This is a genomic window from Mesorhizobium sp. WSM1293 (genome assembly GCF_000513875.1).
GTDB lineage: Bacteria > Pseudomonadota > Alphaproteobacteria > Rhizobiales > Rhizobiaceae > Mesorhizobium > Mesorhizobium ciceri.
This window is the reverse complement of record NZ_AZUV01000014.1, coordinates 55,414-111,205: the sequence shown is the minus strand read 5'-3', so window position 1 is coordinate 111,205 and position 55,792 is coordinate 55,414. Positions and strand designations below refer to the sequence as shown.

General features: G+C 63.2%; 52 protein-coding genes and 1 riboswitch (1 of these 53 cut by a window edge). Of the genes, 31 read left to right on the top strand and 21 right to left on the bottom strand.

The window, feature by feature from the left end; genetic code table 11:
• Positions 1 to 9: 9 nt before the first annotated feature.
• Complete coding sequence (locus M729_RS0119040) at positions 10 to 906, top strand: metallophosphoesterase (RefSeq protein ID WP_027162521.1); 897 nt, start codon at positions 10 to 12, stop codon at positions 904 to 906.
• 12 nt (positions 907 to 918) lie between these two features.
• On the opposite strand, the gene M729_RS0119035 is transcribed toward M729_RS0119040, so the two are convergent.
• A complete protein-coding gene (locus tag M729_RS0119035) occupies positions 919 to 2,169 on the bottom strand; it encodes a cellulase family glycosylhydrolase (protein ID WP_027162520.1) in 1,251 nt (416 codons plus the stop codon).
• A gap of 57 nt (positions 2,170 to 2,226) precedes the next feature.
• On the opposite strand from M729_RS0119035, the gene ybgC reads away from it, so the two are divergent.
• The 6 genes from ybgC (at position 2,227) to M729_RS1000000139315 (ending at position 7,004) form a co-directional block, all read left to right on the top strand.
• A complete protein-coding gene (gene ybgC / locus M729_RS0119030) occupies positions 2,227 to 2,697 on the top strand; it encodes a tol-pal system-associated acyl-CoA thioesterase (RefSeq protein WP_027162519.1) in 471 nt (156 codons plus the stop codon).
• A gap of 398 nt (positions 2,698 to 3,095) precedes the next feature.
• On the top strand, positions 3,096 to 3,806 hold the full coding sequence (gene tolQ / locus M729_RS0119025; protein ID WP_013529145.1) for a protein TolQ: 711 nt from the start codon (positions 3,096 to 3,098) through the stop codon (positions 3,804 to 3,806).
• A gap of 10 nt (positions 3,807 to 3,816) precedes the next feature.
• Positions 3,817 to 4,269: a protein TolR gene (gene tolR / locus M729_RS0119020; RefSeq protein ID WP_023811855.1), complete on the top strand. Its 453-nt coding sequence runs from the start codon at positions 3,817 to 3,819 to the stop codon at positions 4,267 to 4,269.
• A 7-nt stretch (positions 4,270 to 4,276) separates the two neighbouring features.
• Positions 4,277 to 5,434, top strand: coding sequence for a TonB family protein (locus M729_RS0119015; protein WP_013529147.1), 1,158 nt, complete (start codon positions 4,277 to 4,279; stop codon positions 5,432 to 5,434).
• Between the two features lie 40 nt (positions 5,435 to 5,474).
• On the top strand, positions 5,475 to 6,785 hold the full coding sequence (gene tolB / locus M729_RS0119010; RefSeq protein ID WP_013529148.1) for a Tol-Pal system beta propeller repeat protein TolB: 1,311 nt from the start codon (positions 5,475 to 5,477) through the stop codon (positions 6,783 to 6,785).
• 39 nt (positions 6,786 to 6,824) lie between these two features.
• On the top strand, positions 6,825 to 7,004 hold the full coding sequence (locus tag M729_RS1000000139315; protein WP_245267598.1) for a four helix bundle protein: 180 nt from the start codon (positions 6,825 to 6,827) through the stop codon (positions 7,002 to 7,004).
• A 172-nt stretch (positions 7,005 to 7,176) separates the two neighbouring features.
• Here the strand turns inward: M729_RS1000000139315 and M729_RS1000000138870 are convergent, their stop codons facing one another.
• Positions 7,177 to 7,413, bottom strand: a complete 237-nt coding sequence (locus M729_RS1000000138870; RefSeq protein WP_164767832.1) for a hypothetical protein — start codon at positions 7,411 to 7,413, stop codon at positions 7,177 to 7,179.
• 33 nt (positions 7,414 to 7,446) lie between these two features.
• On the opposite strand from M729_RS1000000138870, the gene pal reads away from it, so the two are divergent.
• The 4 genes from pal (at position 7,447) to ftsH (ending at position 12,768) form a co-directional block, all read left to right on the top strand.
• Entirely contained in the window at positions 7,447 to 7,953 is a 507-nt protein-coding gene (gene pal, locus M729_RS0119000) for a peptidoglycan-associated lipoprotein Pal (RefSeq protein ID WP_013529149.1), read from the top strand.
• 220 nt (positions 7,954 to 8,173) lie between these two features.
• On the top strand, positions 8,174 to 9,283 hold the full coding sequence (ybgF, locus tag M729_RS0118995) for a tol-pal system protein YbgF (protein WP_027162518.1): 1,110 nt from the start codon (positions 8,174 to 8,176) through the stop codon (positions 9,281 to 9,283).
• 57 nt (positions 9,284 to 9,340) lie between these two features.
• The gene (gene tilS / locus M729_RS0118990; RefSeq protein ID WP_027162517.1) at positions 9,341 to 10,714 is read left to right on the top strand and encodes a tRNA lysidine(34) synthetase TilS; all 1,374 of its coding nucleotides are present in this window, start codon (positions 9,341 to 9,343) and stop codon (positions 10,712 to 10,714) included.
• A 125-nt stretch (positions 10,715 to 10,839) separates the two neighbouring features.
• Positions 10,840 to 12,768, top strand: coding sequence for an ATP-dependent zinc metalloprotease FtsH (gene ftsH / locus M729_RS0118985; RefSeq protein ID WP_013529152.1), 1,929 nt, complete (start codon positions 10,840 to 10,842; stop codon positions 12,766 to 12,768).
• 245 nt (positions 12,769 to 13,013) lie between these two features.
• Here ftsH and M729_RS0118980 read toward each other — a convergent pair whose 3' ends face one another.
• Both M729_RS0118980 and M729_RS0118975 read right to left on the bottom strand, forming a co-directional pair.
• On the bottom strand, positions 13,014 to 13,466 hold the full coding sequence (locus tag M729_RS0118980; RefSeq protein WP_013529153.1) for a hypothetical protein: 453 nt from the start codon (positions 13,464 to 13,466) through the stop codon (positions 13,014 to 13,016).
• 242 nt (positions 13,467 to 13,708) lie between these two features.
• A complete protein-coding gene (locus tag M729_RS0118975; RefSeq protein ID WP_027162515.1) occupies positions 13,709 to 14,545 on the bottom strand; it encodes a hypothetical protein in 837 nt (278 codons plus the stop codon).
• A gap of 368 nt (positions 14,546 to 14,913) precedes the next feature.
• Between M729_RS0118975 and glmM the strand changes: the two genes are divergently transcribed.
• From glmM to serA, 5 genes are all read left to right on the top strand, one after another.
• On the top strand, positions 14,914 to 16,266 hold the full coding sequence (glmM, locus tag M729_RS0118970; RefSeq protein ID WP_027162514.1) for a phosphoglucosamine mutase: 1,353 nt from the start codon (positions 14,914 to 14,916) through the stop codon (positions 16,264 to 16,266).
• Between the two features lie 249 nt (positions 16,267 to 16,515).
• A complete protein-coding gene (locus M729_RS0118965; protein ID WP_027162513.1) occupies positions 16,516 to 17,352 on the top strand; it encodes an outer membrane protein in 837 nt (278 codons plus the stop codon).
• Positions 17,353 to 17,570: 218 nt separating this feature from the next.
• A complete protein-coding gene (locus M729_RS0118960) occupies positions 17,571 to 18,410 on the top strand; it encodes an outer membrane beta-barrel protein (protein ID WP_318011902.1) in 840 nt (279 codons plus the stop codon).
• 202 nt (positions 18,411 to 18,612) lie between these two features.
• The gene (locus tag M729_RS0118955; protein ID WP_027162512.1) at positions 18,613 to 19,788 is read left to right on the top strand and encodes a phosphoserine transaminase; all 1,176 of its coding nucleotides are present in this window, start codon (positions 18,613 to 18,615) and stop codon (positions 19,786 to 19,788) included.
• 67 nt (positions 19,789 to 19,855) lie between these two features.
• Positions 19,856 to 21,457 carry a phosphoglycerate dehydrogenase gene (serA, locus tag M729_RS0118950; RefSeq protein ID WP_024502929.1) on the top strand — a complete coding sequence of 534 codons (1,602 nt, stop codon included), beginning with the start codon at positions 19,856 to 19,858 and terminating at the stop codon, positions 21,455 to 21,457.
• 57 nt (positions 21,458 to 21,514) lie between these two features.
• Here the strand turns inward: serA and M729_RS0118945 are convergent, their stop codons facing one another.
• Positions 21,515 to 21,979, bottom strand: a complete 465-nt coding sequence (locus tag M729_RS0118945) for a DUF2231 domain-containing protein (RefSeq protein ID WP_013529160.1) — start codon at positions 21,977 to 21,979, stop codon at positions 21,515 to 21,517.
• A gap of 149 nt (positions 21,980 to 22,128) precedes the next feature.
• Positions 22,129 to 23,034 (bottom strand): DMT family transporter, encoded by a 906-nt coding sequence (locus M729_RS0118940; protein ID WP_027162511.1) that lies wholly within the window; start codon positions 23,032 to 23,034, stop codon positions 22,129 to 22,131.
• 208 nt (positions 23,035 to 23,242) lie between these two features.
• Between M729_RS0118940 and M729_RS0118935 the strand changes: the two genes are divergently transcribed.
• Together M729_RS0118935 and M729_RS0118930 are read left to right on the top strand one after the other, a co-directional pair.
• The gene (locus M729_RS0118935) at positions 23,243 to 24,541 is read left to right on the top strand and encodes an adenylosuccinate synthase (RefSeq protein WP_024502931.1); all 1,299 of its coding nucleotides are present in this window, start codon (positions 23,243 to 23,245) and stop codon (positions 24,539 to 24,541) included.
• 75 nt (positions 24,542 to 24,616) lie between these two features.
• Positions 24,617 to 26,275, top strand: coding sequence for a hypothetical protein (locus M729_RS0118930; protein ID WP_013529163.1), 1,659 nt, complete (start codon positions 24,617 to 24,619; stop codon positions 26,273 to 26,275).
• A gap of 28 nt (positions 26,276 to 26,303) precedes the next feature.
• On the opposite strand, the gene M729_RS0118925 is transcribed toward M729_RS0118930, so the two are convergent.
• The 4 genes from M729_RS0118925 to M729_RS0118910 all read right to left on the bottom strand — a co-directional run bounded on the left by M729_RS0118925 (position 26,304) and on the right by M729_RS0118910 (position 29,576).
• Positions 26,304 to 26,603, bottom strand: a complete 300-nt coding sequence (locus tag M729_RS0118925) for a CcdB family protein (RefSeq protein ID WP_024502932.1) — start codon at positions 26,601 to 26,603, stop codon at positions 26,304 to 26,306.
• Positions 26,603 to 26,845 carry a type II toxin-antitoxin system CcdA family antitoxin gene (locus tag M729_RS0118920; protein ID WP_024502933.1) on the bottom strand — a complete coding sequence of 81 codons (243 nt, stop codon included), beginning with the start codon at positions 26,843 to 26,845 and terminating at the stop codon, positions 26,603 to 26,605. The genes M729_RS0118925 and M729_RS0118920 overlap by 1 nt, the downstream gene beginning before the upstream one ends.
• A 249-nt stretch (positions 26,846 to 27,094) precedes the next feature.
• Complete coding sequence (locus M729_RS0118915) at positions 27,095 to 28,915, bottom strand: ABC-F family ATP-binding cassette domain-containing protein (RefSeq protein ID WP_027162510.1); 1,821 nt, start codon at positions 28,913 to 28,915, stop codon at positions 27,095 to 27,097.
• Between the two features lies 1 nt (position 28,916).
• Positions 28,917 to 29,576: a thiamine diphosphokinase gene (locus tag M729_RS0118910; protein WP_027162509.1), complete on the bottom strand. Its 660-nt coding sequence runs from the start codon at positions 29,574 to 29,576 to the stop codon at positions 28,917 to 28,919.
• An 87-nt stretch (positions 29,577 to 29,663) separates the two neighbouring features.
• Positions 29,664 to 29,778: riboswitch (TPP riboswitch) on the top strand.
• A gap of 43 nt (positions 29,779 to 29,821) precedes the next feature.
• Between M729_RS0118910 and thiB the strand changes: the two genes are divergently transcribed.
• From thiB to M729_RS0118890, 4 genes are all read left to right on the top strand, one after another.
• Complete coding sequence (gene thiB, locus M729_RS0118905; RefSeq protein ID WP_013529168.1) at positions 29,822 to 30,820, top strand: thiamine ABC transporter substrate binding subunit; 999 nt, start codon at positions 29,822 to 29,824, stop codon at positions 30,818 to 30,820.
• Positions 30,821 to 30,828: 8 nt separating this feature from the next.
• Entirely contained in the window at positions 30,829 to 32,454 is a 1,626-nt protein-coding gene (thiP, locus tag M729_RS0118900) for a thiamine/thiamine pyrophosphate ABC transporter permease (protein ID WP_027162508.1), read from the top strand.
• Positions 32,447 to 33,238 (top strand): thiamine ABC transporter ATP-binding protein, encoded by a 792-nt coding sequence (gene thiQ, locus M729_RS0118895; RefSeq protein WP_027162507.1) that lies wholly within the window; start codon positions 32,447 to 32,449, stop codon positions 33,236 to 33,238. The genes thiP and thiQ overlap by 8 nt, the downstream gene beginning before the upstream one ends.
• A 257-nt stretch (positions 33,239 to 33,495) precedes the next feature.
• Positions 33,496 to 34,965: a M48 family metalloprotease gene (locus M729_RS0118890; protein WP_024502938.1), complete on the top strand. Its 1,470-nt coding sequence runs from the start codon at positions 33,496 to 33,498 to the stop codon at positions 34,963 to 34,965.
• Between the two features lie 24 nt (positions 34,966 to 34,989).
• On the opposite strand, the gene M729_RS0118885 is transcribed toward M729_RS0118890, so the two are convergent.
• Positions 34,990 to 35,853 carry an RNA polymerase factor sigma-32 gene (locus M729_RS0118885; protein WP_027162506.1) on the bottom strand — a complete coding sequence of 288 codons (864 nt, stop codon included), beginning with the start codon at positions 35,851 to 35,853 and terminating at the stop codon, positions 34,990 to 34,992.
• A gap of 322 nt (positions 35,854 to 36,175) precedes the next feature.
• Between M729_RS0118885 and M729_RS0118880 the strand changes: the two genes are divergently transcribed.
• The 3 genes from M729_RS0118880 to M729_RS0118870 all read left to right on the top strand — a co-directional run bounded on the left by M729_RS0118880 (position 36,176) and on the right by M729_RS0118870 (position 38,523).
• Complete coding sequence (locus M729_RS0118880; RefSeq protein WP_013529173.1) at positions 36,176 to 36,949, top strand: amino acid ABC transporter substrate-binding protein; 774 nt, start codon at positions 36,176 to 36,178, stop codon at positions 36,947 to 36,949.
• A gap of 126 nt (positions 36,950 to 37,075) precedes the next feature.
• On the top strand, positions 37,076 to 37,756 hold the full coding sequence (locus M729_RS0118875; protein WP_013529174.1) for an amino acid ABC transporter permease: 681 nt from the start codon (positions 37,076 to 37,078) through the stop codon (positions 37,754 to 37,756).
• Positions 37,753 to 38,523: an amino acid ABC transporter ATP-binding protein gene (locus M729_RS0118870; RefSeq protein WP_027162505.1), complete on the top strand. Its 771-nt coding sequence runs from the start codon at positions 37,753 to 37,755 to the stop codon at positions 38,521 to 38,523. Before M729_RS0118875 ends, M729_RS0118870 begins: the two co-directional genes overlap by 4 nt.
• Positions 38,524 to 38,704: 181 nt before the next feature.
• Here the strand turns inward: M729_RS0118870 and M729_RS0118860 are convergent, their stop codons facing one another.
• Positions 38,705 to 39,316 carry a LysE family translocator gene (locus M729_RS0118860; RefSeq protein WP_024502939.1) on the bottom strand — a complete coding sequence of 204 codons (612 nt, stop codon included), beginning with the start codon at positions 39,314 to 39,316 and terminating at the stop codon, positions 38,705 to 38,707.
• Positions 39,317 to 39,473: 157 nt separating this feature from the next.
• Positions 39,474 to 40,133 carry a response regulator transcription factor gene (locus M729_RS0118855; protein WP_027162504.1) on the bottom strand — a complete coding sequence of 220 codons (660 nt, stop codon included), beginning with the start codon at positions 40,131 to 40,133 and terminating at the stop codon, positions 39,474 to 39,476.
• Between M729_RS0118855 and M729_RS0118850 the strand changes: the two genes are divergently transcribed.
• Positions 40,111 to 42,033, top strand: a complete 1,923-nt coding sequence (locus tag M729_RS0118850; RefSeq protein WP_245267597.1) for an ATP-binding protein — start codon at positions 40,111 to 40,113, stop codon at positions 42,031 to 42,033. The two genes, M729_RS0118855 and M729_RS0118850, sit on opposite strands and share 23 nt — an antisense overlap.
• A gap of 165 nt (positions 42,034 to 42,198) precedes the next feature.
• On the opposite strand, the gene M729_RS0118845 is transcribed toward M729_RS0118850, so the two are convergent.
• From M729_RS0118845 to M729_RS0118820, 6 genes are all read right to left on the bottom strand, one after another.
• Entirely contained in the window at positions 42,199 to 42,780 is a 582-nt protein-coding gene (locus tag M729_RS0118845) for a CarD family transcriptional regulator (protein ID WP_013529179.1), read from the bottom strand.
• Between the two features lie 367 nt (positions 42,781 to 43,147).
• Positions 43,148 to 43,486, bottom strand: coding sequence for a ferredoxin FdxA (fdxA, locus tag M729_RS0118840; RefSeq protein WP_013529180.1), 339 nt, complete (start codon positions 43,484 to 43,486; stop codon positions 43,148 to 43,150).
• A 234-nt stretch (positions 43,487 to 43,720) separates the two neighbouring features.
• Positions 43,721 to 44,107 (bottom strand): RNA-binding S4 domain-containing protein, encoded by a 387-nt coding sequence (locus M729_RS0118835; RefSeq protein WP_013529181.1) that lies wholly within the window; start codon positions 44,105 to 44,107, stop codon positions 43,721 to 43,723.
• 16 nt (positions 44,108 to 44,123) lie between these two features.
• Complete coding sequence (locus M729_RS0118830) at positions 44,124 to 47,498, bottom strand: helicase-related protein (RefSeq protein ID WP_027162502.1); 3,375 nt, start codon at positions 47,496 to 47,498, stop codon at positions 44,124 to 44,126.
• A 729-nt stretch (positions 47,499 to 48,227) separates the two neighbouring features.
• Positions 48,228 to 48,953 (bottom strand): acetoacetyl-CoA reductase, encoded by a 726-nt coding sequence (gene phbB / locus M729_RS0118825; RefSeq protein ID WP_013529183.1) that lies wholly within the window; start codon positions 48,951 to 48,953, stop codon positions 48,228 to 48,230.
• 198 nt (positions 48,954 to 49,151) lie between these two features.
• Positions 49,152 to 50,330, bottom strand: coding sequence for an acetyl-CoA C-acetyltransferase (locus M729_RS0118820; RefSeq protein ID WP_024502944.1), 1,179 nt, complete (start codon positions 50,328 to 50,330; stop codon positions 49,152 to 49,154).
• 86 nt (positions 50,331 to 50,416) lie between these two features.
• Between M729_RS0118820 and M729_RS1000000139710 the strand changes: the two genes are divergently transcribed.
• Positions 50,417 to 50,545, top strand: a complete 129-nt coding sequence (locus M729_RS1000000139710) for a hypothetical protein (RefSeq protein ID WP_255337222.1) — start codon at positions 50,417 to 50,419, stop codon at positions 50,543 to 50,545.
• Between the two features lie 84 nt (positions 50,546 to 50,629).
• Entirely contained in the window at positions 50,630 to 51,241 is a 612-nt protein-coding gene (gene phaR, locus M729_RS0118815) for a polyhydroxyalkanoate synthesis repressor PhaR (protein WP_013529185.1), read from the top strand.
• Between the two features lie 21 nt (positions 51,242 to 51,262).
• Here phaR and M729_RS0118810 read toward each other — a convergent pair whose 3' ends face one another.
• A complete protein-coding gene (locus M729_RS0118810) occupies positions 51,263 to 52,402 on the bottom strand; it encodes a citrate synthase (RefSeq protein ID WP_027162501.1) in 1,140 nt (379 codons plus the stop codon).
• A gap of 92 nt (positions 52,403 to 52,494) precedes the next feature.
• On the opposite strand from M729_RS0118810, the gene M729_RS0118805 reads away from it, so the two are divergent.
• The 3 genes from M729_RS0118805 to M729_RS0118795 all read left to right on the top strand — a co-directional run bounded on the left by M729_RS0118805 (position 52,495) and on the right by M729_RS0118795 (position 55,733).
• Entirely contained in the window at positions 52,495 to 53,583 is a 1,089-nt protein-coding gene (locus tag M729_RS0118805) for a citrate synthase/methylcitrate synthase (protein ID WP_024502946.1), read from the top strand.
• Positions 53,584 to 53,761: 178 nt separating this feature from the next.
• On the top strand, positions 53,762 to 54,553 hold the full coding sequence (locus tag M729_RS0118800; protein WP_027162500.1) for a 3-hydroxybutyrate dehydrogenase: 792 nt from the start codon (positions 53,762 to 53,764) through the stop codon (positions 54,551 to 54,553).
• Positions 54,554 to 54,602: 49 nt separating this feature from the next.
• Complete coding sequence (locus tag M729_RS0118795) at positions 54,603 to 55,733, top strand: patatin-like phospholipase family protein (RefSeq protein WP_027162499.1); 1,131 nt, start codon at positions 54,603 to 54,605, stop codon at positions 55,731 to 55,733.
• A gap of 33 nt (positions 55,734 to 55,766) precedes the next feature.
• Here the strand turns inward: M729_RS0118795 and M729_RS0118790 are convergent, their stop codons facing one another.
• Positions 55,767 to 55,792: the end of a TetR/AcrR family transcriptional regulator gene (locus M729_RS0118790; protein WP_027162498.1), read on the bottom strand. Its footprint extends 571 nt past the window's final position; 26 of the gene's 597 nt are visible here — the last part of the coding sequence; its start codon lies off the right edge, out of view; its stop codon occupies positions 55,767 to 55,769.

Below are 55,792 nucleotides of genomic sequence, written 5' to 3'. Positions count from 1 at the left end.
AGCCACGCAATGATCACCAGACGCGGATTCCTGCGCTTCATCGGCGGGTCGGTTCTGTCGGTTGCCGCGTTCAGCGCCTATGCGGCCGGCATAGAGCCGATGCTGCTGACGCATGTGAAACGCTATGCGCTAACGCCGCCGCATTGGCCTGATGGCCTGAAGCTGCGCATCGTCGCGCTTGCCGATATCCATGCCTGCCGGCCATGGATGACGCCGGAGCGGATCGCCTCACTTGTCGAAGACGCGAATGCCCTGCAGCCGGACGTGATCGTCCTGCTCGGCGATTATATCGCCGGCATGCCGTTGGTGACCGGCCCGGTGACGCCGTCGCAATGGGCCTCCGCCCTCTCGGACCTCAAGGCACCGCTCGGCGTGCTCTCGATTCTCGGCAACCATGACTGGTGGGCAGATGGCTTCGCGCAGCGCGCCGGGGCCGGCCCGACCGTAGCGCGCAAGGCCCTGGAGAAAGTCGGCATTCCGGTGCTGGAGAACGATGTCGTGCGCCTGGAAAAGGATGGGCATGGTGTGTGGATTGCCGGGCTCGCCGACCAGCTCGCTCTGCTGCCGACCAGGGACCGCGCCGGCTTCACGGGGCTGGACGATCTCGACGGCACGCTGGCCAAGGTCAGCGACACCTCGCCCATCATCCTGCTTGCGCACGAGCCGGATATTTTTCCGAAAGTGCCGTGGCGCGTCTCGCTGACCCTGTCCGGCCACACCCACGGCGGACAAATTCGGCTGTTCGGCTATTCGCCGGTCGTGCCATCGCGTTTCGGCAACCGCTACGCCTATGGCCACGTCGTCGAGAACGATCGCAATCTGATCGTCTCCGGCGGGCTCGGTTTCAGCATATTGCCGGTGCGTTTCGGGATGCGGCCGGAAATCCTGTCGATCGACCTTGGCTAAATCCAGATCGCCTCAGTGAAGCGATTTGATCGCGTCCATCACATCCGGCTCGGCCTTGTCGCCGTTGAAGGCATCGACGATGCCGAAGGCGCCGCCATAGCTCCACACCGACCATGAGAAGCCATGTGCTTCGGCACGCGCGATCATGTCCCTGACATAGGCGGCCCGATACCTAGCGGGCATCACATAGGAATTGCCGTATTCCTGACGGATCATGCCGAACTCGCCCAGCGTGATGTTTCCAGGCTTGACGCCGTTGGTCCTCGCCCACGCCTCGACCTTTTCGAACGGCGCATCCACCAAGCCGAGCAGTCTGTCGGGGCTGTCCATGCTGGCGACCTGTTCGTCAAGATAGGCAAGCAGGCCGCTTTGCCGCGTCCATGGCGCCTCGGCCTTGATCCTGGCGCGGATGGTGTCGAGCGTCACGTCGAGCTGTGCCTTGGGCACCGCACTCAGCGGATAGGGCAGGCCGGTCACGTAAGGAATGAAGTCTCCGGCCCAGGTTGCGCCCTGATGGGTGAGCAGAAACGGATCGTAGGAATGGAAGGTCCAGATGACGTTGTCGTCCGGAATCGTCTTCGGGTCGATCTTTTCCAACGAACTCGCGGCGGAATAGCAGGCGCCGGTCAGCACCAGGGTCAGTTTTGTAGCCGAGGATCGCGCCGCCGCGAACAGTTTGCGCTGGCGGTCCGGCCACAGGCTCGTGCCGTCGCTGTCGCAGTCCACGATCGGTTCGTTCATGGGCTCGAAGGCGACCTGGGCGGGATCTTCGCTGGCCAGCGTGCGGGCCATCTTGCGGACCATCTCGACATAGGCGTCGAAGGTCCGTGGGTCGCCCATCACTTCAGCCATTCCGATCTTGCGGCTGCCGCCGGCCGGGATCAGGTGCATGTCGACGATCACCTTGAGTCCGGCGCGGTTGATCATGCGCACCGAGTCCAGCACGCTGGCATAGAGATCGTCACGCAAGGCCACGGTCTGGTCGGACAGAAAGGGCGATGGATCGACCGGCATGCGCAGGAAATCGAAGCCGGCATCCTTCAACGCCTTGAGGTCGTCCTCCCCAAGGAATTTCCGCCACTCCGGATAGGGCAGGATGGCCTTGGCGTCGCCCCACTGGTCCTCGCCGGGCCAGGTGACCCACTGGTCGAGATTGAGGCCGCGCTTCATCGAGAATGTCGCGGTCTGGCCAGGCAGCGCCAAAGCCACCAACACGAACAGCGCCGCCGTCAAACTCTTGATCATCGCCGTCAACAGTGCCATCCGATGTTATGTTCCGCGGGAAACTGGTGCCTCGCTGGGACTAAAAAAGGAAGCGCAATGGGCGATCATGGTGAATCGGCGACGCTGCTGGCCGGGCTTTCCGGTGCGCTGACGGCGTTCGGCCACCGGCTGATGGCGCGAGTCTACTATGCCGACACCGATTTCTCCGGCGTCGTCTATCATGCGCGCTATCTCGAATTCTTCGAACGCGGCCGCTCCGACTATCTCAGGCTGACCGGCGTGCACCACACAGAACTTGCCGACGGCAAGCATGGCGAAAGAATAGTCTGGGTGGTGCGCCGCATGGAGATCGATTTTCGCGGCCCCGCTCGTATCGACGACATCCTGACCGTCGACACCCGCACCGAGGACATTTCCGGCGCGCGCATCTTCATGGCGCAGCAGCTCAAGCGCGGCGACGAGGTGCTGGTCGAGGCCAAGGTCGAGGCGGCGATCATCGGCGAGAATGGCCGCCCAAGGCGCTTTCCCAAGGAATGGGTGGCGGCATTCATGCCCCGGATGGGATGATATTCAGGTGATGCCGGCCTGCAAACGGTGATTCCCTGCGCTTCCGGTGCTCGGGTACTTCAAGTACCCTCCGCTCCGGTTCTCGGAAACCACCGCTTTCGGCTCGGCATCACCTGAATATCATCCCATCCTGACTTCGCGCTTGGATGATGGCGTTACAACTGTGCGGGCGTGGCAATGCGCCGCGCCTTATATACTAACCCATCCTTAACCATAACGGTTCATGAAGAGATTGGTGAAGATTGGCGTTATCGAACGCCTTCGTTTCACCAATATTTGCCCTGAAAAGGCCGACAACGGCACAGTTTGGGGTTGTTCCGGTAGCTTCGTGCGAACCGACCACAAGGGATGCCAGGGCCAGCCGCCAGCTTCGCCCGGAAAATCTTAAGGACGTAACGATGGAAAATATCGCACTCGCCGATCCGGGCGCGCAATTGTCGGTTTGGTCGCTGTTCGTTTCGGCCAGCTGGGTGGTCAAGCTGGTCATGATCGGCCTGCTCTGCGCCTCGGTCTGGACCTGGGCGATCATCGTCGACAAGCTGGTTTCCTATGCCCGCATGCGGCTGGCGCTCAACCGGTTCGAGCAGGTGTTCTGGTCGGGGCAGTCGCTGGAGGAGCTTTACCGCACGCTCGCCGATCGCAAGACCACCGGCATGGGCGCCATTTTCGTGGCGGCCATGCGCGAGTGGAAGAAGAGTTTCGAGAAGGGCGCCAAGTCGCCGCTCGGCCTGCAAACCCGCATCGACAAGGCGATGGACCTGGCGCTGACCCGCGAGATGGAAAAGCTGGAAGGGCGCCTCGGCTTCCTTGCCACCACGGGCTCGGCGGCACCCTTCATCGGCCTGTTCGGCACCGTCATCGGCATCATGACGTCGTTCCAGGCGATCGCCGGCTCCAAGAACACCAGTCTCGCCGTAGTTGCGCCGGGCATCGCCGAAGCGCTGCTGGCGACGGCCATCGGCCTGCTCGCCGCCATTCCCGCCGTCATCGCCTACAACAAGCTGTCGTCCGATGCGAGCAAGATAGCCGTGCGCATGGAAGGATTCTCCGACGAGTTCTCCGCCATACTCTCGCGCCAAATCGATGAAAAAGTGGCCCCCAAGGCCTGAGGAGTAGCAGATGGGTATGTCCATGGGCATGGGAGGACGCGGCGGGCGCGGCCACAGGCGGCGCGGCCGTCACCATGCACTGATGTCCGAGATCAACGTCACGCCGATGGTCGACGTGATGCTGGTGCTGCTGATCATCTTCATGGTCGCGGCACCAATGCTGACGGTCGGCGTGCCGATCGACCTGCCGGATACGCAGGCTAAGGCGATGAATGCCGACACGCAGCCGATCACCGTCTCGATCAACGCCGCCGGCCAGATTTATCTGCAGGAAACCGAAATCCCGATCGAGGAGCTGGTAGCCAAGCTGCAGGCAATTTCCAAGACCGGCTATGAGGAGCGCATCTTCATCCGCGGCGACAAGTCCACCGACTATGGTACGGCGATGAAGGTGATGGCCCGTATTTCGGCCGCTGGCTACAAGAACATCGGCCTGGTTTCACTGCAGGAACAGGACCAGTAGACGCGCGATGAAGACCGGCCTCACCACATCGGTCATCTTGCATACGGCGGCGCTGACCTTCGGCCTGTTCACGCTGACGGCGCCGGCGGCACTTCCGTCGTCCGACGTCGAGTCGGTCGCGGTCGATATCGTGCCGATGGAAGCCATTGCGCAGACGTTGCAGGGCGACAAGAAGGCCGTGATGCATGAAAAGCCGGCGCCTGTGCCGACGCAGCGCCCGGACATCGTTCCGGATGCGCAGAAGGTCGGCGAGAACAGCGTCGACACCGACAAGCCGATAACGCCGGAAGCCAAGCCGAAGCCCGTCGACATGACCTCGGCTCCGCCGCCCGCGCCGACCCCGATCGAAAAGCCGAAGCCCGAGGACGTGCCGAAGCCGCAGGAGAAGCCCAAGCCCACCCCGGCAACGGAAGTGGCGCCGGCGCCGACGCCCAAGGAAGAGGTCAAGCCCGAGCCGGTCAAGCAGGCCGATCCCAAGCCGACACCGGCCAAGCCGGCGCCGACCCCGCCGCCGCAGGACAAGACCGCTGCCATCGATCCGACGCCCGAGGTCAAGCCCGACGCCGTCGCTGAAGCCATAGCGCAGGAGCCGCCCGCCGAGGCGACGCAGCTGCCGGATTCCGCTCCCGCGCCGGAAGCGCGGCCGAAGCCGCAGCCGGCGCAGGCCGAAAGCGCCAAGGCGCCGGAGCGCAAGGACGCCGACAAGCCGGTCAAGGAAGCGTCGTCGAAGCCGAAATCCGATGACAAGCAATTCAACGCCGACGAGATCTCCGCGCTCCTCGACAAGCAGAAACCATCCGGCGGGGGCGCCAAGCGCTCGACCCAGCAGGCGTCGCTCGGCGGCGACAAGGACCAAGGTCAGAAGCTTTCCAGGTCCGAAATGGGTGCCCTGGAAAGCCAGCTCGGCGGCTGCTGGACCCTTCCTGTCGGCCTTGAAGGTTCCGAGAACTTCCTCGTCGTGGTGCGGTTCAACCTGGATGCATCCGGTAAGCTGGACGGGCGCCCGGCGGTCGAAAAGTCGAGCGGGAATCGCCAGTTCGACGAAAGTGCCGTTCGTGCGGTGCAAAAATGCGATGTCACCGGCCTGCAAGTTCCCGCCGGCAAGCAGGACATCTGGGCCGACGTCCGCGTCACCTTCGATCCAAGGGAGATGCTCGGCCTCTAAGGCCCTGTCATCCGAAAATCAGTACGAGAAGCGAGAAGACATGAAATCAATCCTCAAGCCGCTCCTGATGGTCGCAGCAATGGCGATGGGCATGACCGCGGCAGGCACGTTGCCGGCGCTGGCGCTCGTCGAGCTCAACGTCAACAAGGGCAACGTCGAGCCGCTGCCGATCGCCATCACGGATTTCCAGGGCGGCGACGCGCTTGGGGCGCAGATTTCGCAGATCGTCACCGCCGATTTGAAGCGTTCGGGTCTGTTCGCTCCGATCGACAAGAGCGCCTTTATCGAGAAAATCACCAACCCCGATGCAGCACCGCGCTTCGACGACTGGAAGGTGATCAACGCGCAGGCGCTGGTCACGGGCAGCGTCAGCAAGGAAGCCGACGGCCGCATCCGCGCCCAGTACCGGTTGTGGGATACCTTTGCCGGCCAGCAGATGGCTGGCGAGCAGTTCTTCGCCAACGATGCCAATCAGCGGCGTGTCGCCCATATCATCGCCGACGCCATCTATGAGCGGCTGACCGGCGAAAAAGGCTATTTCGACACCCGCGTCGTCTTCATCGACGAATCCGGCGCCAAGAATGCGCGCAAGAAGCGCCTCGCGATCATGGACCAGGACGGCGCCAACGTCCGCTATCTTTCGGACGGCAGGTCGATCGTGCTGACGCCGCGTTTCTCGCCGAACCGGCAGGAAATCACCTACATGTCCTATGAAAGCGGTCAGCCGCGGGTGTACCTGCTGCAGATCGAGACCGGCCAACGCGAACTGGTCGGCAATTTCCCAGGCATGACCTTTGCGCCGCGCTTTTCGCCCGATGGCCAGAAGGTGATCATGAGCCTGCTGCGCGACGACGGCAATTCCAACATCTTCGCCATGGACCTGCGCAGCCGCTCGACGACGCGGCTGACCAACTCGACCGCCATCGACACCTCGCCGTCGTATTCGCCCGACGGCAGCAAGGTGGTGTTCACCTCCGACCGTGGCGGCCGCGCACAGATCTACGTGATGGGCGCCGACGGTTCGGGCCAGACCCGTATCTCCTTTGGCGACGGCGTCTATTCGACACCGGTATGGTCGCCGCGCGGCGACCTGATTGCCTTCACCAAGCAGACCGGCGGCGAATTCCAGATCGGCGTCATGAAGACCGATGGATCGGGTGAGCGCATCCTCTCCTCCGGCTTCCAGCAGGAGGGACCGACCTGGGCGCCGAATGGCCGCGTGCTGATGTTCTTCCGCGATTCCGCCGGTGGCCCCAAACTGGTTTCGGTCGATCTGACCGGACGCAACGAGCAATCGATCCCGACGGCGAACTTCGCTTCGGACCCTGCCTGGTCGCCGCTGCTGGAGTAAGAGACGAACTGAGGAACTGGGGAATTGAAGAACTGAAGAATGGAGAAGGCGGGCGGCCACATCAAGCGTGCGAAGGATCTAGAGGTTTATAAGCGCGCTTATGTGGTCTCTCTTGACGTGCATAAAGCTACGCTCGCCTTCCCGAAAATGGAGCAATACGCACTGGCTGATCAGTTGCGTCGCTCCAGCAAGGGGATCTGCGCCAATTTGGCTGAGTGATTTGCCAAGCAGACTCACTCCAAACCCAATTCGCGCGGTTCATTTCGATGGGCAATGGGGTCATGCAGCGAAGTGGAGACGTGAATTTCCTATGCGTTCGACCTTGGATACATCAGCCAGGCACAACACGACGATTGGCTGCGATCCTATGACCATATCTACGGCATGCTGATCAATCTGAGAGAAAAGCTGAAGTGAATTCTCTCTTCAGTTCTTCAATTCCCCAACTCTTCAATTCCTCTTTTCCATCTCTTTGTCGCGTTTTGGCCGTATTTCCGCCTAGGGTCCGCGCCAACTGTGGCTCATGGCCAATGGCTGCGGACGGGCAGCTTAAACCAAAATTTAACCGTGTTTCTTGAATGCCGGTTAACCCAAACGTGGTTACTGGGTGATCAACGAAATCACTCAAATTAGACCACTCGAATTACGAAGGAGAGGCGGCATGGGCCGTATTGCAGCACTTACCAGAAACCCGGTCATGATCGCGCTGGTGGCGATGCTCGCCATCGCCGGTTGCGCCTCGAAAAAGACGCCGAACAACGCGGCCGATCTTGGCCTTAACGGCGCCGGCGCCGCAACACCCGGATCGGCGCAGGACTTCACCGTCAACATTGGCGACCGCATCTTCTTCGATACGGACTCGACCTCGATCCGTGCCGACGCGCAGACGACGCTCTCGCGCCAGGCACAGTGGCTGAACCAGTATAAGCAGTATGCCATCGTCGTCGAAGGCCATGCCGACGAACGCGGAACGCGCGAATACAATCTGGCGCTCGGCGCCCGCCGCGCAGCCGCTACCCGTGACTTCCTTGTCGCCAAGGGCGTCTCGGCCAGCCGTCTCAAGACCATTTCCTACGGCAAGGAACGTCCGGTCGCGGTTTGCGACGACATCTCTTGCTGGTCGCAGAATCGCCGCGCGGTCACTACGCTTAGCGGCGCTGGCTCCTGAGGCATCATGGACCGGCGCGTCAAAGGACGCGTGGCCGTCTAGCGGTAAAAATGCAACATACTTGTGCGAAAGGCGGCCTTGGGGCCGCCTTTTTCATATCCGGATGCCCGAAACAAAATTTGGCCGAAGTCTCGGCTCCTGCTATGAGCCGAGGGCGCTTGGCTGGTCCCATTCTGATTGGAAGGCGCGAACAAGCTAACGAAATCACTGCGAGAGGCACATGCATTTGAGATCGGTTCTGAGCGGCACGCTTGCGCTGCTGCTCCTATCAGGCGTCACCGCCCTGGCTAGCGGCACCGGGGCGAGCGGCACAGGGCAATCAACCGACAGCGGCTTTACCTTCCATCTTCCCAGTATCGAATTGCCCGGCTTTTTTGGTCAAAAGAAGAAACCGGACCAGGTTCAGCTGGTGCAGTCCGATCCTACCGCTGTCACCAGCCTGGAAGAGCAGCTGCGGCAGATGAACGGCAAGATCGAGGAACTCAATTTCCAGGTCCTGCAAATGCAGGAGCAGATCCGCAAGCAGCAGGAAGATAATGAATTCCGCTTCCAGCAGCTGGAAGGTGGCGGCACGCAAGGCGGACAGCCGCCGGCGCAGAAGAAATCGGACGCCACCACCGGCACCGACAACAACGTGGCGGCGGCCCCGGCAACACGGGCGCCGGCCGATGCCGGCGCCGAGCCCGCCAACGATCAATCGGCAGTCGGCAAGACGGTCGAGGACGTCATCGTCGAATCTCCGGATGGCGACCCCGGCAAGGTTATTCCCGGTACGGGAGCGCCGGAAAAGACCTTCGGCAGCATCACCGTCGACAAGAACGGCAATGTCATCGATGCCGGCGGCAACACACAATCGACCGCGCCGGCGCAGGATACCGCGCCAGTCGCCGGGGCGGCGCCCAAGGCCGGCAAATCCGATACGGTGGTCGCGGCGTTGCCCGCCACCAACAATCCGGAAGAGCTCTACCGCAACTCATACCAGTTCATCCTCTCGGGCGACTACGGCACCGCCGAGCAGGGTTTTCGCGACCACATCGCCCGCTTCCCCAAGGATGCGAAGGCCGCGGACGCGCATTACTGGCTGGGCGAGTCATTGCTCGGCCAGCAGAAATACCGCGATGCGGCCGAGACGTTCCTTGCCGCCAGCAAGGACTACCCCAAGGCCAAGAAAGCTCCCGACATGTTGCTGAAGCTCGGCGTGTCGCTGGTCGGCCTCAAGCAGCATGACGTTGCCTGCGCCACTTTCAGCGAGGTCGGCAAGCGCTACCCCGATATTTCCAGCGCGCTCAAGGAACGCGTCAAGCAGGAGAAGGCTCTGGCTGCCTGCTGATCCTTGTCATACATGTCGTTGTCCTGAAACCGGGATCACTTTTGGGCGACATCCATCATGCTCGACACCGAGCCGGACCTTTCGACTAACCCTTTTTCGCATATCGATTTTACCAGCGGCGCTGTTGCGGCCGTGTCCGGCGGCAGCGACTCGACCGCCCTGCTCCTTCTTCTCAAACACCATCTCGAACGTAGGGCGCCGGCAACCAGGCTGCTGGCGGTGACGATCGACCACGGTTTGCGGTCCGGTTCGGCTGCGGAAGCGCAAACAGTGGCGAAGCTGTGCGCCAGGCTCGGAATTTCACACCGCATCCTGACATGGTCGGGTCCAAAGCCATCGACCGGTCTGCCCGCCGCCGCTCGCGAGGCGCGCTACCGGCTGCTAGCCGAGGCGGCACAAGCGGAAGGCATCGGCATGATCCTCACCGGCCATACCGCCGACGACCAGGCGGAAACGGTGCTGATGCGGCACGCGCGGGACGAGGGCCAAGGCCATGCCGGCATGGCCGGCCGGGGACTTGCCGGCATGGCGCCGGCCACCCTCTATGACTGCCGCATCTGGATCGTGCGGCCGCTCCTCGGCGTGCGGCGCGCGGCATTGCGCGACGTCCTGCGCCGTCAAAATGTCGGCTGGGCTGACGATCCGACCAATGACGACGCGGCTTTCGAGCGGCCGCGTGTGCGGGCCGCACTTGCCGGCGAGAGTGTCGAGCATGTGAAGGGCATGTTGATGCTCGCGGGCCAGGCCGCCCTCGAGCGCAGGCAGCTTGGCGCCAGCGCAGCCGGTTTGATCGATGGCTTCGCCAGCCAGCCAGCCATCGGCCTCATCCGCCTCGACCCGTGCCTGCTCTCCTCCGGTGACGAGCAGGCGGCCGTCTATGCGTTGCGCATCCTTCTGGCCACGACCGGCGGGATTGCCTTCCTGCCGGATCAGGCCCGCAGCGAGGCTCTGTTCGGTCGGCTGAGGGCTGGATTTCTTTGCGCCACATTGTCGCGGACGGTTGTCGATTCCCGGCGCTCCGGCATATTCCTGCGCCGCGAGGCGCGCGGACTGCCCGCTGCCGCTGCCGCCACCGGCAGCACCCTGTGGGACGGCCGCCGGCACATCACATTGAACGACAGCAGCAGCGCATTGTTGATTGCCCCGTTAGGCGCGGCAGCGGCGAAGCGGCTGGCGACGGGTGAAGGAAAAACCCCGTCGAGCCTGATGCGCGCCGCGCTCGCGGCCGAACCGGCGGTGTGGCAGGCCGGTGAATGCCTTGGTTTGCCTGGATATGGACTGAAGTCCGCGACGGTGGAAGCGCGGCCGGTCGTTGCCCCCTTCGGCCGCTTCCTGCCATCCTTCGACCTAGCGCCGGCGCGGGCCGTCGCCGGGCTGATTGGCGCGGCCCCGGTCCCGCCCTTGCCTTTCAGCGGCCACAGTGCCGGCTGATGGTTGCGCGAAAGCTTAACCCAGACGTGCTGTTCTGCTTGGCAAGGGGGGACGCTCTCCCTATGTTAGGCGCAAGTTTCCTCTCATGACGCGTGTCCGCCTCGCGGACGCCAACGGGACAATTGATGAATCCGAACTATCGCAACCTCGCGCTCTGGGCGATCATAGCGGTCCTGCTCATAGCCCTGTTCAATCTGTTCCAGACGCCGCAGACGCGAGGGGCTTCCAGCGATGTGCCTTATTCGCAGTTCCTGCAGGATGTCGCGGCGGGGCGGGTCAAGACGGTGACCATTGCTGGCGCTCGTATCAGCGGCACCTACACCGACAATTCCAGCGGTTTCCAGACCTATTCGCCCGGCGATCCTTCGCTGGTCTCGCGGCTGCAGGACAAGAACGTCACCATCAATGCGCGGCCTGAAACGGACGGTTCCAATTCGCTGTTCGGCTATTTGATCTCCTGGCTGCCGATGATCCTCATCCTCGGCGTCTGGATATTCTTCATGCGCCAGATGCAGTCCGGCTCCGGCCGCGCGATGGGCTTCGGCAAATCGAAGGCCAAGCTGCTCACCGAAGCGCATGGCCGCGTCACTTTCCAGGACGTTGCCGGCGTCGACGAAGCCAAGGAAGATCTGGAAGAGATCGTCGAGTTCCTGCGCGATCCGCAGAAGTTCCAGCGGCTCGGCGGCAAGATTCCGCGCGGCGTGCTGCTCGTCGGCCCTCCGGGAACCGGCAAGACGCTGCTCGCGCGCTCGGTTGCCGGCGAAGCCAATGTGCCGTTCTTCACCATTTCCGGTTCTGACTTCGTCGAGATGTTCGTCGGCGTCGGTGCAAGCCGCGTCCGCGACATGTTCGACCAGGCCAAGAAGAACGCGCCCTGCATCATCTTCATCGACGAAATCGACGCAGTCGGCCGTCATCGCGGCGCCGGCCTCGGCGGCGGCAATGACGAACGCGAGCAGACGCTGAACCAGCTGCTGGTCGAGATGGACGGTTTCGAATCCAACGAAAGCATCATCCTGATCGCTGCCACCAACCGGCCCGACGTGCTCGATCCGGCGCTGCTCCGGCCAGGCCGCTTCGACCGCCAGGTCGTGGTGCCGAACCCTGACATCGTCGGCCGCGAGAAGATCCTCAAGGTGCATGTGCGCAACGTGCCGCTGGCGCCCAATGTCGACCTCAAGGTGATCGCGCGCGGTACGCCTGGCTTCTCCGGCGCCGACCTGATGAACCTCGTCAACGAATCCGCGCTGATGGCGGCACGACGCAACAAGCGCCTCGTCACCATGGCTGAATTCGAGGACGCCAAGGACAAGATCATGATGGGCGCCGAGCGCCGCTCGTCGGCCATGACGCAGGCCGAGAAGGAGCTGACCGCCTACCATGAGGCCGGCCACGCCATTCTCGCGCTTAACGTGCCGTCGGCCGATCCGCTGCACAAGGCCACCATCATCCCGCGCGGCCGCGCGCTCGGCATGGTCATGCAGTTGCCCGAAGGCGACCGCTATTCGATGAGCTACAAATACATGATCTCGCGGCTCGCCATCATGATGGGCGGCCGTGTCGCCGAGGAGTTCAAGTTCGGCAAGGAGAACATCACCTCCGGAGCTTCTTCGGATATCGAGCAGGCGACCAAGCTGGCGCGTGCCATGGTCACGCGCTGGGGCTTTTCCGACAAGCTCGGCCATGTCGCCTATGGCGACAACCAGGAAGAAGTGTTCCTTGGCCATTCGGTGGCACGCACGCAGAACGTCTCGGAAGAAACGGCGCAGATCATCGACGCCGAAGTGCGCCGCCTGATCGATGAGGCCTATTCGTCGGCGAAGTCCATCCTGACCAAGAAGAAGAAGGAATGGATCGCGCTGGCGCAGGGCCTGCTGGAATACGAGACGCTGTCCGGCGAGGAGATCAAGCAGTTGATCGCCGGCCACAAGCCCGCACGCGACCTCGGCGACGATACGCCGCCAAGTCGTGGCTCGGCCGTGCCGAAGTCCGGCGGCCGCCGCAAGAAGGGTCCTGAGCCCGAAGGCGGTATGGAACCACAGCCGTCGAGCTGAGTTCGGCCACCGATTTCATCGAACGCCGCGGCTTGCTCCGCGGCGTTTTTGTTTTTGGCGTTGGGGAGGAGTTGTCCGCGACCTCGCATCTGCGACGGTGACGATTGGCGAAAGCCTAGGTGATAGCCAATCTCCCCCACAAGGGGGAGATTGGCAACGTCGCCGCTGGCGTGCCCTCGAAGGCAACAAAAAGGCCCGCGAACCCTGCGGTTCGCAGGCCTTCTCTTCTTCAGATGTCTTGTCGCTCAGCTCTTCAGCTTGGCATTGCACAGGCTGTAATAACCGCCGCCCTTCTGGATCCAGCGAAGGCCGTTCAACGTGCCCGCGTCCTTGTTGCCATGGTAGCCCTGGAGACAGGTCTTCATGCGCGCCTTCGCGGGCTTTTCGGTCTTGAACTCGGCGGCCAGCGTGGTCGGAAATGTCACGCCCGCGGGCGCTACAGTGGGGGCGACCGCCGCGCTGGTTTCTTTTTTCGTCTGCGGCTCGGTTTTGACCGTATCCTCGCTGACACTGTCCGCTGCTGATGTCGCGCACTTCTCCTTGCGAAAAGCCGTCCAGTCCATGCCGTTCAGAGTGCCGCCTTCCTTGGCTGTTCGATAGGTCTCGCCGCATTCCTTCATCGTCAGTGCGCTTGCGGGGGCGACGCTCCAAGCGACAAATGCGGTCGCAGCCAATACCGCCAATTTCAAACCGTGCATAAGATCCTCCTGGTTGATAATAAGTTTGACGTCTTTTTGTATATGGTTTGTTCTCTATATGTTCAACCAGAATCTTTACGGACTACCGATGAGCTTGGCGTTGGGCAGTGTAGGCGAATTGATGATGCCGGCATCCCGGCGACATGCAGATGCGAGCAAGGCAGTGTGCGTCTTCGCGCAACAAAAAAGGCCCGCGCATCTTGCGATGCGCGGGCCTTTGTTTGGAGACTATGGCTAAGCGATCAGCCCTTCAGCTTGGCATTGCACAGGCTGTAGAAGCCGCCGCCCTTCTGGATCCACTTCAGGCCGCCGAGCGCATTGGCGTCCTTGAGGACATAGTACTGGTCGAGGCAGGTGTGCATGCGGCCCTTTCCGGGGGTCTCGCTGGCATATTTCGCCGAGATCGCGGACGGGAACTTGACGCCCTTGGGCGCAGCCGTCGTCGGCTTCGCCGGCTCCTTGGTGTAGCTCGCCTCGTCGGCGGCCGGCACGGTGTCGTCATCCGAGGCGGCTGCGCCGCACTCGGTCTTGCGGAAGTCGTTCCACTTCATGCCGTTCAGCGTGTTGGCCGTCTTGGCGGCCTGATACTTGGTGCTGCATTCGGCCATGCTCAGACCCTTGCCGCCATTGTCTGCGGGAGCGGCGGGAGCCGCGGCGGCCTTGGTGGTCGCCGGCTTGGCGGCGGCAGCGGCGGATGCACCGGCGGCGCATTCGGATTTACGGAAGTCGTTCCACTTCATGCCGTTCAGCGTGCCGGCAGCCTTCGCCGCCTGATACTTGGTGCTGCATTCCTTAGCCGTCAGGCCCTTGGCCGTGCTGTCGTCCGCCGCGGCGGCAGCCTTCGTGGTGTCGGTCGCTTTCTTGGCATCGGCCGGCTTGGCGTCGGTCGTCGCTGTGGCGTCGGTGCCGCACTGAGCCTTGCGGAACTGGTTCCAGGTCGCTCCGGCCAGTGTCCCCGCATCCTTGGCGGCGTTATACTTCGTGCTGCACTCGGCCATCGTCAGTGCGTTGGCTGGCGCGGCCAGGAACAAGGTCGCGACGGCGAGGCCGGTCAAAGTGGCAAGTCGGTGGATGAGCATAGCGTTTCTCCGTTGCAGCAGCCCATGATACGTCCCTGCAAATCAATAACGCTCAACGGTCGGTTGCGCCAGATGCTAAGTGGCGTATATATCGCCGAAAATCGGCTTCTCCCGATAAGGTGATGAAATCGTTGTCCGTTGCCTGGTTCAGAGCAAGATTTTCCTGGTGCATCCGCGCTGAAAGGCTCGAATGACTTGTATATTGCAGCATGGCAGTCTGGGCATGTCAGGTTGCGGCCACGTTGTGTGCAGTGCACAACAATGGTTTTCTAAGGATTGGTAACGTATAATCACACAATGTGATCATAGCGCCCTGGCCAATTGTGGCATGACGTGCCGGGGAAGAAACGTCGAGGAAGCTGACTGGCATGGCAGGGAATTATTTCGGCACGGACGGCATTCGCGGACGCGCCAACAAGTTTCCGATGACCGCTGAAATCGCGATGCGGGTCGGCATGGCCGCCGGCCTTTCCTTCCAGCGCGGCACCCATCGACATCGTGTCGTGCTCGGCAAGGACACCAGGCTTTCCGGTTATATGATCGAGAATGCCATGGTCGCCGGTCTTTGTGCCGCCGGCATGGACGTGTTCCTGCTCGGCCCGATCCCGACGCCGGCTGTCGCCATGCTGGTGCGTTCGCTGCGCGCCGATATCGGCGTCATGATCTCGGCCTCGCACAACCCCTATTACGACAACGGCATCAAGCTGTTCGGACCCGACGGCTACAAGCTCTCCGACGAGATCGAGGAGCGCATCGAGAGCATGCTCGACAGGGATATCGAACTGGCGCTCGCCGATTCCGACGGGCTTGGCCGCGCCAAGCGCGTCGACGGCGTGCATGACCGCTACATCGAATTCGCCAAGCGCACCTTGCCGCGCTCGATGTCGCTCGCGGGCTTGAGGATCGTCGTCGATTGCGCCAATGGTGCGGCCTACAAGGTGGCGCCCGAGGCGCTGTGGGAACTGGGCGCCGAAGTCGTCGCCATCAATGTCGAGCCCAACGGCTTCAACATCAACAAGGAATGCGGCTCGACCCACCCGGCCGGCCTGCAAAAGAAGGTGCACGAAGTGCGCGCCGATATCGGCATCGCGCTCGACGGCGACGCCGATCGCGTCGTCATCGTCGATGAAAACGGCGCGATCGTCGATGGTGACCAGATCATGGCGCTGATCGCCGAATCCTGGCACCAGAGCGGGCGGCTTGCCGGCGGCGGTGTCGTCTCAACCGTCATGTCCAATCTGGGCCTCGAACGCTTCCTCGGCGACATGAAGCTGCAATTGCACCGCACCAAGGTCGGCGACCGTTATGTCGTCGAGCATATGCGCGCGCATGGCTTGAATGTCGGCGGCGAACAGTCGGGTCATATCGTGCTGTCCGACTTTTCGACCACCGGCGACGGCCTGGTTTCGGCGCTGCAGGTGCTGGCCTGCATCAAGCGGCAGGGCCGGCCGGTCAGCGAACTGTCGAAGAAATTCGAACCCGTGCCGCAACTCCTGAAGAACGTTCACATTTCCGGCGGCAAGCCGCTCGAGGAGGCGCCGGTCAAGGCCGCCATCGAAGACGCGCGTAACCGGCTCGGCAAGACCGGACGGCTGGTTATCCGGCCATCCGGGACAGAGCCGCTGATCCGCGTGATGGCCGAGGGCGACGACCCGCAACTGGTCGAGTCCGTGGTGAATGGCATCGTGGACATCATCTCGGAAACGCGCAGCGCCGCCTGACCCCCACAGCGCCCGGCAGGACGTCGTCGCCTGAACCTGTCCAAGGCCCGCCTTTCGGCGGGCTTTTTCTTGTCGGCTCCCAGTCTGTTCGCTGTTCGGAAATCTCGCGCCGGTTCCCAGAAGTTTCGAGATTCGTGGTTAAGCAACAGGGTTAAACGCCTTTTAACCTTTGCAATTCATTATCCACGACTGAAAGCCAATCGCATTTCGGGCGGGTTTGCCGTTCCGAGCTTCTCAGGGGTGACAAGCATGTTCAAGACAGCAAGAAAGGCCCTGCTCGCCTTACTGTTCGCAGGCCTGGCGGGGCCGTTGTTCGCGGCCGACCTGCCGGAACCGATCGTCGAAGAGGCTCCGCCTCAGGCCGTCTACGAGCAGCCGGTAGAAGTCGGCGGCTGGTATATCCGCGGCGACATCGACTATCACAAGTCGACCGTGCGCGGCATCGACTATATGACCTACACCATCGATCAATGTAATTGTACGGTCACGCCCGGCACCAGAAGTTTCGATTTCGGCAAGCTCAAGGGCGGGTTCTCGCTCGGTGCCGGCGTTGGTTACAAGATCAACGACCACTTCCGGACCGATTTGACCGCCGACTACTGGTTCAAGTCGAACTTCAACGGCGGCACCTCGGATATCAACGGAACATCGACCGAAGTGTCGAAGATGAGCGCCCTGCTGCTACTTGCCAACGCCTATGTCGATCTCGGCACCTATCACGGCATCACGCCTTACGTTGGCGCCGGCATCGGCGGCGCCCGCGTCAAGTGGGATGATGTCTACGACCCGAACACCACCGAGTTCAATCCCGGCAGATCAAGCTGGCGTTTCGCCTACGGTCTGATGGCCGGCGCTTCGTACTGCCTGACCGACAAGATCATTCTCGATGCCGGCTACCGCTTCTCCCATATCCAGGGCGGCCGCATGTTCGACTGGAACATCACCAGCTCCGGTCCCGGCTTCGATCGTGGCATCAACACACACGAAGTGCGCGGTGGCCTGCGTTACCAGTTCGGTGGCAACAACGGTTGCGCCGCGCCGGTCGTTGCCTACCAGCCCGAACCCGAGCCGATCTACACCAAGTAACTCCCCTATTGCTTGAATTTTCCACGAACCGCCCGGCCTCAAGCCGGGCGGTTTTCGTTTGGGCCATGAGCACTCGGAAATGAATTCGCTAACGGTCTGTTAGCCTTAACCGGCACTTAACCACTATGGTTAACAATGCTCCTTGAAACGATGGCTGCCGCTGCGATTGCGGGCTGCGCCAAATTCGGGAGTCGGGGACCATGAAACTTACATCGCGTATGGCGCTGGCGCTCGGTGCACTAGCCCTCCTGCCGCTGACGCCGGTGCACGCGGCCGACTACGATCCGCCGATCTATGTCGACCAGGCGCCCGACTACGTCCCGGTCGAGGTCGGCTCCGGCTGGTATCTGCGCGGTGATCTCGGCTATGCCTTCAACAAGCCCTATGAATTTTCGGAAACTCCGGCCGGTCTGGTTACGGATACCAGCCCGCTGTCTGGTTCGATAGGTATGGGCTACCATTTCAACGATTACTTCCGCGGTGAATTGAATTTCGGTCTGCTGCCGACAAGCAAATTCGCCAGCAAATTCGACAGTACTTGCGATGGAACGCAGACGGTGACTGTCACCAGCGGTGGCAGCACAAGCGCGTTCGCCGGCCCAAGCACCCGTGGATGCGAAGGCTCCAACGACGGCAACAACAAGGCCTACGATGTGATGGCCAGCGCCTTTGTCGACCTGGGCACTTATGTCGGCTTCACGCCCTATGTCGGAGGCGGTGTCGGCATAGCGTACAGCACCTACAAGTACGCTCAAGGCGCTCGCAACTGTCAGAATTCATCGACAACATCAGGTACAACCACGACCATCTTTGAATGCGACGATCCAAACGGCTATGATGGGACGACGCAGTCGGAGAAGCAGTTCAGCTTCGCCTATACGCTCGGCGCCGGCTTTGCTTATCAGGTCAGCAAGAATGTTGCAGTCGATGTCGGCTATCAATACACGGCTCTGCCTTCCGCGAAATACGTGACAGCAGACGCTGTCGGCAACCCTGAGTTCAAAAAGGGCCTCGATTATCATCAGGTCAAGGTCGGGCTGCGCTACGATCTCTGGTAGGCGCGGCGAGTACGAGGACCAGGACGGCGGATCTTTCGGGGTCCGCCGTTTGCGTTTGAAGTCACGACATCCTGATCGGGGATCGCCGGTATCCCGGCAACGACAAAAACTTTCCTCTTGACGCCTGAAGCCCGAACGAATATCGCCGTCCGTGGGCCACCCCTCCCCAACGAGGGGCCACTATCTGGAAGGATAGACCACGATGACGACGCATACGAAGCCCGGACTCCGTCCGGCAAACCCCAATTTCTCCTCAGGTCCCTGCGCAAAGCGCCCCGGCTGGTCGGTCGAGGCGCTAAGAAATGCTGCGCTCGGCCGTTCCCACCGCGCCAAGATCGGCAAGACCAAGCTCGAACAGGCGATCGAGCTGACGCGGGAGATTCTCCAGGTCCCGGCGGGTTACCGCATCGGCATCGTGCCGGCGTCGGACACCGGTGCGGTCGAGATGGCGCTGTGGTCGCTGCTCGGCGAGCGCGGCGTCGACATGGTCGCCTGGGAGAGCTTTGGCTCCGGCTGGGTCACCGACGTGGTCAAGCAATTGAAGCTCGCCGACGTGCGCAACATCGAAGCCGGCTACGGCGAGCTGCCTGATCTCACCAAGATCGATTTCGACCGCGATGTGGTCTTCACCTGGAACGGCACCACGTCGGGCGTTCGCGTGCCGAACGGCGATTTCATTCCCGCGGACCGCAAGGGCCTGACCGTCTGCGATGCGACTTCCGCCGCATTCGCGCAGAGGCTCGACTTCGAAAAACTCGATGTCGTCACTTTCTCCTGGCAGAAGGTGCTGGGCGGCGAGGGCGCTCACGGCATGCTGATCCTGTCGCCTCGCGCCGTCGAGCGGCTGGAAACCTACAAGCCCTCATGGCCGCTGCCGAAAATTTTCCGCCTGACCTCAGGCGGCAAGCTGATCGAAGGCATCTTCAAGGGCGAGACCATCAACACGCCCTCGATGCTGTGCGTCGAGGATTACCTCGATGCGCTCAACTGGGCGAAGTCGACCGGCGGCCTCGACGCGCTGATCGCCAGGGCGGATGCCAATGCGGCCGTCCTCGATCGCTTTGTAGGCAAGTCCTCCTGGCTCGGTCATCTCGCCGTCCAGCCGGCGACACGGTCGAACACGTCCGTCTGCCTGTCCTTCACCGATCCGGACGTGTCCGCGCTCGACGCCGACGGGCAGGCGGCCTTCGCCAAGGGGCTGGTGTCGGTGCTCGACAAGGAAGGCGTCGCCTATGATATCGGTGCCTATCGCGACGCACCGCCCGGCCTGCGCATCTGGTGCGGCGCGACGGTCGAGACGTCGGATCTCGAAGCGCTGCTGCCCTGGCTCGACTGGGCATTCGCCGCACAGAAGGCGTCGCTCAAAGCGGCGGCCTGAGATCGTTCGCGGCGGCCTTCGGGCCGCCCACTCCCATCAGGATCAAATCCATTTCAAGGAGGCCGCCATGGCGCCCCGCGTTCTCGTCTCAGACAAACTCTCCCCCACCGCCGTGCAAATCTTCAAGGATCGCGGCGTCGAGGTCGACTATCTGCCCGATCTCGGCAAGGACAAGGATAAGCTCGCCGAAGTGATCGGCCAGTATGATGGCCTCGCCATCCGCTCGGCGACCAAGGTCACCGAAAAGCTGATCAACGCCGCTACCAATCTCAAAGTCATCGGCCGCGCCGGCATCGGCGTCGACAATGTCGATATCCCGGCGGCAAGCCGCAAGGGCATCATCGTGATGAACACGCCCTTCGGCAACTCGATCACCACAGCCGAACATGCGGTGGCGATGATCTTTGCGCTGGCGCGCCAGATCCCTGAAGCCAACGCCTCGACCCATGCCGGCAAATGGGAAAAGAACCGCTTCATGGGCGTCGAGATCACCGGCAAGACGCTGGGCGTCATCGGTTGCGGCAACATCGGTTCGATCGTCGCGACGCGCGGCGTTGGCCTCAAGATGCACGTCATCGCCTTCGATCCGTTCCTGTCGGACAGCCGTGCCGAGGAGCTTGGCGTCGACAAGGTCGAGCTCGACGAGCTGTTCGCCCGCGCCGATTTCATCACCCTGCACACGCCGCTGACCGACAAGACGCGCAACATCATCGATGCCGCGGCGATCGCCAAGATGAAGAAGGGCGTGCGCATCATCAATTGCGCACGCGGCGGTCTGATCGTCGAGGCCGATCTGGTCGCAGCGCTGAAGAGTGGCAAGGTGGCCGGCGCTGGCGTCGACGTCTTCGAGGTCGAACCGGCCGAGAACAACGAACTGTTCGGCATGGAGAATGTGGTGGCGACGCCGCATCTCGGCGCCTCGACGACGGAGGCCCAGGAGAATGTCGCGCTGCAGGTTGCCGAGCAGATGGCCGACTATCTGATCAAGGGCGCCGTCTCCAACGCCATCAACATGCCGTCGATCACCGCCGAGGAGGCGCCGCGGCTGAAGCCGTTCGTCAAGCTCGCCGAGGTGCTCGGCGCCTTTGTCGGCCAGGTCACCGAGGATCCGATCAAGGAGGTGGAGATCCTGTTCGACGGCTCGACCGCGACGATGAACACGCGCGCGCTGATCAGTGCAGCACTCGCCGGGCTGATCCGGCCTCAGGTCTCGGACGTCAACATGGTGTCGGCGCCGATCATGGTGAAGGAGCGCGGCATCATCGTGGCCGAGGTCAAGCGCGACAAGTCGGGCGTGTTCGACGGCTATATCAAGCTGACGGTGAAGACCGAGCACATGACGCGCTCGATCGCCGGCACATGCTTCTCGGATGGCAAGCCACGCTTCATCCAGATCAAGGGCATCAACCTCGATGCCGAGGTCGGCCAGCACATGCTCTACACCACCAATGCGGACGCGCCGGGCATCATCGGCCTGCTCGGCACCGTCTGCGGCGAGAATGGCGTCAACATCGCCAACTTCCAGCTCGGCCGCAACCGGCCGGGCGGCGATGCCATAGCGCTGCTCTATCTCGACGCGCCGTTCCCGGAAGCCGTGCTGGAAAAGGTCAAGGCGCACAAGTCGATCGACTCGGCCAAGCGGCTGCAGTTCGACGTCAACGCGATGTGATTGAGGACAGGCGGTCGCCGACCCACCTCGTTGACGCCGGCCGCCGCGGCGGCCGGTTCATGTCAACTCGTCCGAGCCATCGGAAACACCCACGCGATGTCGGTAGACCAGTTCCCAGCCCTTCCAGCCCGTAAACAGCAGGATGAGAACCACGATCAGCGATAGGACGATGCCGGTTGGCATCACGGCCGCCGCTCCGCCGGCATACCGCGAGTACCAGTTGTAAAGCTCGATCAACACGACGAGTACATTGCCGCCGGCATGGAGCCATGCCGTCGTGAGATTGCGGACCTGAACATCGCCGAGAACGTCCGTCAAGCCAGCAAGCGCGGCCAGGGCAGCCATGATCAGGCCTGCGCCGAGAAGCCAAAGCGACCCGGTGACCCATCCGGGATCGGCTGTTCGCCAGAAGATAAGGTCGCAAACGAAGGTGCCGACAAAAAAGGCAATCGGAAACGGAATCAGCATCGGGTGGATAGGGTGACCAGCAATGCTTGCCGTGCTGCGAGGGTTGTGGCTCATCATGTCGCCTCCCTGGCGTTCAAACTCCGCTGGAGGTGAAATGTTCCAAGTAGGGGACGCGGCAGGATTCATGCCGCTGTTTCCGCGCCATTGGCGAAGTCCAGGCCGTTCGCGTTGCCGCGACGGCGGAGGGCGTCAGCCGCCAAATGTCATCCGCGGTGGTCCGCCATTGCCATCTTGCGCCCGCTGTATTCGGCAAGCCCGATGCCGCCCAGCACGAGCACCAAGGCCAGCGCCTGATAGAGCTGGAACGTCTCGCCGACGATCAGCACCGACAGCAGCGTGCCGAAGATCGGCACCAGATTGATGAACAGGCCGGCGCGGTTGGCGCCGATCAGCTCGTTGCCCCTGATGTAGAAGATCTGCGAAACGACCGAGGCGCCGATCGCCGTATAGACGATGACGGTCCAGCCGCGCGCGTCGGGCATGACGACCTTGCCGGCGAGGACCTCCCACAGGAAGAACGGCAACGAGGTGACGAGTGCCGAAACCGACAGGGCCAGCATCAGGCTCTGCCAGTGCATCACCGGCTTCAGCCGCAACCCGACCGAATAGCCGCTGTAGAGAAAGACGGCGACCAGCATGATGGCGTCACCGAAATTGAGTTCCAGCGTCAACAGCCGGCGCGGGTCGCCATGGCAGGCGGTGAGGATCACGCCGGCGATGGTCAGCACGACGCCGACAATCTGCGCCCAGTTCACGCGCAGGCGGAAGAAGACGAAATTGGCAGTCATGATCAGGATCGGCATCGCCGCCTGTTCGATCGAGACATTGATCGCTGTCGTGTAGTTGAGCGCCGTGTAGAAGATGGTGTTGAACAGGGTGAAGCCGCTGGCGCCGAGGGCGACCAGCACGAACCAGTGCTTGCGGACCATCGGCCAGTCCTTCTGGATGGTCTTCCAGCCGATGGGCAGCATGATCGCCACGGCCAGCACCCAGCGCAGGAAGACCAGCGTCATCGGCGAGACGTGATCGACCGCCAGCTTGCCGGCCACCGAATTTCCACCCCAAAGCAAGGTGGTGAGCAGCAGGAATATGTAGGCGCTTCGATGCATCGCGGGATTCCAGTCGCCGGAGCTGCGGTGTTTGCCGGCCTATTGCCCTCGCTCGCCCAAGTAAATGATGTCAAAGCCGAAAATTGTTGTGCCTCAGGGCATTTTCGACGGCAAAGAAAGGTCGCGCTCGCGAGGTCTTGACGTTATAGAGGCCTGTCGTTTCGAACCATATTCAAGCCGCTTGGCGGCGTCTCAAGGGAAAAGAAACATGGCCAATGTGGTGGTCGTCGGCTCGCAGTGGGGTGACGAAGGCAAGGGCAAGATCGTCGACTGGCTGTCGGAGCGCGCCGATGTCGTGGTGCGTTTCCAGGGCGGCCACAATGCCGGCCATACGCTGGTCGTCGACGGCAAGGTCTACAAGCTGTCGTTGCTTCCGTCGGGCGTCGTGCGCCAGGGCAAGCTGTCCATCATCGGCAATGGCGTCGTGTTCGACCCGCACGCTTTCGTCGCCGAGGTGGCAAAACTCAAGGCGCAAGGTGTCGAAGTGGCGCCGGATCGCCTGAAAATAGCCGAAAACACAGCGCTTATCCTGTCCCTGCATCGAGAGCTGGACGGATTTCGTGAGGACGCCGCATCCAATTCCGGGACGAAGATTGGCACGACCCGTCGCGGCATCGGCCCCGCCTATGAGGACAAGGTGGGCCGGCGCGCGGTCAGGGTGATGGATTTGGCGGATTTGGAAACACTGCCCTTGAAAGTCGACAGGCTGCTGACGCACCACAATGCGCTGCGTCGCGGGCTTGGTCATGCGGAAGTCACGCATGACGCGATCATGCAGGAACTAACCTCGGTCGCCGACGACATCCTGCCCTATATGGACCGGGTCTGGAAGATCCTCGACGACAAGCGCCGGGCTGGCGAGCGCATCCTGTTCGAGGGCGCGCAGGGCACACTGCTCGATATCGACCACGGGACCTATCCGTTCGTGACCTCGTCGAACACGGTTGCCGGACAGGCTGCCGCCGGCTCCGGCGTTGGCCCGGGCGCCATCGGCTATGTGCTCGGCATCACCAAGGCCTATACGACACGCGTCGGCGAGGGTCCGTTCCCGACCGAGCAGAAGAACGAGGTCGGCGAATTCCTCGGCACGCGCGGCCATGAATTCGGCGTCGTCACCGGTCGCAAGCGCCGCTGCGGCTGGTTCGACGCGGTGCTGGTGCGCCAGGCCGTCGCGGTCAACGGCATCAAGGGCATCGCGCTGACCAAGCTCGACGTGCTTGACGGGCTGGACGAGATCAAGGTCTGCACCGGTTACCGTCTCGACGGCGAGATGATCGATTATCTGCCGGCCAGCCAGGGCGCGCAGGCACGTGTCGAACCGGTCTACGAGACGCTCGAGGGCTGGAAAGGCACCACTGCCGGCGCGCGCAGCTGGAATGATCTGCCGGCCCAGGCGGTCAAGTATGTCCGCTACATCGAGGAGCTCATCGGCGCACCGGTCGCGCTCCTTTCCACCAGCCCGGAACGCGACGACACGATACTTGTGACCGATCCGTTTCAAGACTAGTTTCTGAAGCCTTTCCGGGCATCGCGGCTGATTTGCGGGGGCCGACGCGGAAGCAAAATACAGGTCGACTGAAGCATGGCAGATTTCGTTGCTATTCTGAAAAACGCGCTCGACAAGCATGGCGACGAGACGCCGGAAAAGCGTACGCGCATCTATGCCAGCGTTCGCACCATGCTGGCGAAGAAGCTTGGTGAACGTTCGCCGCCGTGGGCTCCCGAAGCCATAGCCACGCAGATGCGTTCGCTGGAAGACGCCATTACAAGCGTCGAGCGCGATTATGCCAAGAGCGTGCCGGAGACCGACCCGCTCGCGGAGCTGGAACACATCTTTTCGTCGATCGATCGCAACAAGAACCAGCCAAGCCATACGAGGCAGCCGGCGAAGGCGGAATCGGCCTGGCCGGCACCGCCCGTCGCCAAGCCCGAGCCCTATCAACCCGCGCCGCCGCCTGCCGCCAAGGTCGAGCCAAGCTGGCAAAGATCGACGCCGGCGCCTGCCCAGCCGGCTCGCGCCGACACGCCTCTTCCAGGCATGAACGCCGAGGAGGCGGACGACGAGGCCGATGTCTTTTCCAGCAACGAAGACAATGAAGAGCCGGTACAGGACACCTTCCAGCGCCTGCGTCCCGCCGAGCGCAAGCGCAGCTATGGCGGGCTGATCGCGGCCGTCGTCGCACTGCTGGTCGTTGCCGGCGGCGGCTACGGCATCTGGCTGAACAAGGACGCCTTCGGCAAGATGCTGGGGCTTGGCGGCAATCAGGTAGCGAAAACCGAACCCGTGAAGCCGGCGCCGGCCAAGCCGGCAACCGATGCCGCGGCAGCGCCGCCGGCGCCCGCGGCTGGCGGCACGGAAGCCGAAAGCACGAAATTCACCCAGCGGCTGACACCGCAGGGTGGTGAAGTCGACCCGGGTCCGGCCGGTGGCCAAAGCGGCATCGGCGAAGGCGAATCGGTCGCGGCGCTGACCACCCCGCCTTCGGCCACGAACGCACCGGCGATTTCCGCACCGGCCGCCGGTACGCCTGCCGCGACTACGCCTCCGGCGACAGATGCCGCCCCCGCAACGCCGCCTGCCAACGGAGCAGCGCCTGCAGCGCCGGCCGGTGCTGCCGGCACGCCGCCAGCACCGGCAGGTGCCGCGCCGCCCGCCCCGGCGGCTGCGCCTGCGGAAGCCGCCCTGCCTGTCGGCCAGAAGGCGATCTTCTATGAGGAGCGCACCAGCACCGCCCAGGGCTCCGCCGAGCCCGGCAACATCGTCTGGTCGCTGGTGCAGGAATCGCCCGGTGGCGACCTGCCGCCGGAGCCGGCGATCCGCGCCGAGGCGACCATTCCCGGCAAGGACATCCAGTTGCGCATGACCATCCGCCGCAACACCGACCAGACGCTGCCGGCCAGCCATATCATCGAGATGATCTTCCTGACGCCCGACGGCTTCGAGGGCGGCGGTGTCGACAACATCCTGCGCGTTGCCATGAAGGCTTCGGAGCAGGATGCCGGCAGCCCGCTGATCGGCATTCCGGCCAAGATTGCCGACGGCTTCTTCCTCGTCGCGCTCAACGACACCAAGGCCGACGAAGACGCCAACATGACCCTGCTGCGCGGCCAGGACTGGATCGACGTGCCGGTCGTCTACAAGACCGGACGGCGGGCGTTGCTGACCATGGAAAAGGGCATTCCCGGCGAGAAGGTGTTCGACGAGGCGATCAAGGCCTGGCAGGCGAAGACGGCTGGCTGAGAAAGCCGCTGTCCCGTAGCCTCTTGATTCAGAAGCCTTGGAACAGCATGTCGAGTGCGGCGACGATGTCGTCGTGGTGCCTGGAAAGATTCCCCTCGGTATCCGGCAGCTCAGAGGCCATCAAGGCTGACATGAACTGCGTGACCATCACATGATCCTTGCCATCGATAGTGAAGGTCGGGTTTAGCCGGCGGCCCGGAACCGGAGCTGTGTTGGGCGGCATCAACGGAATTACGACCCTGGTGCTCAGGCCCTCAAGAAGGTCGGACTGAACATCGAGAAGATAACCGTTGCCCTCGGAATTCCGATAAAGATCGTAACGTGCCATCAAAACAGCCGGTGTTTGGCCAATGGAAGTCCGTTGCGCCTAACATATTCATTGGAGCTTTCGATGGCTTGCTTGTTTTCTTCCTGCCATCGACGTGTTTTTTCCGCAGCAATCGCTTTCGCGATACCCGCCTCCGCGGCGCGGGAAATGTTGATACCCAACGCCTTAGCGTCATTGATCAACTGAGAATCAATGGACGTGTTGACTGATTGCCGCTGAGGTTTCGGCGTCGATTGAAGCATAGGGATTGCCTCCTTTTATGCGCATAATGTAGGCGCATAAAAGCCCGCACGCAAATGCAAATAAAGACGGCGGTGTGATAGGACTTGGCCCGCCCGGCCCTTCGCTATGGCTCCCAGCCCTTCGGGCGTTCTATCCCTTCGAAAGGTCCACTGGACCTTTCGATTCGCTGAAGGCGAACCGGCCTTTCACCGTTCGTCGCTTTAATCGACAAATCGTTGTCGATTGATCGGCCTACGGCCAAGCGCTCCTCACCCCTCCATCTCTTCGCGCAGCATCTCCAGCTCCAGCCACTCCTCTTCAAACGCGGCCAGCGTGGCGCGCTCCTTGTCGAGGGCGGCGATGGTTTTCTGGAAGGAGGCGGGGTCGCGCTCGTAATAGGCGGGATCGGCGATGTTGTTCTCCAGCCTTGAGATCGACGCCATCACAGCCTCGATTTTCTTGGGCAGCGATTCCAGCGCGAACTTCTGCTTGAACGACAGTTTCTTCGCTGGTCCCTTTGGCGCAGTGGCCTCGCTTTTGCCGGGTGCTGGCGCTTCGCCGCTTTCGGCTTTCGCGCGCGCCTTGCGGTCGTCCAGCCTGGTGCCGCCGCGCTGCGCCAGCATGTCGGAATAGCCGCCGGCATATTCGATCCAGCGGCCTTCACCATCCGGCGCGATCAGGCTGGTCACGGTGCGGTCGAGGAAATCGCGGTCGTGGCTGACCAGGATGACTGTGCCGGCAAAACCGGCAACCAGCTCCTGCAGCAGTTCCAGCGTCTCCATGTCGAGATCGTTGGTCGGCTCATCCAACACCAGAAGGTTTGCCGGCCGCGCCAGCACGCGCGCCAGCAGGAGCCGCGCCCGCTCGCCGCCGGACAACTCGCGCACCGGCGTGCGCGCCTGCTCCGGCTTGAACAGGAAATCCTTCATGTAGGAGACCACGTGGCGCTGCTCGCCATTGATGACGAGGTTTTCGCCGCGCCCATCGGTGAGATATTGTGCCAGCGTCTCCTGCGGGTCGACCGCCTCGCGCTTCTGGTCGAGCGTTGCGATCTCCAGATTGGTGCCGAGCCGCACCGAACCGGCGTCCGGCTTCATCTCGCCGGTCAGCATCTTCAAGAGCGTGGTCTTGCCGGCGCCGTTCGGCCCGACCAGGCCAACGCGATCGCCACGCTGGATGCGGGTCGAAAACGCCTTGACCACGGTGAGATCGCCAAAGCTCTTTTCGATGTTTTTCGCCTCGATCACCAGCTTGCCGGACTCGGTGGCGTCGCTCGCCACCATAGTCGCCGACCCTTCGGCCCCGCGATGACCGCGAAAACGCTGACGCATGGTCTGCAACTCGCCGAGCCGGCGCATGTTGCGCTTGCGCCGCGCCGTCACGCCGTAGCGCAGCCAATGCTCTTCGCGAACGATCTGGCGGCCGAGCTTGTGCTGCTCGCGTTCTTCTTCCTCCAGAACCAGGTCGCGCCATTCCTCGAAATGGCCGAAGCCCTTGTCCAGCCTGCGGGTCTGGCCGCGATCGAGCCAGACCGTGGCGCGCGACACGCGTTCGAGGAAGCGGCGGTCGTGCGAGATGACGATCAGCGCCGAGGAGGTGCGGATGAGTTCTTCTTCCAGCCATTCGATGACCGAGAGGTCGAGATGGTTGGTCGGCTCATCAAGCAGCAGGATATCGGGCTCCGGCGCCATGACGCGGGCAAGGGCGGCGCGCCTCGCCTCGCCGCCCGACAGGTCGTTCGGACGCTCCTCACCCGACAGGCCGAGATGCTCCATCAGATAGCTGGCGCGGTAGGGATCGTCGGCGGGGCCAAGCCCGGCCTCGACATAGGCGCGGACAGTGGCAAAACCTTCCATGTCGGGCATCTGCGGCAAATAGCGGACGGTCGCCGAAGGCTGGCGGAACACTTCGCCGTCCTGCGGCTCGATCAGGCCGGCGGCGATCTTCAGCAGGGTCGACTTGCCGGACCCGTTGCGGCCGACCAGCGCGATCTTGTCGCCGGCCGAAGCCGTCAAGGCGGCGCCATCGAGCAGCGGCGTGCCGCCGAAGGTCAGTTTTATCCCGTCGAGGTTGAGAAGGGGCGGGGCCATGTCAGCTTTCAGGTAAGGGATAGGGATGAGCGAGCAGCATCGCGCGGCCATGGCCGAGCGCGATTTCGAGGCGGCCCCCGGTCTTGTCGGACTTGACCTCGTTGGAAATGGTCAGCGACGAACCGAACGCCACCTTGACGTGAGCGAGCGGCCATTTGGCGCCGGTGACGGTCAGGCCGTCGAGCTCGGAAAAGCCGAGCACCGAAAACAGCGTGCCGTCGGCATAGTCGAAGCCGGCCGTTCCGCGCAGCAGGGGGATGCCTTCCTGAGCGCCGCTGGTCAAAAGCACGTCCGTTCCCGCCTCCGCCAGCCGCAGGGCGAGCGACAGATGCAGAAAAGCGTGGTCGGCGCGCTTGCCGCCAAAGGCGCCGGCCAGCACCAGGCGGGTCGCGCCGCGCTCCAGTGCCGCGGCGACGGCAAGTTCGCCATCGGTCTGGTCCTTTTCCGCCGGGAAGGTCCGGCGCGGCACGGAAGCGAGATCGTCCGGCAGGTTGGCCGGCACCGAATCGAAATCACCCACCCACAGCTCCGGCACGAGACCCAGCAACCGCGCATGACCGATGCCGGCGTCGGCGGCGATGACGCGGGAGCCTTTGACCTGACGGTCGAGCCGTGGCGTACGGATGAGATCGCCGCCAAGCAGGATGGTGAATGTGCTCATATCGTGTGGCCCTTACCAGCCCGGCACGGGAAACGGAAGGCGGCAAACTCCCGCTTGCATGGCGGATCGGCCCGGCCTATGTGTCGAAACGCTCTAACGGGGTGCCGGACGCGATCTTCGCGGACCGGCTGAGAGGCAGTCTCGCCAACCCGCTGAACCTGATCCGGTTTGTACCGGCGGAGGGATTAGACGTTTCGGACAGTCCGACGCCTCAATTCCTTTCAATTCGAACGAAGGAGGCGCCGATGCGCACGCTTTTATACGCTCTTGTTTCAGCAACGGTCGTGGCCTTGTCCGGGCCCGCCTTGGCCAAGGATAAGCTCACCGTCTACACCTATGAGAGTTTCACCGCCGACTGGGGTCCGGGTCCCGTGGTGAAGAAGGAGTTCGAGGCCGAATGCGGCTGCGACGTCGACTTCGTCTCGGTCGCCGATGGCGTCGCGCTGCTCAACCGCGTCAGATTGGAAGGCGCATCGACCAAGGCCGATATCGTGCTTGGCCTGGATACCAATCTCACCGCCGATGCCAAGGCGTCAGGCTTGTTCGCGCCGCATGGCGCGGTGACGGATGTCAATGTGCCGGGCGGCTGGAGCGACGACACTTTTGTCCCCTTCGACTACGGCTATTTCGCTGTCGTCTATGACACGCAGAAGATGAAGACGCCGCCGAAGAGCCTGAAGGAGCTGATCGAAGGCAGTGCCAACGACAAGATCGTCATCCAGGATCCGCGCACCTCGACGCCAGGCCTCGGCCTGCTTCTTTGGGTCAAGTCGGTCTATGGCGACAAGGCACCCGAGGCCTGGGCCAAGCTCAAGGCCAAGGTGCTGACCGTGACGCCGGGCTGGAGCGAGGCCTATGGGCTGTTCACCAAGGGCGAGGCGCCGATGGTGCTGTCCTACACGACGTCGCCAGCCTACCACATGGTCGCCGAGAACACGGAGCGCTACCAGGCGGCCTCCTTCGAGGAGGGCGAGTATCTGCAGATCGAGGTGGCGGGTATCACCACGACAGGAGCCAAGAATCCGCTGGCGGCCAAGTTCATGGCCTTCATGACCGGGCCGAAATTCCAGGATGCCATCCCCGAGACCAACTGGATGTTCCCGGCAGGCAAGACCGACAAGCCGCTCAATCCGGCCTTCGACAAACTGGTCAAGCCGACGAAGACCTTGCTGTTCAGCCCGCAAGAGGTCGCCGCCAACCGCAAGGCCTGGGTCGATGAATGGCTGGCGGTGATGAGCAAATAGGCAGCGCGATGGCGCCGGCGCATTCCACGGATTCCCGCGTCAGTGCCGGCATTGTAGCGCTCGCTGCAATCGCGCTGCTGATCGGCGGCGCGTTTGCCGGCCTGCTTTTCGAGGGCGCCCATGATTTCTCGGGCGCCTGGGCAGCCTTCGATCCCTATCTGCTTCGCGTCATTCGCTTCACGCTCTGGCAAGCGGTCCTGTCGACGCTGCTTTCGGTCATCCCGGGGCTGTTTGTGGCGCGCGCTCTGTCGCGGCATCCACGTTTCTTCGGCCGCGCCTTCATCCTGCAGATCTTCGCCGTGCCATTGGCGCTGCCGGCCATCGTTGCAGCGCTCGGCATCCTGGCGCTTTATGGCCGTGCCGGCTATTTCGCCGGCGTGCTTGCCGTTATCGGCGGCGGAAGCTGGCCGGGCATCTATGGCCTGTCCGGCATTCTCGTCGCCCATGTCTTCTTCAACCTGCCGCTGGCGACGCGGCTGTTCCTCGAGGCGCTGCAGACCATACCGGCCGACCAATGGCGGCTGGCGAGCCAACTCGGCATGGTGGCGCGGCCGGCGTTCCGGCTGATCGAATGGCCAACGCTGCGCGCCGCACTGCCCGGCGTCGCCGGGCTTGTGTTCATGCTCTGCATCACATCCTTCACGATCGTGCTGACGCTCGGCGGCGGGCCGGCCGCGACGACGCTTGAGGTCGGCATCTACCAGGCGCTGCGCTTCGATTTCGATCCCGCACGGGCCGTTGCACTGACGCTGCTGCAGATCGCCTTGACCTTTATCGTGGTGCTGGCACTGACGCGGCTAGGCGCCAATGTGGTCGGCGACACCAATTTGCCGGTCGCGCAACGCCGCTATCTCTCGGTCAATCGGAGCGAGACCTGGTTGAACGCGCTACTCATCGTCCTGGCGCTGCTGTTCGTTGTCGGGCCGATGGCGGCAACCGTGATGGCCGGATTGAGTGCCGATCTCGCCCGCTTGGCCGGCGAGGCCACTGTCCGGCAGGCAACGCTGACCAGCGCGGCGCTCGCCTTCCTGTCGGCGCTGCTTTCGGTGATGCTGTCGCTGGCGCTGACCATGGCGCGGCGGGCGCTAGCGCTGACCCGCCGTGCCGGCGCAAAGACACTGCTCGAACACGCGACCGATACAGGCGCCGGTTTTGTCCTGGTCGTGCCGCCGATCGTCGTCGGCGCCGGCTGGTTCCTGTTGTTGCGCCATGTCGGCGATGTCTTCGCCCTCGCCCCGGTCATGGTCGTCACCGTCAACGCGGTGATGGCGATGCCGTTTGCGCTCCGCGCCGTGCGTCCCGCCTATGATGCAGCGAGCGAGCGTCACGAACGGCTCTGTGCACAGCTCGGCATTGCGGGCTGGAACCGGCTGATGCTGGTCGACTGGCCGTCGCTGCGGCGACCGCTCGCCACGGCCTTCGCTTTCGCCATGGCGCTGTCGCTCGGCGATCTCGGTGTCATTGCCTTGTTCGGCAGTGATTCCGTGCAGACATTGCCCTACCTTCTTCTGGCTCGGATGGGCAGCTACCGCACCGAGGATGCCGCCGGCCTCGCACTGCTGCTCGGCCTCGTCTGTCTCGCGTTGATCGTGGCGGCGCACTGGCTGGGAAGGGAGGAGGTCCGTGATGCGTGAAAAGGCGGCCAACGGGCTCGCGAAGGGCGCGCCGGTGCGGCTGGACAAAGTGTCGTTCAGCTATGGCAGCTATGGCGAGGCGCCGCTTGTTTTCGATGTCGAGTTTGCCGCGGCGACGATCACCGCCATCATGGGGCCGAGCGGTTCGGGCAAGTCGACGCTGCTCAATCTGGTCGCCGGCTTCGAGACCCCACGGTCGGGCCGCGTGCTGATCGGCGGTGTCGATGTCAGCGCCGAGCCGGCCTCGGCGCGGCCGGTGTCGATGGTGTTCCAGGAGAACAATCTCTTCGCGCATCTTTCCGTCGAGCAGAATGTCGGGCTCGGCCGCTCGCCATCCCTGCGGCTGACCGAGGCGGACCGCGCCGCGGTCGCCGAGGCGCTTGCGCGCACCGGTCTTGCGGGCAAGGAGAAACGCCTGCCGCGCGAGCTCTCCGGGGGCGAACGCCAGCGCGTCGCCCTGGCCCGCGTGCTGGTGCGCGACCGACCGGTGTTGCTGCTCGACGAGCCCTTCGCTTCGCTCGGACCGGCTTTGCGCGACGAGATGCTGGACCTGGTTGCCGCCGTTCATGCCGAACGCGCCATGACAGTGCTGTTCGTCACCCACCAGCCGGAGGATGCACGCCGCATCGGCGAGCATATGGTGTTTGTCGACAATGGGTTGGTCGCCGCCACCGGCAAGGCTGATGATTTCTTCGCCGGGGCTGGTCCGGAGGCGTTCCGGCGCTATATCGGCGCGGGTGCCGGATATTCCACATCACGCGATGTTGCCCGGAAGCGGACATAATTTACGGTCAAACCGGCTCCAGGCGATGTGGCGTTTGCTTGCCATGACCGGGGGAGTGTGGCTAGGTCCGCCCTACCGGTCCGGCACAGGCCGTGATTTGCCTGCAGTATCCGGCGCCCGCCCTGGGATGGGCCGCGGATACTGCAGCAGTTTGAGATATGGCACGTGAACATTCTGAAGATCGTCCCCGATTTTCAATGTCATGTGCCGGGACCCGAAAGGAAGCCGTTCTGGCGATCGGCGCTAACACATTGGGAATGAAACCGCTGGCGCGCTTTCTCGCGCTGGCCGGCTTTGCCGTGGCGTTGGCAAGCTGCCAGATGTTCACGCCGCCGGAAGTTCAGGAATCCGGCTTCCAGCCTTCCGACAAGCCGATCACGGTGGACAATGTCGGCGCCAACAACAAGCTCGCCGAATTGGCCAGGGCGCAGCATCCGCGCATCCTGGCGACCTATGGCGGCGAATATTCCGATCCCAAGCTCGAGCGCATGGTCGCCAAGGTGGTCGGTAGTTTGACGGTGGTGTCCGCCAACCCGACACAGACCTATCGCATCACCATTTTGAATTCGCCCAATGTCAATGCCTTCGCGCTGCCGGGCGGCTATCTCTACATCACGCGCGGCCTCCTGGCGCTGGCCAATGATTCGGCCGAGCTTGCCGCTGTCATCGCGCATGAGATGGGCCACGTCACCGCCAATCACGGCTTGCAGCGCCAGCAACTCGAGGCAGAGGAAGGCCTGGCGACCAAGGTGGTTTCCGATGTGCTCGGCGACAGCCCGACCGCCAAGGCGGCGTTGATCCGCGGCAAGCTGAGGCTCGCGCAATTCTCGCGCAACCAGGAGCTGGAAGCCGACGCCATCGGCATCAAGTCGATCGGCGAGGCCGGCTACGATCCTTTCGCCGCCGGCCGCTTCCTGCAATCGATGTCGGCCTACACCGATTTCCGCTCGATCAGCGGCGCCACCGACGCCAGCCTCGATTTCCTGGCCACGCACCCCAATACGCCGCAGCGCATCGATCTGGCGCAGCGCCATGCCCGCCAGTTCGGCGCGCCGGGCGTCGGCACGCGCGACCGCGATTCCTTCCTCGCCGGCATAGACGGCCTGCTCTATGGCGACACGCCGGAAGAAGGCTATGTACGCGGCGAAACCTTCCTGCATCCGGGCCTTGGCGTTTCGTTCACGGTACCGGACGGCTTCATCATCGACAATTCGGCGGCAGCGGTGACGGCCACCGGCCCCGGCGACATAGCGATCCGTTTCGATGGCGTGTCGATCGACAAGAACCGGGCGCTGACGGACTATATCCGCAGCGGCTGGGTGGCTGGTCTCGTCGACAGCAGCGTCAGGCAGGAAACCATCAACGGCAACGAGGCAGCGACCGCGCATGCCGGCGCCGAAGGCTGGCAGTTCGACATTGCGGTGATCCGCGCCGGCGGCCAGGTCTACCGGCTGCTGACCGCGGCCCCTTCGGCCAGCACGTCGCTGGACACAATCGCTCGCTCGGTCAGCGGCTCGTTCCGGATCTTGAGTGCCGCCGAAAAGGCGGCGCTGAAGCCGCTGCGCATCCGCGTCGTCACTGTCCAGCCTGGGCAGACGATGGGTTCGCTTTCGGCGCAGATGGTCGGCGTCGACCGTAAGCTCGACCTGTTCCGCGTCCTCAACGCGCTGTCGCCTGGTGCCGCGGTTTCGGCCGGCGACAAGGTCAAGATCGTCACGGACAAGTAAGAGCCCCTGGACGCCTGCCGCCGTTCAGGCGGCAGTCGCCATGAACTCCGGATTCTGCTTCACCAACGCGACCTTCAGCTTTTCCATGGCGCGGGCCTCGATCTGGCGGACGCGTTCCTTGGAGATGCCGAGGGTTTCGCCGAGCGCTTCCAGCGTCGCGCCCTCGTCGTTAAGCCGGCGTTCCTCGATGATCCTCAACTCCCGTGCGTTGAGCGCGCGAAGCGCCTCCCTCAGCCAGAGCGAGCGGCGCGCGACATCGATCTTGTCGCCGACGATCTCGTCGGGCAGCGGATCGTCCGAGACCAGGAAATCCATGCGCTCGGTCGAACCCGCATCGTCGGCAACCGGCATGTTGAGTGAGGAGTCGGGAGCCGACAGCCGCGAATCCATCATCGCCACGTCGGCTTCGGAGACGCCGAGTGCTTCCGATACTTCGCGATAGAGCGTTGCGTTTGACAGTGGCTCGGCGCCATTCGCCAGCCGCGCGCGCAGGCGTCGCAGGTTGAAGAACAGCGCCTTCTGCGCCGAGCTGGTGCCGCCACGCACGATCGACCAGTTGCGCAGGATATAGTCCTGCATCGAGGCCCGGATCCACCATGTCGCATAGGTCGAGAACCGCACCTCGCGCTCCGGCTCGAAGCGGGCGGCGGCCTCGAGCAGTCCGACATGACCTTCCTGGACCAGGTCGCCGAGCGGCAGGCCGTAATGGCGGAATTTGGAGGCCATGGAAATGACCAGCCGCATATGCGCGACGGTGATGCTGTGCAGCGCGTTCTGGTCGTTGTCCTCTTTCCAGAGCAATGCAAGCCGATGCTCTTCGTCACGTTCGAGGTAGGGAGCCTTCATTGCCGCGCGGACCATGATCCGTCCTGCCGTGTCTTCCATCATGAGGCGCTCCCTGGGTGGTGCGGATGACTTTGCAAACTTGGCTGGCGCCCGGGTTGAAATGGCGGCGCCGTGCCCTAGAACAGCCAGAACTGCCATGCGCGGGAAAGGTTCCGCGACCGTGGCTGCGGGATTGTGTTGCCCGACGGGCTCCGGGGATGATCCGCGACAGTTCTGGTGTCGGCTGGAAAGCGCCAGTTTGAGTATGCGATTTCAGAAACTGGTTGTTTTTGGAATTCTGTTCCTTATTTTTTCGGCTTGCATCTGTCAGTTTCCAGCGCTCACAATATGCCGGTCGGCCGGCCAAGGACGGGATCACAGAAAAATGAAATGGCTCAAGTCGCTCATCATCGCCGGAACGCTGCAGGCCTTGGCTGTCACCGCAGGCCATGCCGGCGCCAATCTCGACCAGATCAAGCAGGCCGGAGTCATCAAGGTCGGCACGGAAGGCACTTATGCGCCATTCACCTATCATGACACTTCGGGCGCACTGGTCGGCTTCGACGTCGAAATCGCCAAGGCGATCGCCGACAAGCTCGGCGTCAAGGTCGAATTCCTCGAAGGCAAGTGGGACGGGCTGATCGCCGGCCTCGACGCCAATCGCTATGACGCCGTCATCAACGAGGTCGGCATCACCGATGCCCGCAAGGCCAAGTACGACTTCTCCGATCCTTACATCGCCTCCAAGGCGGTGCTGATCGTGCGCGGCGACAACACAGACATCAAGACCTTTGCCGATCTCAAGGGCAAGAAGTCGGCGCAGTCGCTGACCTCGAATTTCGGCAAGCTGGCCGAAACGAACGGCGCCGAGCTGGTCGGCACCGATGGCTTCGACCAATCGATCCAGCTGCTTCTGACAGGCCGTGCCGACGCCACGATCAATGACAGCCTGTCGTTCCTCGACTTCAAGAAGCACAAGCCCGACGCCAATGTGAAGATCGCCGCGCAAGAGGAAAACGCCGACTATTCCGGCGTCATCGTGCGCAAGGGCGATCCGGAGTTGGTCGCGGCGATCAACAAGGCGCTGGCCGACATCAAGGCTGACGGCACCTATAAGAAAATCTCCGACACCTATTTCGGCCAGGACGTTTCGAAGTAATCTATGAGGCGGGCCGCTCCGCGGCCCACAGGACATATCGAGCGGCGAGTCGTCTTTGACGGTCCGCCGCTTTTGTCGTGATATGTCGCGCCTCGACGAAGCCTCGACTTATTTGGAGGGTCTTACGTGCCGCACTGGCTGCAACTGATGCTGGAGTCGCTGCCTTCGCTGTTGTGGGCGGCGCTGATCTTCACCGTGCCGCTGACGCTGTTGTCCTTCGTCCTTGGGCTGACCGTTGGGTTGGGTGCGGCGCTTGCCCGGCTGTTTGGTCCGAAACCGCTGGTCGCGCTGGTGCGCTTCTATGTCTGGATCTTCCGCGGCACGCCGCTGCTGGTGCAGCTGTTCCTTATCTTCTACGGCCTGCCGTCGGTCGGCATCCTGCTCGACGCCTTCACGGCGGCATTGATCGGCTTCACGCTCAACATCGGCGCCTACACGTCGGAAATCATCCGCGCGGCCATAGGGTCGGTGCCGAAGGGCCAGTGGGAAGCGGCCTATTCGATCGGCATGACCTGGAGCCAGGCGATGCGGCGCACCATCCTGCCGCAAGCCGGCCGGGTCGCGGTGCCGCCGCTTTCCAACACCTTCATCTCATTGGTCAAGGATACGTCGCTGGCCGCCGCCATCACCGTGCCGGAGATGTTCCAGGCGGCGCAGCGCATCGTCGCCACCACCTATGAGCCGCTGATCCTCTATGTCGAGGCGGCGATCCTCTATCTGGCGCTGAGTTCGGTGCTGTCGGCCTTGCAGACGCGGCTGGAGACCCGGCTCAACCGCTATGGCGGCTTCCTGGAGGCACGCTCATGATCGGCCTCAGCAACATCGAAAAGCGCTTTGGCGACAATCTGGTGTTGAAGGGCGTGACGGTCACCATTGCCGAAGGCAGCGTCACGGCGCTGGTCGGCCCGTCGGGCGGGGGAAAGAGCACCCTGCTGCGCTGCATCAACCTCCTGGAGATCCCGACCTCGGGCACGGTGCGCATCGGCGACGAGACGCTCGAATTCCATCCTGGTGCCAGGGTTCCGGCCAGGGATATCCAGCGCCTGCGGCTGCAGACCGGCATGGTGTTCCAGAACTTCCAGCTGTTTCCGCATCGCACCGCGATCGAGAACGTCATGGAAGGGCTGATGACGGTGCTGAAATGGGCGCCTGAGAGGGCACGCGAGCGGGCGCTGGCTCTGCTGGAGAAGGTGGGGATGGCGCACAAGGCCGACGCCTGGCCGGCGACGCTGTCGGGCGGCCAGCAGCAGCGCGTGGCGATCGCCCGCGCCTTGGCGCCGTCGCCGAAAGTGCTGCTCTGCGACGAGCCGACCTCGGCACTCGACCCGGAACTGGCGCAAGAGGTGGTCGACGTGCTTGGCAAGCTCGCCAGTGAAGGCACGACCATGGTGATGGCGACGCATGATCTGCGCCTCGCCTCCAAGATCGCCCAGGAAGTGGTGTTCCTCGATGCCGGCGTCGTCGTCGAGAAGGGACCGGCCGCGGTGCTGTTCAACAATCCGGAGCAGCAACGGACGAAGAGGTTCATTGCGACGCTGAAGCAGGAGGCTGAGAAGGAAGGCGGCGGCGGGTAGGCGCGGCCTAGGGTCTGTAGAATTCGGGCGATGGCCCCGAAGGCGCGCCGGTTCCGGTATATCTTGCCGGATGCGCGAGCAGGCCGTCAGCCATCCTTCGGCATATCGGGCCTTGCCGCCAGCAGCCGCTGAAATTTCACCGTCAGATCTCCCTCGAAATCGCGGCTCTTCATTTGCAGGTTCAGATATGATGGCTGACGAGCGCCACGCCAAGTCCGATGAGGATCGAACCGCATGTCTTGGGGATCACCCATCCGGCGCCAGTGAACCGGCCAACGGCGAGCGAGGCGATGCCGACCGCCGCAAGGTCGGCCATCGAGAAGATGAGATTGACGATGATGCCGAGGATGAGGAACTGCAACCCGACGGCCATGCCGGCTGACGGATCCACGAACTGCGGCAGGAAGGTCAGGAAGAACAGTGCCGTCTTGGGATTGAGGATCTCGACGACCATGCTGTCGCGAAATGTGTTCGGGGCCGGCCTGGCACCATCCTCACCCATCCGGTTCCAGCCCAGGAACATGGCAAGGCCCAGCGAAATGAGATATGCGGCGCCCGCCCATCGGATCACCAAGAAAGCGACCGGCGCGTGTTCCATCAGTGCGGCGAGCCCGACCGCCGCGGCCAGGATGTGCACGTAACAACCAAGATGGACACCCAGTGCCGCCATCAATCCCGCCTGACGGCCATGGGCCAGCGTCTGCGCTGTCATGTAGAGAATCGCCGGTCCTGGCATGCAGGCGAAGGCGAGTGTTGCGAGGGCGAACGGAATCCAGAGATCCAGCGATGGCATGACAGCTCCTCCCATGTGATCAAGCCGTGGGAGGAGTAGGCCGGGGGGCAGGCCGAAAACATACGGCGGATGCCGTATTTGGATGATGATCGGGTTTGGCTAATCTGCCGATGGTTAAGGGGCCGTTGCCGGGTTGCCCATTGTAGCGGCTGCGATATCAGCCGGTGGGCAATCCCAGACGAACCGCGTAGGCGGTCAGTTCGGCGGTGTTGTGGAGACTGAGCTTGCCCATCAGATTTTCGCGATGTTTGCGAGCGGTCGGCAGGCTGATGCCCAGTCGTTCGGCGATGTCGCGCGTGATCATGCCTTGCGCCACCAGTTGAAGGATCTGCCGTTCGCGCCGCGTCAGCGGTACCGGGGACAGGATTTCCTGCGCGGCTATCGGCTCGCTTTCCCTGCCTATATCGCTGACCGCGAAGCGAACGGTTTTCGCCAGATAGGTGCCTCCGTTCTTGCCCGCTTCGATGGCAGCGCCGAGTTCCTCTGGATCGCCATCCTTGGTCAGGTAGGCGTTGGCGCCGGCGCTGAGCGCGGCGCGTACTGTCCTCGGCTCGACATTGGCCGTCAGCACCACGATCCGCAGGCGTGGCGCCAAGGTCCTGATGGTGGCGATAAACTGCATCCCGGTCACACCTGGCATGCCGAGGTCGAGGATCAAAAGGTCGGCGCGCGTGCTTCGCAGCTGGCCAAGCAGCGCCTCGCCATCCGCAGCCTCGGCGACGACCGAGATATTGTCCATAGCCGAGATAAGCAGCTTCAGCCCCTCGCGCACGATGGCATGGTCGTCGGCGAGTATGGCGGTGAGCGAGCGGTTCATCGGGGCACCATCCAGGGCTGCAGCGGCGTATATGGATCGATCGCCAACTTATGCGAAACAGGTTGCCGGTAGATCAACGGTACCGGGGAAGACCGGCCGGAGAATTACTTGGGACAATTGGAGGGATTCGATGCAGGAAGACAAGATACGCCAGGCCCTGGTCGAACTCCTGTATCGCAATTCCTACGGCGTGGTCATCTCCAACATCGTGATCTCGATGGCGGCGGTCTATGTTCTGAGAACGGCCGTTTCCGCCAATTGGCTGACCGGCTGGCTGGCGGCGCTGTATCTGCTGACGGCTATCCGGGTGCTGGCGTCGCGCCGTTTTTTCAGCCGCTCAAGGGATCGCGGCTCGATCTTGCGCTGGGCATGGCTGGCCACGGCGTTTTCCTGTATGTCGGGCCTTCTGTGGGGGGTGCTTGGCTGGGTCGGCTTTATGCCCGAGGCGCCGATCGTGCTGTCCTTCACGGTCATCGTCCTGACTGGTCTCGTCTGCGGTACGGTGCCGTCGCTGTCGGCCTTTCCGCCGGCGCTGGTCGGTTCCATCCTGGCCACGGTGGTGCCGGTCGCCTTGCGCTGCTTGACCACCCAAAGCGATATTTCCGGCGCCTTCCTGTTCCTGCTCGCATCGCTAATGGCGATCAATTTCTACTACTGCCGTATCACCTACCGCATGCTGCGCGAAACCGTCAGCCTGCGACTGGAGAACGAAACGCTGGTCGAGCACCTGCAAGAGGAACGCGACAGGGCGCAGACCGCCGACCGTGCCAAGACGCGTTTTCTGGCGGCGGCGAGTCACGATCTGCGCCAACCGATCCATGCCCTGAGCCTGCTGGTCTCGACGCTTGCCATATTGGGGCAGCGCGGCGACGTACCCTCCGGCGAGGCGCGCGATCTGGCCAGCCGGGCGAAATCGGTTGTCAGCAACTTCAGTGGGCTGCTCAACGCTTTGCTCGATATCTCGCGGCTCGATGCGGGCATCGTCACGGTCACGAGCGAGGCGGTGCCGCTGCGCGACCTCTTTGGTGATCTTCGCAATGAATTCGCCGCCGAGGCAAAACAACGCGGACTTACGTGGCGCGTGGTAGACAGCAGTCTCTACGTCGACAGCGACCCGATGATGTTGAAGCGCATCCTCAACAACCTGGTCTCGAATGCCCTTCGCTACACCAAGCAAGGTGGTGTCCTGCTGGGCTGTCGCCGGCGCGGCGCATGTGTGGAGATACAGGTCCTCGACAGCGGCCCCGGCATCCCCGCCGATCAGCAGGGGATGGTCTTCGAGGAGTTCGTGCAGTTGCAGAACCCGGCGCGGGACCGCACGCAAGGCTTGGGACTCGGGCTCGCCATCGTTCGCCGCACCGCCGAGCTGTTGGGGCACCCCCTGAAATTGGCTTCGACGTCCGGGCGCGGTTCCCTGTTTTCCATCACCGTCGCGAAGGCCGGCGCGGTGCAAGCTCGCTTGGAGGTCGACACGACATCGCCGGCCAGCAGTGCCGCCGGCATCATGGTGGTCGAGGACGAGGGCGACGTTCTCGATGCCATGGTGCGCTTACTCAGCCTGGAGGGACATCGTGTCTATCCCGGCCGCTCCGCCGCAGAGGCGCAGGAGGCCCATACGGCGGCGCTGGCTGCCGGCGATGCGCCGGTCGACCTGATCATCGCAGACTACCGTCTCGAGAATGACACCACCGGCACCGACGCGATCCGTGCGCTTCACGCCCATATCGGCCGGCTTGTCCCGACCATCATCATTACTGGCGATACGTCGCCGGCGCGCCTCAAGGAGATCAGCGCCAGCGGCAGCCGCATCCTGCACAAGCCGATCGCCGACGAGGAATTGCGCGAGACCATTGCCGCGGTCTGCTTTGGCGGCAAGGCGATAAGTGGCGACACACGTTAAAACGAAACGCGCGCTCGACGGCTCGGCGCGCCGGCAAGCCGCGATGCAGCACGCTGGTGCGCAGGGCCTACCAACATCGAAGCTGCCGCCCGAAAGCAAAAGAGGCCCCGGTCAAACCGGAGCCTCCAATCGTTTCTGGCAGGATTTCTCGAAAGGTGAGAAAGATCAGGCAGCTTCTTCCTGCTCGGCCTCTTCATTGTCGGCCTTGGCGCCACGCTTAGGGCCCTTGTTGAGGTTGACCTCGATCAAGCGCACGGCTTCGGTTTCCGACATGCGGTTGACGGCCGCGATCTCGCGGGCCATGCGGTCGAGCGCCGCCTCGTAGAGCTGACGCTCGGAATAGGACTGCTCCGGCTGGTTGTCGGCGCGGTAGAGGTCACGCACGACTTCCGAGATCGAGATCAGGTCGCCCGAATTGATCTTCGCATCATATTCCTGGGCGCGGCGCGACCACATGGTGCGCTTGACGCGGGCGCGGCCCTGCACGACCTTCAGCGCGCGTTCGACATAATCCTCTTCCGACAGCTTGCGCATGCCGATGGAGGTCGCCTTGGCGACCGGCACCTTCAGGCGCATCTTGTCCTTCGAGAAGTCGATGACGAACAGTTCCAGCTTGTGTCCAGCAACTTCCTGCTCGTCGATCGAGACGATCTGGCCGACGCCATGCGCCGGGTAGACGATGTACTCGCCGGTCTTGAAACCGTGACGCGCAGCGGTGGACTTCTTCTGCGGGGTGATCGTTGCCATTGCGCACTGAACTCCTTGTTGTGGTACCGGCGTCCTGCCGGCCCGAACTCGCGCGATCGGAGAAACCGACCGTTAGCCGCACAACAGATGAACCCATCGGAAAAGCCGGACCGGCAAACCGCAACATCGCGACCGCCTGGCCCAGATCGCTCTGGTCCGAATGGGATTTTCACCTTTCAGTGATTTGGGGCGTCTGCGCCATAAATCGACGTTGTGTCACCGGCATGTTTCGCTGATGTAACACAAAAAGTCGGAAGAATCAAGGTTTTGCTGCATACGCGAAGGCCACAACCCGGCGCCGGCTGTCAAGCCGGTTAATGTGACGTGCCTCTTACCCTGCGTAATACCGGCCTCTGCGGCCGTATTGTCAATCGCCTTCGCCGGGCTCGGCTGAGAAGTATTTCTCGAACTTGCCGGCCTCGCCGTCGAAGGATTTCGCGTCTGCCGGCGGTTCCTTCTTGGCGGTGATGTTGGGCCATTTCTCGGCGTATTCAGTGTTGACCTGCAGCCATTTGTCGAGGCCGGGCTCGGTGTCGGGCTTGATCGCGTCGGCCGGGCATTCCGGCTCGCAAACACCGCAGTCGATGCACTCGTCGGGATGGATGACGAGCATGTTCTCGCCTTCGTAGAAACAATCGACCGGACAGACCTCGATGCAGTCCATGTATTTGCATTTGATGCAATTGTCGGTCACGACATAGGTCATCGGTCGGCTCCGGGACGTCCCATTTTGTTGGGCTTTTTCCGTCAGGTAACGCCTTTGGCCGCTGCTTGCAAGGGCAGCCATTCCTGTCGGCATCAGCGTTTCGAAATGGAATTCCAGGCAGCCGGCGCCCCAGAGGCCGGTGACCTCATGCAGGGCTTCCTGTTTGCCGGGTTCAGTTTTGCTTCAAACACGTCGTTATCCTGGCAAGCGCCGCCTGTTTTTGGACGCCAGGCATCAATCTTCGCCGAGCAATCGGTCGGTCTGGCGACGTTCCTTCTTGGTCGGGCGGCCGCTGCCGGCCTCGCGCAGCCCCGGAATTGCATCGGGAGGGGCTTCGCCCTTCGGTGCGGGCGGTGGCGACATATCCTCGTAGAGCGTACGGGCTTCCTCGGCCGGGCCGCGTCGCGCACCCGCGCCGAGGACCTTCCAGATGAAGATGCGCCGCTCGAGCGTGATGGTCAGGACGTCGCCTGGCTTGACCTGATCTGAGGCCTGCGCTGCTTTGTCGCGATTGATGCGGACCCGGCCGGCGACGACCAGTTTTGCCGCCAGCGAGCGCGATTTCACGACGCGGGAGAAGAACAGCCATTTGTCAATGCGCTGGCGGCCTTCGGCAACCATCGAAGCGAGCCGGGTTCTACTTCTTCAACTGGTCGCGCAGAGCGGCGAGCTTGGCGAAGGGCGAATCCGGATCGAAACGCACCGGACGCTCCTCGCGCGGCTTCGGCTGGAAGGCGGGTTTGCCGCCTTGCGGACCACCCTTGCCATCCGGCCTGCCACCCTTCCAGTCGGGACGGCCTTCGCGGCGGTCGGGACGCTCGCCCTGCGGCCTGTCACGTCGCTGTTCGCCTTCGGCCTGCGGCTTGGGTTTGAACTTCGAGCGGTCGAAGCGCGGCTTGCCGGCTCCATCGCGCCGTCCTTCATGGGCCGGACGCTCTCCGGGTGCAGCGGCGGCCGGTGCGCCGGCGTCCGCAGGCGCATCGCTTCGGCCGCGCGCTTGTCCGTTGCGTGGGCGATTGTTCCTGCGGTTGTCGTCGCGGTTGCGCGGGCGCTGTTCGAAACGACCCTGACGCCACAACAGGATGGGTTTTGGCGCTTCGGCTTCCGGAGCGGGTTCCCCGGTGGCTGCTTCAGTCACCGTCACGGGTTCGTCCGGCGCGGCATTTGACACCAGCTCGGCCGGTGCAACTTTTTCTGCCGCTGCGGCTTCAGTCTCGGCAGCTTCAGCCTCTGCCTGCGGTTCAACCGGTGCCGGTTCAGCAGCAGCCTCGGCAACAGGCGCGTCGTCTTGCACGGTTTCGACCGGAGCGTCCGCCTGTTCTTCCACGGCAGGCGCAGCAGGTTCCGCCGCGGCGTCGGAGGTGATTTCGGTCGCCGTTTCCGAAACGGCCACTGCGTCCGATGCCGGCTCCGACCCTTCGACTGCTGCCTCTGCTGCGGCGTCCGCCGCCTTGGTCTGCTCGGCTCGTGCAGCCTCTTCCGCCGCAAGCTTCGCCATCGCTGCTTCGCGCGCGGCATTGTCCTGTGCTTCGAGCCGCGCCTTGACCTCGACGGCCGGCTTCGGCTCGGCACGGTAGCCGAGACCTTTGAGGATCTCTTCCATATCGTCCGCGGTGGCGCCGAGGATCGACATCATCGGCGGCGTCACCATGAAGGACTGGCCGTCATAGGCGCCGTCCGGGCGCTGGCCGAGGCCGGGCTTCCAGTTGGTCGCCGGGCGGATCAGATCCGCCAGCCGTTCCAGGATGTCGATGCGCACGGCGCGACGGCCGAGATTGCGGTAGCCGGCAAGCTTGTAGAAGGTCTTGTCGAAGGCCGGGTCGATGACCACCGAGGTGCGACCCGAGGCGAGCGCATGGACCACGTCGCCAAAACCTGGCTTGTCCTTGCCGTCGTTCTTCAGCGCCCACAGCAGCGTCACCAGCCCGGCAGGCGCCGGCTTGATCAGCGCCGGCACGAAGACATGGTAGGCGCCGAAGCGCACGCCAAGCCGGCGAAGGGCTGCGCGGCCTTCCTGGTCGAGCGACTTCATCTCCTCGGCGATGTCGCGGCGGTTGATGAGGCCGAAATTCTCGACCAGCTGGAAGGCGATGCCACGGCCGATGCCGGAAATCTGGTCGGCGTTTTTCAAGTCGACCAGCGGCTTCAGCAGCGACTCGATCTGGAAATTGACGAAACGCTCGGCACGCGCGGCGACCTTGTCGCGCGCCGGGCCGGTCAGCTGTTCGTCGGCCAGCAGCACCAGCCGCGGCTTCAGCGCGTCTTCGCCTGATACAAGCGTGCCGATCGGCGCACCGATCCAGCGCAGCGTGCCATCCGACCCGAGCGCGATATCGCCATTGGCCGAGGCGCCGAAGCGTTCGGCGCGCGCCTCGAACTCGGCGGCCAGCGCCTTCTGGGCAGCGGTGCGCACCGCCTTGGCGTCTTCGCCGCCGGCGGTCTGGTCGGCGGTGAAGCGGAACCCTTGCAGCTCGCCGACATGGTGGCCTTCGACAAGGACGGTTCCGGTAGAACTAATTTCGGCTTCAGGCATGGTATTTTCTCTAAGGCGCCGCATGAGGACGGAAGTCCTGCGGTCTACGAAGCGTTTCGTCAACCGCTCATGCAGCGCATCCGACAATCTGTCTTCGATTTCGCGCGTCTTTTCCTGCCAGTGTGCCTGATCGGCCAGCCAGCCGGGCCGGTTCGACACGAATGTCCAGGTGCGGATCTGGGCAATGCGATGCGAGAGCGTATCAATGTCGCCCTCTGTTGTGTCGGCGCGGCGCACCTGCTCGGCCATGTAATTCTCGTCGACATGGCCGTGGCGTGCGAGGTCCGTGTAGATCGAGGCAATGAGATCGGCATGTTGGGCCGGCGCGATCCTGCGGTAGTCGGGCAGCGCGCAGGCTTCCCACAGCAGCGCCACGCGCTTGGCATTGGTGGTGAGTGCGCGGATGTCCTCGTCGCGCGACAGATGCTCGAGCGCCTGTGCATCGACGGCAGGCAATGCCCGTGTCAGTCCCTCGACCGGGGCGTTGGTTTCGATCGAGCGCTTCAGCGCGTCGAGGCTGGCAAAGTCGAAATGTGCGGTGCGCCATTGCAACACCTTCACCGGGTCGAAGTCGTGGCCTTCGATTTTCTTGATCAGATCCTCGTCCAGCGGGTCGACCTGGCCGGTGACACCGAACGTGCCGTCGCGCAGATGCCGGCCGGCGCGGCCGGCGATCTGGCCAAGCTCGGCCGCCGTCAGATTGCGGTACTGGAAGCCGTCGAACTTGCGATTCTGGGCGAAGGCGACGTGGTCGAGATCGAGGTTGAGACCCATGCCGATGGCATCGGTGGCGATGAGGTAGTCGACATCGCCGGACTGGAACAGCGCCACCTGGGCGTTGCGGGTGCGCGGCGAGAGCGCGCCGAGCACGACGGCGGCACCGCCCTGCTGGCGGCGGATCAACTCGGCGATGGCGTAGACCTCGTCGGCGGAAAAGGCGACGATCGCCGTGCGCCGCGGCAGGCGGGTCAGCTTCTTGGAGCCGGCATAGGCAAGATGCGACAGCCTCGGCCGCGTCACCACCGAGACGCCCCTCAGCAGGCGCTGCAGGATACTTTGCATGGTGGCGGCGCCCAGCAGCAGCGTTTCCTGGCGGCCGCGCAGGTGCAGGATGCGATCGGTGAAGATGTGGCCGCGCTCGAGATCGCCGGCGAGCTGCACCTCGTCGATGGCGACGAAGGCGGCGTCGGTCTCGCGCGGCATGGCCTCGACGGTGCAGACCGAATATTTGGCGCCCGGTGGCTGGATCTTTTCCTCGCCGGTAATCAGCGCAACCTTGTGGGCGCCGACCTTTTCGCAGACGCGGGCGTAGACCTCGCGCGCCAGAAGCCTGAGCGGCAGGCCGATGATTCCACTCTCATGCGCCACCATGCGCTCGATGGCGAGATGGGTCTTGCCGGTGTTGGTCGGCCCGAGCACGGCGGTCACGTCGCGGCCCGACAGGATCAGCGGCTCAGTGTGTTTGGGCTGGATGTTCATCAACCTAGAATAAGGCTTCCGGGACCTGGAGATAAGGCTTCTGGCCTCTGGTTGTCGGGAGCGTGCCTCAAATGGGCGCGTATGACAGGCGACACATAGGGATTTCGGGCGCGAAGCGAAAGCGGAATGTTCCGTCGGCAGCCAGAAGGTGGTTCTGTCAAGCTCTCAATCAGATGCGGATTAACGGATAGAACGAGTCTGGAACGAATCGGCGACGAATCAGTGACTCCTGCAGATTCAGCTTTTGTTCACGGCTATATGTGGATTTCGCGACCACGACACGCACCACATGCTGAATCGCTGAACTGGCCCGTTTCGTGCTAAGAGGGCATTGCCATTAACCTTTGCCGATAAACGATCACAATGGCTTGGCGTACCTCGACCAAGGTTATGAAATTGTTGATCTTTCTTAATCTGCGTTAAGCAATTGGCAGGGGATTCCGGCTGTCGTCGTTAACGTTCAGCTCAAAGCCGGAACGAATCGGCGACGAATCAGCGATGGCGGAATTTTCCCGTTTTGTTCACCTCAATATCTTGTGTTGTGAACAGCTTATCCACCGAGAATCCACAGGCTTGGAAGCAGGTTTCGCACAGGTCGGCCGGGCCGCTGTTAACCTCTGCGTGCCGGATTGGGTCAGCAGCCGTGCTGTCACTTCGAAGGGACCATGGCGCCAACGAAAAACGGGCCGGCGCGCCGGCCCGTCGATCTCTGCGCCTACATCGCCGTCGTCAGGCGAAATACTGGCCGCCATTGGCCGTGATGGTCGAGCCGGTGATGAAGCCGGCATCTTCGGATGCGAGGAAGACGACGCAGCGCGCGATTTCTTCGGGCTCACCGAGGCGGCCGACAGGAATCTGCGGAATGATGCGCTCATTGAGCACCTTCTCGTCGATCGCCTTGACCATCTCGGTGGCGATATAGCCGGGACAGATGACGTTGACAGTGATGCCGGCGCGAGCCCCCTCTTGGGCGAGAGCCTTGCTGAAACCGATATCGCCGGCCTTGGCGGCGGAATAGTTGACCTGGCCGGCCTGGCCCTTCTGGCCGTTGATCGAGGAGATGGTGATGATGCGGCCGAACTTGCGGTCGCGCATCCCGCTCCACAGCGGATGCGTCATGTTGAAGACGCCGGACAGGTTGGTGTCGATGACCTCTTTCCACTGCTCGCGCGTGATCTTGTGGAACATGGCGTCGCGGGTGATGCCGGCATTGTTGACCAGCACCGAGACCGGGCCGAGATCGGCCTCGACCTGCTTGATGCCGGCGGCGCAGGCATCATAGTCGGCGACCGACCATTTGTAGACCGGAATGCCGGTCTCAGCCTTGAATTTCGCCGCTGCGGCGTCATTGCCGGCATAGTTCGCCGCAACCGAATAGCCGACGGTCTTCAATGCGATCGAGATCGCCGCGCCGATGCCGCGCGATCCGCCTGTGACGATTGCTACCTTGGTCATGCATTTCCCCTTTTTTGATATCGCCCTGTTGTCGGGCTTGGCAGGCACTGGATACAGAACGGGCGGCTAAAGCGCGTCGCGCTGAGGTAGATTCAGGCGATGCGCTTCAGATGTTTGGTTTTATGCATGTCGGTGTTCCCAAAACCGCTGCGCACTTTTGGGCGACATGCATGCACGCCGCCCTTTTAGTGACTTTCTTCAGAGTGCTTCGACACACATGGCGACGCCCATGCCGCCGCCGATGCACAGGGTAGCGAGACCCTTCTTGGCGCCGCGCCGGCGCATTTCGAAGACCAGCGTGTTGAAGACGCGAGCGCCGGACGCACCGATCGGATGGCCGATGGCGATGGCGCCGCCATTGACGTTGACGATCGAGGGATCCCAGCCCATGTCCTTGTTGACGGCGCAGGCCTGCGCCGCAAAGGCTTCGTTGGCCTCGACCAGGTCGAGATCGCCGACCGACCAGCCGGCCTTTTCCAAGGCCTTGCGCGAGGCGGGAATGGGTCCGGTGCCCATGATCTGCGGATCGACGCCGGCGGTTGCCCAGGACACGATGCGCGCCAGCGGGGTGATGCCGCGCCTCACCGCTTCCGCTTCGCTCATCAGCAGCGCGCCGGCGGCGCCGTCATTGATGCCGGAGGCGTTGGCGGCGGTTACCGTGCCGTCCTTGTCGAAAGCCGGTTTCAGCTTGGTCATGGCGTCGATCGTGGCGCCGTGGCGGATGTATTCGTCCTGGTCGACAATGGTGTCGCCCTTCTTGCCCTTGATGGTGACGGCGACGATCTCGTCCTTGAACTTGCCGGCCTTCTGCGCGGCCTCGGCCTTGTTTTGCGAGGCGAGCGCGAACTGGTCCTGGTCTTCGCGGGTGATCTGGAACTGACGCGCGACGTTTTCGGCTGTGTTGCCCATGTGGTAACCGTTGAAGGCGTCCCACAGCCCGTCCTTGATCATGGTGTCGATCAGCTTGAAGTCGCCCATCTTGACGCCGGCGCGCAGGTGCTGGGCATGCGTCGAAAGCGACATCGATTCCTGGCCTCCGGCGACGATCACCTTGGCATCGCCGATGGCGATCTGCTGCATGCCGAGCGCGATGGCGCGCAGGCCCGAGCCGCAAACCTGATTGAGGCCCCAGGCGGTGGTTTCCTTGGGCAGGCCGGCATTGATCGACGCCTGGCGGGCCGGGTTCTGGCCTTGCGCGGCGGTCAGCACCTGGCCGAGGATGACCTCGTCGACCTCGCCTGGTTCGACGCCGGCACGCGACAGCAATTCCGTGATGACGACGGCGCCGAGCTCATGCGCCGGGGTGGCGGCGAAAGCGCCGTTGAAGGAGCCGACCGGCGTGCGCGCCGCACTGGCAATGACGATGGAAGCGGACATTTTCTTCTCCAGACTTCAAGGGTGTTGCTCTGTCGTTGAGGACTTTTCTTGCCCTTTCCCAACCCCAAGTCAAACCGGAAATGGGCATGGCGCCCATGCGCCGCAAGCAGGCCATGCCTTGCCATGGCGGCCATTCGTCCATTGCTGCGCAGCATATTTTGCCTGCCATGCAGCATTTAGTGATCCCGCACTGCACAAACTGCTTGGAATTGTGAGGCTTTTGCGCATATCCTCAAAAAAGGCACAATCGTTATCGGCGGCTTACTCAGAGGCGCGCCGGTGTCCCCGGGAGGATGTAGATGGCCGCTAAAGACGATCCGATTATCATCAAGAAATACGCCAATCGCCGCCTCTACAACACCGGCACCAGCACCTATGTGACGCTCGAGGACCTCGCCGAGATGGTCAAGAAGGGCGAGGAGTTCACCGTCCAGGACGCCAAGACCGGCGACGACATCACGCATCCGGTGCTGACCCAGATCATCTTCGAACTGGAGAACAAGGACGGGCAGAACATGCTGCCGATCCCGTTCCTGCGCCAGCTCATCGCCTATTACGGTGACCAGATGCAGATGATCGTGCCGAGCTTCCTCGAACAGTCGATGCTTGCCTTTTCCAAGGAGCAGGAGCGCTTTCGCGAGCAGATGAAGGGGGCGCTCGGCAAGTCGCCGCTCGACATGATGAAGATCACCACGCCGATCAAGGCGCTGGAGGAACAGACACGGCGCAACATGGAAATGTTCCAGAATGCGATGCGGCTGTTCACGCCGTTCCCGCCTGCGGGCTCCACGCCAGCCGCTGCGACGTCGCCCGAGCCGGCCAGGAAGGAAACGCCTGACAAGCCCGACGATCTTCAGGAACTGAAGGACCAGATCGCGGCCATGCAGCGCAAGCTCGACACGATGTCCTGAGCGCCTGGCGTTCTTGCGGCCTTACACCAGCACGCCCTCATAGCGGCCGCGCGGCCGGATGACACTTCCGCTTGTTATCTGTTCGACTGTGTGCGCGGCCCAGCCGACGCTGCGTGCGAGCGCGAACAGGCGGAACGGTGCATCGCGCGGCAAGCCTAGGCTGCGCGTCAGCGCGGCCAGCCCAAAGTCGATGTTGGGAAGCGCGCCGGTCGCCGCAAAGGCAGCGTCGCGCAGCGACGATAGTGTGCCGTCAACCTCGATCACCGACAGCAGCGCCGCCCCGCGGGGATCGCCGTCAGGATAGAGTTGATGACCGAACCCCGGCAGCGGCCGGTCATGGCTGAGCCAGCGCCGGATCGTCGCATCGGCGCCATGCCGCGCCGCATCCTCGGCCAGTTGCATCACCGCCTCGCCGGCGCCGCCATGGCGCGGGCCTGACAGCGTCGCGAGCCCTGCCAGCAGGCAAGCGGCCAGCGGCGCGCCGGTCGAGGCTGCGACGCGCGCGGCGAAGGTCGACGCATTCAGTTCATGATCGGCAAGCAGGACAAGCGCACGGCGGATCGCATCGGCGCGGCCGGCATCCACCGACCAGTCCTGCGCAAGCCGCTGATGGACGGGATTTGACCCCGCCGGTGCGCCCAGCGCGGCGGCCAGCACGCCGACCGCGTGCGCGGCATCGGCATGCAGCGAGGCGGCGCTGCGCCCGAGCGACGGGCGCCCCTGGCCGGCAAGCACGGCAAGTTGTGCAAAGGCCGAGGCTCGGCCAGCTTGATGGGGTGCGTCCGGCGACGCTGCTTCGAAAGCCACCGGTTTCGGCAGAGCCCACAGAACGGCGGCGGCTTCTTCCAGTGTGGCGTGCCCGGAGAGCACTGCGGCGTCCTGCCCGCGATAAATGAGCCGACCGTGCGAGACGGTCGAAATCGCCGTTACGATCGAGGGCTCGCCCCAGGCGATGGCGCTTTCGGCGATGACTGACGGGCTGCGGCCGCGCGCCCGGCGGGTCGCCAGTGCGGCGATATCGTCGGCGCGGTACTGGCTGCGGCGCGGATCGGCGCGGTCGGGCCGCATGCCGATGCGCCCACGGCTGACATAGGCGTACAGCGTCTGCGCCCGCACCTTGAGTCTCTCCAGCGCCTCTTCCCGGGACAACCACTCGGACATATCGAGCCCTGATATTGATTCTATTGATCAAGATTGATGGAAACGTTGCCCATCTCTATCTCCGATCCGGAAATGCTTCAAGGAGACAGGCTATGGCGAATGGGCTCGATGATGTGGTGGCGGCGGAAACCGTGCTTTCCGATGTGGATGGTCTTGGCGGCCGTCTGACGATCCGAGGTCATTCGCTGCCGGAACTGGCCGGCCGTTGGAACTATGCCCAGGTGGTTAGGCTGCTGCTGGATGGCTTTTTCAACGACCTTCCCGATGATGCGCAACTGACGCGGGCGCTGGGACAGGCGCGTGCGGACGTGTTCGAACGGCTCTTGCCCTCGCTGCCTTTGCTGGCGCCCCTCGATGTCTACAGCGCCATGCGCGCCGGCATCGCGCAGCTGCCGGATGGCGAGACCTTGACCGACGCCTTGCTGCTGATCGCGGCGCCCGCCGTGCTGACGCCGGCGCTGCTGCGCCTGCGGCGCGGCGAGCAGCCGATCGCGCCGGACAGCCGCACCGATCATGCCGCCGACATGCTGAGGATGCTGAGTGGCCGCGTCGCCTCGCCGGCGCTCACAAAAGCGCTCGACACCTATCTGGTGACCGTCTGCGACCATGGCCTCAACGCATCGACCTTTGCGACGCGCGTGGTCGCCTCCACGCAGGCCGGCCAGACATCCTCTGTGCTGGCCGGGCTTGGCGCGCTCAAAGGGCCGCTGCATGGTGGCGCGCCTGGCCCCGTCATCGAGATGCTGGATGCGATCCAGGCGCATGGCGATGCCGCCGGCTGGCTGCGCAACGAGATCGCGCAGGGCAGGCGCATCATGGGGTTCGGCCATCGCATCTACCGTGTGCGCGATCCGCGCGCCGATGTGCTGAAGGCCGTGGTGCGGCAACTCGGCGGCGAGGGCGAAACCGGTCGCCGGCTGGCCTTTGCGGAGACCGTCGAGCAAACGGCGCTCGAGGTGCTTAGGATCGCAAAGCCGCAGCGTTCGCTGCAGACCAATGTCGAGTTCTACACCGCGCTGGTGCTGCAAGCGGCGGGCTTTCCGCCGCAAGCTTTCAGCAATGTCTTTGCCGCCGGGCGCGTGGCCGGCTGGATCGCGCATGCGCGTGAACAGCAGACGACTGGACGGCTGATCCGACCGCAGTCGCGCTATGTCGGGCCGGTGCCGGACCTGGTCGCCTGAGGTTCTTTCGGCGCCTGGCGAGCGACACCGATCCGATCAGGATCCTCCTGGTGAGCGGCCGTGTGGCCGCTCATGACGAAAATTTCATCTCGTCGAAAAATTCTGGCCGCTGTTATTGCGTCGCATTGAGCATATATGCTGCACTGCAACATAAGATCGCTCTTGCCGCAACCAGAGGATTTCGACCTTGGCCGCCAGAAAAACCGCAGTCATCACCGGCTCCACATCGGGCATTGGCTTGGCCATCGCCCAGGCGCTGGCGGCCGAAGGCCATAATGTCGTCGTCAACTCCTTCTCCGACACGGCTGCCGACCACGCCATCGCTGACGCGATCGCCAGACAGCACAAGGTGAAGACGGCCTATATCAAGGCCGACATGTCGAAGCCGGCCGAATGCCGGGCGCTGATCGCCAAGGCGGCCGAGACATTCGGTTCGGTCGATATTCTCGTCAACAATGCAGGCATCCAGCATGTCGCGCCGGTGGAAGAGTTCCCGATCGAGAAATGGGACGCCATCATTGCCATCAACCTGTCGTCGGCGTTCCACACCATCGCGGCCGCCATCCCGCTGATGAAAAAGGCCGGCGGCGGCCGGATCGTCAACATCGCCTCGGCGCATGGCCTGGTCGCATCGCCGTTCAAATCGGCCTATGTCTCGGCCAAGCACGGCATCATGGGATTGACCAAAACCGTTGCGCTCGAACTGGCGCGCGAAAAAATCACCTGCAACGCCATCTGCCCCGGCTATGTGCTGACGCCGCTGGTCGAGGCGCAGATCCCCGACCAGATGAAAGCCCATCAGATGGACCGCGAGACCGTCATCCGTGAGGTCATGCTGGACAAGCAGCCGACCAAGGAATTCGTCACGGTGGAGCAGATCGCGGCAGCGGCGGTGTTCCTGTGCTCGGACGCGGCGGCGCAGGTCAACGGCACGCAACTGTCGGTCGACGGCGGCTGGACCGCCGCGTGAGGCGCAAAACTCTCCTATCCACCCAAAGGGACAGATCAAGGACGACGCCATGACCAAGAACGGCAAGGCGGAGGAGACGAAGAAGATCAACGTGGCGCTTCAGGGCGGCGGCTCGCACGGGGCCTTTTCCTGGGGTGTGCTCGACCGGCTGCTGGAGGACGGACGGCTGGAGATATCAGCAGTGTCCGGCACCAGCGCCGGCGCCATGAACGCGGTGGCGCTGGCCGACGGATATGTGCGCGGCGGTGTCGAAGGCGCGCGGCAAAAACTTGACGATTTCTGGCGCGCGGTGGCGGCCAAGGGGCGGTTCAGCCCGGTGCAGCGCATGCCGTGGGACGTCGCCTGGGGCAACTGGTCGATCGAGAACACGCCCGGCTATCTCTTCTTCGATACCATGTCGCGGGTGTTCTCGCCCTATGTCGCCAACCCACTCGGCCTCAATCCGCTGCGCGACGTGGTGCAGCAGGAGATCGATTTCGAGAACGTCCGCGCCTGCAAGTCGATGGAACTGTTCATCTCGGCGACCAATGTCGAGACCGGACAGTTGCGCGTCTTTTCCGACGGGGAGATCGACCTCGATACGGTGATGGCCTCGGCCTGCCTGCCGCAATTGTTCCGCGCCGTCGAGATCAAGGGCGTGCCCTATTGGGATGGCGGCTATGGCGGCAATCCGGCGCTTTATCCGTTCTTCAAGACGGCCGCGACCGAGGACGTGCTTCTGGTGCAGATCAATCCGGTGGTGCGCGAGGGAACACCAAGAAGCGCCAACGAGATCCAGAACCGCATCGACGAGATCACCTTCAACGCCGGGCTGCTGCGCGAATTCCGCTCGATTGCCTTCGTCAAGGAGCTGATCGCCGCCGGCCGTCTGCCGCATGGCGAGTATCGCGACATCCGCATGCACCGCATCGATGCCGACGAGGCGTTCAAGGACCTGTCGGCGTCCTCGAAGGTCAATGCCGAATGGGCGTTCCTGACCTATCTCAGAGATCTCGGCCGCACCGCCGCCAGCGACTGGCTGGAAGAGAATTACGACGCCGTCGGCAAGCGACCGACGCTCGATCTCTCCGGCGAACTGGATGACGGCTTCAAGCCGGTGCGCGGTCCGGCACCCGGCCGGCGGGTCAAGGAATTTCTTGCGGCGCGCAAGAACCCGGAGGCAGAGCGCCGGCGCGCCTGAGCGACCAATCGATGTGCATCGATTGGTCCGCAATCATGCTTTCAAGGTCAGGTCGATCA

Bases quoted from the DNA above. Each gene is read 5' to 3' on its own strand.
- M729_RS0119040 (WP_027162521.1), top strand. From the start codon at position 10: ATGATCACCAGACGCGGATTCCTGCGCTTCATCGGCGGGTCGGTTCTG.
- M729_RS0119035 (WP_027162520.1), bottom strand. From the start codon at position 2,169: ATGGCACTGTTGACGGCGATGATCAAGAGTTTGACGGCGGCGCTGTTC.
- ybgC (WP_027162519.1), top strand. From the start codon at position 2,227: ATGGGCGATCATGGTGAATCGGCGACGCTGCTGGCCGGGCTTTCCGGT.
- tolQ (WP_013529145.1), top strand. From the start codon at position 3,096: ATGGAAAATATCGCACTCGCCGATCCGGGCGCGCAATTGTCGGTTTGG.
- tolR (WP_023811855.1), top strand. From the start codon at position 3,817: ATGGGTATGTCCATGGGCATGGGAGGACGCGGCGGGCGCGGCCACAGG.
- M729_RS0119015 (WP_013529147.1), top strand. From the start codon at position 4,277: ATGAAGACCGGCCTCACCACATCGGTCATCTTGCATACGGCGGCGCTG.
- tolB (WP_013529148.1), top strand. From the start codon at position 5,475: ATGAAATCAATCCTCAAGCCGCTCCTGATGGTCGCAGCAATGGCGATG.
- M729_RS1000000139315 (WP_245267598.1), top strand. From the start codon at position 6,825: ATGGAGAAGGCGGGCGGCCACATCAAGCGTGCGAAGGATCTAGAGGTT.
- pal (WP_013529149.1), top strand. From the start codon at position 7,447: ATGGGCCGTATTGCAGCACTTACCAGAAACCCGGTCATGATCGCGCTG.
- ybgF (WP_027162518.1), top strand. From the start codon at position 8,174: ATGCATTTGAGATCGGTTCTGAGCGGCACGCTTGCGCTGCTGCTCCTA.
- tilS (WP_027162517.1), top strand. From the start codon at position 9,341: ATGCTCGACACCGAGCCGGACCTTTCGACTAACCCTTTTTCGCATATC.
- ftsH (WP_013529152.1), top strand. From the start codon at position 10,840: ATGAATCCGAACTATCGCAACCTCGCGCTCTGGGCGATCATAGCGGTC.
- M729_RS0118980 (WP_013529153.1), bottom strand. From the start codon at position 13,466: ATGCACGGTTTGAAATTGGCGGTATTGGCTGCGACCGCATTTGTCGCT.
- M729_RS0118975 (WP_027162515.1), bottom strand. From the start codon at position 14,545: ATGCTCATCCACCGACTTGCCACTTTGACCGGCCTCGCCGTCGCGACC.
- glmM (WP_027162514.1), top strand. From the start codon at position 14,914: ATGGCAGGGAATTATTTCGGCACGGACGGCATTCGCGGACGCGCCAAC.
- M729_RS0118965 (WP_027162513.1), top strand. From the start codon at position 16,516: ATGTTCAAGACAGCAAGAAAGGCCCTGCTCGCCTTACTGTTCGCAGGC.
- M729_RS0118960 (WP_318011902.1), top strand. From the start codon at position 17,571: ATGGCGCTGGCGCTCGGTGCACTAGCCCTCCTGCCGCTGACGCCGGTG.
- M729_RS0118955 (WP_027162512.1), top strand. From the start codon at position 18,613: ATGACGACGCATACGAAGCCCGGACTCCGTCCGGCAAACCCCAATTTC.
- serA (WP_024502929.1), top strand. From the start codon at position 19,856: ATGGCGCCCCGCGTTCTCGTCTCAGACAAACTCTCCCCCACCGCCGTG.
- M729_RS0118945 (WP_013529160.1), bottom strand. From the start codon at position 21,979: ATGAGCCACAACCCTCGCAGCACGGCAAGCATTGCTGGTCACCCTATC.
- M729_RS0118940 (WP_027162511.1), bottom strand. From the start codon at position 23,034: ATGCATCGAAGCGCCTACATATTCCTGCTGCTCACCACCTTGCTTTGG.
- M729_RS0118935 (WP_024502931.1), top strand. From the start codon at position 23,243: ATGGCCAATGTGGTGGTCGTCGGCTCGCAGTGGGGTGACGAAGGCAAG.
- M729_RS0118930 (WP_013529163.1), top strand. From the start codon at position 24,617: ATGGCAGATTTCGTTGCTATTCTGAAAAACGCGCTCGACAAGCATGGC.
- M729_RS0118925 (WP_024502932.1), bottom strand. From the start codon at position 26,603: ATGGCACGTTACGATCTTTATCGGAATTCCGAGGGCAACGGTTATCTT.
- M729_RS0118920 (WP_024502933.1), bottom strand. From the start codon at position 26,845: ATGCTTCAATCGACGCCGAAACCTCAGCGGCAATCAGTCAACACGTCC.
- M729_RS0118915 (WP_027162510.1), bottom strand. From the start codon at position 28,915: ATGGCCCCGCCCCTTCTCAACCTCGACGGGATAAAACTGACCTTCGGC.
- M729_RS0118910 (WP_027162509.1), bottom strand. From the start codon at position 29,576: ATGAGCACATTCACCATCCTGCTTGGCGGCGATCTCATCCGTACGCCA.
- thiB (WP_013529168.1), top strand. From the start codon at position 29,822: ATGCGCACGCTTTTATACGCTCTTGTTTCAGCAACGGTCGTGGCCTTG.
- thiP (WP_027162508.1), top strand. From the start codon at position 30,829: ATGGCGCCGGCGCATTCCACGGATTCCCGCGTCAGTGCCGGCATTGTA.
- thiQ (WP_027162507.1), top strand. From the start codon at position 32,447: ATGCGTGAAAAGGCGGCCAACGGGCTCGCGAAGGGCGCGCCGGTGCGG.
- M729_RS0118890 (WP_024502938.1), top strand. From the start codon at position 33,496: ATGAAACCGCTGGCGCGCTTTCTCGCGCTGGCCGGCTTTGCCGTGGCG.
- M729_RS0118885 (WP_027162506.1), bottom strand. From the start codon at position 35,853: ATGATGGAAGACACGGCAGGACGGATCATGGTCCGCGCGGCAATGAAG.
- M729_RS0118880 (WP_013529173.1), top strand. From the start codon at position 36,176: ATGAAATGGCTCAAGTCGCTCATCATCGCCGGAACGCTGCAGGCCTTG.
- M729_RS0118870 (WP_027162505.1), top strand. From the start codon at position 37,753: ATGATCGGCCTCAGCAACATCGAAAAGCGCTTTGGCGACAATCTGGTG.
- M729_RS0118860 (WP_024502939.1), bottom strand. From the start codon at position 39,316: ATGCCATCGCTGGATCTCTGGATTCCGTTCGCCCTCGCAACACTCGCC.
- M729_RS0118850 (WP_245267597.1), top strand. From the start codon at position 40,111: ATGGCGGTGAGCGAGCGGTTCATCGGGGCACCATCCAGGGCTGCAGCG.
- M729_RS0118855 (WP_027162504.1), bottom strand. From the start codon at position 40,133: ATGAACCGCTCGCTCACCGCCATACTCGCCGACGACCATGCCATCGTG.
- M729_RS0118845 (WP_013529179.1), bottom strand. From the start codon at position 42,780: ATGGCAACGATCACCCCGCAGAAGAAGTCCACCGCTGCGCGTCACGGT.
- fdxA (WP_013529180.1), bottom strand. From the start codon at position 43,486: ATGACCTATGTCGTGACCGACAATTGCATCAAATGCAAATACATGGAC.
- M729_RS0118835 (WP_013529181.1), bottom strand. From the start codon at position 44,107: ATGGTTGCCGAAGGCCGCCAGCGCATTGACAAATGGCTGTTCTTCTCC.
- M729_RS0118830 (WP_027162502.1), bottom strand. From the start codon at position 47,498: ATGAACATCCAGCCCAAACACACTGAGCCGCTGATCCTGTCGGGCCGC.
- phbB (WP_013529183.1), bottom strand. From the start codon at position 48,953: ATGACCAAGGTAGCAATCGTCACAGGCGGATCGCGCGGCATCGGCGCG.
- M729_RS0118820 (WP_024502944.1), bottom strand. From the start codon at position 50,330: ATGTCCGCTTCCATCGTCATTGCCAGTGCGGCGCGCACGCCGGTCGGC.
- M729_RS1000000139710 (WP_255337222.1), top strand. From the start codon at position 50,417: ATGGCGCCCATGCGCCGCAAGCAGGCCATGCCTTGCCATGGCGGCCAT.
- phaR (WP_013529185.1), top strand. From the start codon at position 50,630: ATGGCCGCTAAAGACGATCCGATTATCATCAAGAAATACGCCAATCGC.
- M729_RS0118810 (WP_027162501.1), bottom strand. From the start codon at position 52,402: ATGTCCGAGTGGTTGTCCCGGGAAGAGGCGCTGGAGAGACTCAAGGTG.
- M729_RS0118805 (WP_024502946.1), top strand. From the start codon at position 52,495: ATGGCGAATGGGCTCGATGATGTGGTGGCGGCGGAAACCGTGCTTTCC.
- M729_RS0118795 (WP_027162499.1), top strand. From the start codon at position 54,603: ATGACCAAGAACGGCAAGGCGGAGGAGACGAAGAAGATCAACGTGGCG.